Below are 57,671 nucleotides of genomic sequence, written 5' to 3' on the forward strand. Positions count from 1 at the left end.
CGGCCAGATCCACAAGTATTCGGTGAAGTTCTACGAGGAGCTTCAGGAAGAGACCGGCATGAATGTCGGTTTCTCCAAGGTCTCGAACATTCGTCTCGCCCGCACCAAGGATCGCTGGGACGAATATATGTATTATGCCGGCATTGCCGAGACCATCGGTGTGCGGGTCAACATGCTGACGCCGGAGCAGGTGAAGGAAATCTGGCCGCTTTGCGAGACGGACGGCCTGCTGGGCGCCATCCAGCACCCCGATGATGGTTATATCCAGCCCGCCGACCTGACTCAGGCGCTGGCGAAGGGCGCGCGAGACCGTGGCGCCACCATCTATCGCAACACCACCGTCACCGCCATCGAGCAGCTGGAAGACGGTCACTGGAAGGTGACGACGGATAAGGGCGAGATCATCGCCGAACATATCATTTCCTGCACCGGCTCCTTTGCCCGCAAGACCGGCGAGATGGTCGGCATCAATATTCCGGTCATCCCGGTTGAGCACCAATATATCGTCACCGAGCCGCATCCGGCCATTCTGGAGCGCCGCCGTCAGGGTCTGCCGGAAATGGGCGTTCTGCGTGAATCGGATTCGGCCTGGTACATGCGCGAGGAGGCCGGCGGTCTGATCCTCGGCCCTTACGAAGTCGGCGCTCCGGTCTGTTATGTCGACGGTCCCTCTGACGATAGCGAATATGAGCTGTTCCAGGAGGAACTTGACCGCCTTATGCCGCATATCGAAACGGCGATGGTGCGCGTTCCGGCTTTCGGTGAAGTCGGTATCAAGAAGGTCTATAACGGCGCTATCGCCTATACGCCTGATGGCAACCCGATCGTCGGTCCGGCACCGGGCCTGAAGAATTTCTGGCTGAATGAAGGCCACTCGTTCGGCATCACCGCTGCCGGTGGTGCTGGCTGGCAGCTTGCCGAATGGATCGTCGATGGTGAGCCTACACTCGATCTGATGGGTGTCGATCCGCGCCGTTTCGGCCCTCACGCAACGGAAGGTTACCTCATTGCCAAGAATGAGGAAGCCTATGCCAACGTCTTCACCATGCATTACCCTGATGAAGAACGTTCCGCTGCCCGTCCGCTGAAGACGACGCCGGTTTACGACCGTCTGAAGAAGCTTGGCGGCGTGTTCGGTTCCGTTTACGGCTGGGAGCGTGCCAACTGGTATGCGCCGGAAGGTTATGCGCTGCGCGAAGAGGACCTCGGCGTCGGTGCGGATGTCATCACCAGCCACAACTATGCGCCGCCACTGGATGATGGCCGTATCGTCGAGAAGTGGTCGTTCCGCCGCTCGAACTATTTCGAACATGTCGGCAACGAGGTGAAGAACGTCACCCAGAATGTCGGCGTGCTTGACATGTCGGCCTTCGCCAAGATGGAAGTCTCCGGTCCAGGCGCGCGCGCCTGGCTGGACAGCATTCTCGCCAATATCGTGCCGAAGAAGCGCGGCCGTATTGCGCTGACGCAYCTTCTGACKCCRAATGGCGGCGTGAAGGTGGAGTTYACCGTCTATGAATGGGCGCCGGGCCGGTTCTATCTGGTGTCCGCCGGTGGTCTTGAGGCGCACGATCATGACGTGCTCCAGCGGCTTGCGCCCACCGACGGTTCCGTCGTGCTGCAGCCCATCACCCAGAAATACGGCGTGCTGGTACTTGCCGGTCCGAAGTCGCGCGATCTCCTGAAGAAGCTGACCCGTACCAGCCTCGAGAACAAGGATTTCCCGTGGCTGACGGCGAAGCAGATCTCCGTGGGTGTGGCGACGGCGCATGCGCTGCGCGTCAACTTCGTCGGTGAACTGGGCTGGGAGTTGCACCATCCTATCGAAATGCAGAACTACATCTTCGACCGGCTGATGGAAGCGGGCGCAGAATTTGGCATCAAGCCATTCGGTATTCGTGCGATGGTGTCGATGTCGCTTGAAAAGTCGTATCGCAACATGGGCCGCGAGCTTTCGGTCGAATATAACGCCTATGAATCCGGTCTCGACCGTTTCCTGCGTCCGGAGAAAAACTTCATCGGCCGCGATGCGCTGGTGGCATACAAGCAAGCCGGCTTGAAATCGGTATTCTCGACACTGACCGTTTCGGGCAATACGGATGTCGATGCACGTGGTTCTGAAGCTATCTTCGATGCAGATGGCGCACTTGCCGGCCGTGTGACGAGCGGCGGCTTTGGCTGGCGTATCGGAAAATCGATTGCCCTTGCCATGCTGAAACCCGAATACGCCACGATTGGCACAAAGCTGAAAATCCGCATTCTCGGCACGCTTTATGACGCCGAGGTGGTGGAAGAAAGCCCCTTCGATACGGAAAACGCGCTGCTGCGCGCCTGAGGGATTTTCCTGGAAGCATTCGAAACACGGCCCTCCCTCGGGGGCCGTGTTTTCTTTTGGGTAAGCATGTATGCCGACTGTTTTCGGGCAAAAGTGTTATTAATCATTCTGAAAAATACGCCTGCTAATTTCCCGTGAAAGACGACGGGGGACTGGGACAAAATGAATTTTCTGGGCATTACGGGCATGCAATATTCGGGTGTGCCATTTACCAATTGCCGCATTTTGCTTGCGGAAGATACCAATGTGTTCACCCAGATGGTGAGCATGCGCCTGAAGGAATTGCTGGGCGTTTCCGTGGAGGTGTGCCGTAACTTCGAGGAGTTGCAGGCGTGCTACGAACACTCGGCCGAACCCGTGACGCTTGCGATTTCCAACATCAATCTTCCGGGGGCGGAAAATGGCGAGGCGCTGGAATATCTGATCGATCTCTCGATCCCGACCATCGTTTTCACCAGCACGTTTCATGAGGCGACCCGCGAAACGCTGATCGCCAAGAATGTGGTCGACTACATTCTGAAAGACAATATCTTTGCCGTGGACATGCTGACGGAATCCATCTGTCGTTTCCTCACCAACCACCGCCACCATGTGCTGATCGTGGATGACAGCCCAACGGCGCGGGCGCTGCTTTCCAGCCGCCTCAAGCGTTATAATTTCCGCGTCAGCCTTGCCGATAGCGGTGCGAAGGCGCTCGAAATCCTGAAGGCCAATCCCGATATCGGGCTGGTGGTGACCGACTACAATATGCCCGATATTGACGGTTTCGAACTGACACGGCGCATCCGCACCGTGCGCGGYTCGCACGAGTTGCGCATCATCGGCGTTTCCTCTTCCACCAACCGGCTTTTGTCGGCGCGGTTTCTGAAGGCGGGTGGCAACGATTTCATGCTGCGGCCCTTCATCGACGAGGAATTTTATTGCCGCGTCAACCAGAACCTCGACACGCTGGTGCAGATACAGCTGGCCAAGGCTGGCGTAAGACCGGCGGCCTGACCGGACTTTTCGTCGTCAGGGCCGCGATAAGTCAAAGCTGAGACTCGAGCGGCAGGAAACGCATGATGCCCGCGACGATCCGGCGGCTGATGGCAGCGTCCGGTTCACGCCTGTATGTCTTCGGCTGGCCGTGTTCTTCGGTCATCCAGACGATGCGATTGCCGTTGTCTATATCCAGCTCGAAGCTCATCGAGCGGCGGATCTCTTCGCTGAATATCTCGTCCATGCGCGCAACCAGCGGGGCTGAGGTGAAAACGACGCCCATTTCCGTGTTGAGAGACGCGGAGCGYGGATCGAAATTGAGCGAGCCAATATAGCCGGTCTTGCCGTCGCGGGAAAAAGCCTTGGTGTGGAGGCTCGCCTGTCCTGAACCGCGAAGCGTAAAGCTTGGCTGGTCCGCCTGTGCACGCAGTTCATGCAGTCGCACCCCGCCCAGCAGAAGCGGCTTTCGATACCGTGCGTAACCGGCGTGAACGGCGGCAACATCTGTTGCAGCCAGCGAGTTGGTGAGGATGGCAACCGAGACGCCGCGCTCGGCAAGGTTTGCRAAAATGTCCAAGCCCTGTTTGCCGGGAATGAAATAAGGGGAGGTGATGTGCAGGCTGTCATTTGCCGCCTGCATCAGCGGCAGCAGGCTCTCCATCAGGAAGTTGTGGCCGTTGCGGCGTTTTCCCGCTGCTTTTTCCGGCGGGTCGGCAAGCACGTCAGCTTCATCGACCCAGTGCAGGCGGTCCGACATCAGGAAATGTCCGCTGCCATATTGGTTTTCGACGCGCTCGAGATAGGGTTTGGCAGCCTCGCTTTTCGGCAGCGCAGCAAGCTCGCGTCTTAACCTGGCAAGCTTGCTCGGCCTGCGCGCCAGAAGCGAGCGCACGGGAACGGAAACGGCGCTGTTCCAGTAGTCGTCGAAGATTTCGGTGGCATCCGCAACGATCCTGCCGAAACCGAGAATGTCGAAATCGTGGAAATTGGCCCGTTCGGCGGCATCGAAATAGGCGTCGCCAATATTACGGCCGCCAACGATCGCGGCGCGTCCGTCGGCAATCCACGCCTTGTTGTGCATGCGCCGGTTGACGCTTCGGAACCGGAGGACCAGTTCCAGGCTTCGATACAAGATGTTTTCCCGCGCCCTGGTTGGGTTGAAGAGCCGCAGTTCGATATTGGGATGGCTGTCGATGGCGTGGAAGATGCGGTCAGACATCGAGACGCCGAGATCGTCCAGAAGCAGCCTCACGCGCACGCCGCGATCTGCCGCGGCAATGACCTCGCGCATCATCAGCCGACCGGTCAGGTCGGCGTTCCACATGTAATACATCAGATCAAGGCTGCGCCCAGCCGCCCGCGCGGCCGCCATGCGCACTGCAAAGGCATCCAGATTGGAATGCAGCAGGCAGAGCGCGTTTTTCTCGTTCCAGCCATTCTTGATCGACTGCCAGTGGCGGTCGAGCCCGGTCGCATCCTCGGCAACGGGCAGGGCAGTTGAGGGGCGTTTGGGAATGGCCTTTTCCCGCTGCTTGCTGATGACAACAAACAGGGCTGGTCCGACGACCAGCAGCACCATGGCGATAAAGACCGTAAATGCAGTCACTTGTTTTGATCACTCCCGGCCTGAAGATTATCAGGCCGGGTGAAAACGCGCGAGCACATAAAGCGTTCACGGCAGAAGAGGGTGCGGGAGAAAAAGCCTGCCTTGCGAAGCGAATGCAGGAGGCGGGACTTGTGAATCACATAAGTCTATGCTTATCTGTTGTCATGACAGAGAATGATATTTTCCGGGCGCTGGCCGATCCGACACGCCGCGCTATTTTCGAAAAGCTCGCGGATGGTGCCCAGAACGCTTCCGCCTTGCGTGAGGGTATCGATATCAGCCAGCCGGCCATGTCGCAGCATCTTGCTGTGCTGCGGGGGGCGGGGCTGGTCGTCGAACGGCGGCAGGGTCGTTTCGTCAATTACGAGGTCGATCCGGATGGGCTGACACGGATTGCGACRTGGCTTGGCAAATACCGCGCCTACTGGCCGCAGCGCGTAGAAGCACTGAAGCTCTTGCTGAAGGATATGGATCAATGAACAGGGAACTGCCCGCRGCACCCAAACCCGGTATCGAGCTGGAATATGATCTCGATGAGCCGCCGCAAAAAGTCTGGCGTGCGATCAGCATTCCGGCCTTCCGTGAACACTGGTTGCCGAAGGAGGCTTTGGCTGAACCCGAGGCGATCAGGATCACCCCGGGGAAGGAGGTCTGTTACAGGATGCGGGATGACGTTCCGCCATTTCTGGAAAGCACCGTCACCTTCAGTATTGCACCCAACGCGAGCGGCGGCACCAGCCTGCGGGTCATTCATGAGTTGCCCATCACCGGTTCCGGTCGGATGACAAAGGCCGCCGCAAACCACAACCGTTCGCCCATCAAGCTCGCCGCCTGATCCACCACATTTCCTTACATTTTCAAACGACAGGAGTTCGCCGATGCGCGAAGCGATGCAACTCGTCCCTATGGTAGTTGAACAATCCGCTAGGGGAGAAAGGTCCTTCGACATCTATTCCCGGCTGTTGCGGGAAAGGATCATCTTTCTCAACGGTGAGGTCAACGACGCTGTTTCCGCGCTTGTCTGCGCGCAACTGCTGTTTCTGGAGGCAGAAAACCCGAAAAAGCCGATCCATCTCTACATCAATTCTCCAGGCGGCGTCGTGACCAGCGGTCTCGCAATGTATGACACCATGCGCTACATCCGCGCGCCGGTTCATACTCTGTGCATGGGGACCGCCCGTTCGATGGGCTCGTTCCTGCTKATGGCGGGCGAACCGGGCGCGCGGGCGGCATTGCCCAACGCCAGCATCCTCATTCACCAGCCGTCCGGCGGGTTTCAGGGGCAGGCGTCGGATATGCTCATCCATGCTGAAGAAATCAGGCAGACAAAGCACCGAATGACGCGGCTTTATGCCGAGCATTGCAAACGCAGCTATGACGAGTTTGAAGCGGCAATGGATCGCGACCGTTTCATGACGGTGGAAGAGGCACTGGARTGGGGTTTGATCGACCGCGTTCTGGACGTTCGCGAAGATGTGGCGGCGGCATGACTCAAAKCGTCCCGGTTGGCGCATGGCTGGCCGGGACGGTTGATCAGATATCCAGATTATCCGCGAAGGCAGCGCGTTCCTGAATGAAGCGGAATCGGGCATCCGCCTTGGTGCCCATCAGATTGTCGACCGCCTCGCGGGTGCCTTCGAAATCCACGTCGTCGATCTCGACGCGCAGCAGGGTGCGCTTTTCGGGATCCATGGTGGTTTCCTTCAACTGTGCCGCCATCATTTCGCCAAGGCCTTTGAAGCGGCCGATTTCGACCTTCTTGCCCTTGAAGACGGTTTCCATCAATTCGGCGCGGTGGGCGTCGTCACGGGCATAGGCGCTCTTGGCACCCTGACGGATGACGTAGAGCGGCGGCACCGCGAGATAGAGGTGGTTGCCACGAATGAGTTCCGGCATTTCCTGATAGAAGAAGGTGATGAGCAGCGAGGCGATGTGAGCACCATCGACGTCGGCATCCGTCATGATGATGATGCGTTCGTAACGCAGATCCTCTTCGCGGTACTTGGTGCGCGTGCCGCAGCCCAGCGCCTGGATGAGATCGGCGATCTGCTGGTTGGCGGAGAGTTTTTCACGGCTTGCGCTGCCGACGTTGAGGATCTTGCCGCGCAGCGGCAGGATGGCCTGATTGGCGCGGTTGCGCGCCTGCTTGGCCGAGCCGCCAGCCGAGTCACCCTCGACGATAAAAAGCTCGGCATTCTCAGCCGTGTTCTGCGAGCAGTCCGCCAGCTTRCCGGGCAGGCGCAGCTTGCGCACCGCCGTCTTGCGGTTRACTTCCTTTTCCTTGCGGCGGCGCAGGCGTTCTTCGGCGCGCTCGATCACCCAGTCCAGCAGCTTCGCCGCTTCGCCCGGATTGCCGGTGAGATAATGGTCGAAGGGATCGCGTAGCGCGTTTTCGACGATGCGCTGGGCTTCGACGGTCGCGAGCTTGTCCTTGGTCTGGCCGACGAATTCCGGCTCGCGGATGAAGACGGAGAGCATGCCCGCTGCCGAGATCATCACGTCATCGGTGGTGATTTCCCTGGCTCGCTTGTTCTGGGTCAGCTCCGCATAGTTCTTCAGGCCCTTGGTGAGTGCGATGCGGAAACCGGCCTCATGCGTACCGCCTTCAGGCGTCGGGATGGTATTGCAATAGGAATGGATCTGCGTGTCGCCGCCATACCAGGTCACAGCCCATTCCAGCGCGCCGTGGCCACCGGTCTTTTCGGTGCGGCCGGAGAAAATCTCGCGGGTGACGGTGAATTCCTTGCCGAGCGTGGCGGCCAGATAGTCCTTCAGACCACCGGGGAAATGGAACACGGCCTTTTCGGGGATTTCGCCACCGGCGGGCACCATGCCGGGATCGCAGCTCCAGCGGATTTCGACGCCGCCGAACAGATAAGCCTTGGAGCGGGCCATGCGGAAAATGCGGGCCGGTTCGAATTTTGCGTGATCGCCGAAGATCTGCGGGTCCGGATGGAAACGCACGCGGGTGCCGCGTCGGTTGTGCACGTCACCCAGTTCTTCGAGACCGCCGATCGGCGCACCGCGCGAAAAGCGCTGGCGGTAAAGCTTGCGGTTACGGGCGACTTCCACTTCCAGAAGATCGGACAGCGCATTGACCACGGAAACGCCGACGCCGTGCAGGCCGCCGGAGGTTTCATAGGCCTTGCCATCGAACTTGCCGCCGGCATGCAGCTTGGTCATGATGACTTCGAGCGTCGACTTGCCCGGAACCTGCGGATGGTTTTCCACGGGAATGCCGCGTCCGTTATCGGTGACGGTGAGGAAACCCTCGGTATCGAGATGGACCTCGATGAAATTGGCGTGGCCTGCGACGGCCTCGTCCATGGAGTTGTCGATGACTTCGGCAAAGAGGTGGTGCAGCGCCTTCTCGTCGGTGCCGCCAATATACATGCCGGGTCGCATGCGCACCGGTTCCAGCCCTTCAAGCACGCGGATCGACGAGGCACCGTAGTCGTCACCGGAGGGGGACACGGGCGCTGGGGGCGGGGGCGTCGTGACGGCCGCAACGGCTGCTGGTTTCGGCTGCACGTTCACGTTCGCGGCTGCGGACACCGGGGCCTTCACGGGTTTTGCCGTGTCCTCGTTCTTTTCCGTTTCGCTGTTTGGTGCCACCGGAAGACCGGAGAAGAGATCGTTGCTATCGTCCATCATGTCCAAGGTTCAAAAAAGCGTGTCGTCAGAATTTCGCCAAGCGAATCAGTATGCCAATAGGGGCAAGTATAGCGCCAAACGTGCAGGGCGTGTGGCCTAACGCGGCGCACCCTATGCCACGACTATGTCAGGGTTTCGCAACAGGAGGATTGCGCTGCCGCCCTGGCAATGGCAAGTCTCGCAGCCACGAATGAACGGTTAACCAAGTCATGTCCACAGCTCATTTCACGTTTTGTACTCTTTTCTGCCTGACTGTTGCGGCGATGCCGGGCGGTGCCGGGGCGGCGGACGGGCCGCTGCGGCCGTTCAAGGACGAGCTGTTTTCCAGCCAGACAGTGCTTTCCACGGCCGATGGCGGCGCATCTGAGGTGATCGATTATCAGGAGATGCGCGATATCAACGGCCGCGACGAGGTACCGGAACGCCGGGTGAAGCGGCAATATGTGGATATGGCGCCCAAGACCGCGCAGGCGATGGAATCCGTCGCGGTTGAGGGCAGGGCGCTTGAGGTGGGCCGCGTCGGGCCACCATCCGGGCAGGCCTTCACCGTGATCTTCATTCAYGGGCGCGGCGGCGACCGGCGGCTTGGCATGAACGACTATACGTTCGGTGGCAATTTCAACCGGCTGAAAAATCTGGCTGTCGCCAATGGCGGCACCTATTAYGTGCCGAGCGTACGATCCTTYGATGCCAATGGCGTTGCCGACGTTTCCGCGCTGATCGCCTATGCTGCCAGCAAATCCGGCGGCAAGCCGGTGGTGTTGGCCTGCGCCTCCATGGGCAGCTTCATCTGCTACGGCATCAGCCGYGAYAAGGCGACGGTCGGCAATCTCAAGGGCATGGCGATCCTTGGCGGCGCGGTCGATCCCGATTTTCCGAAGAGCGCCTTTGCGAAAGCCAAAAAGCCGGTGTGGTTCACCCATGGCAGCGCCGACAAGGTCTATTCCGCCGACAGTCAGGCGACCATCTTCCGCACCTTGCTGAAGGCGGGAGAGCCGGCGCGCTTCACGCTTTTTGAGACAGGCACGCATGGAACGCCGGTGCGCATGACCGACTGGCGGGCGGTTTTGAACTGGATTTTGAGCCGATGAGGTCCAGTTTTGGTTCGACAGGCGCGAATTTCGGCAAATTGASCGACGTTTTGAAGCTTATGACTGCTTTTTTGTACCAATTGTCRTCAGCTGCGTTTAAGGAAATATTCCGGGATTTCCGGCAGGGTTTCTGTCGCGATTAGGGGCCGCCTGGCGGCTGAGGTAAGGGGTGTTCGCGCAAGCGGCTCTCCGAGACAAAGGGAATGAGATACGCATGACGCCGAATGTTCGACCGCTTGTAGCCGGAAACTGGAAGATGAACGGCACCCGTTCGTCGCTCGATCAGATCAAGGCCATGGCAGAGGGCGTCAAGGGCGCGCTTTCGGAAAAGGTGGATGCGCTGATCTGCCCGCCATCGACGCTTCTTTATGTGGCAACCGCGCTCTGCGACGACAGCCCGCTGATGATTGGCGGACAGGATTGCCACCAGAATGTTTCCGGCGCGCATACGGGTGACATTTCCGCCGAGATGATTGCCGATTGCTTCGGCACCCATGTCATCGTCGGCCACTCCGARCGTCGCACCGACCATGCCGAGACGGATCATCTGGTCCGTGCCAAGGCCGTTGCCGCCCATCAGGCCGATCTTATCGCCATCGTCTGCATTGGCGAGACGGCGGATGAGCGCAAGGCGGGCCAGACGCTCGATATCCTCAAGCGCCAGCTCGCCGGATCGCTTCCGGACGAGGCAACCGCCGAAAACACCGTCATCGCTTATGAGCCGGTCTGGGCCATCGGCACGGGTCTGACGCCGACCACGCAGGATGTGCGCGAGGCCCATGCCTTCATGCGCGACGAGCTGGTCAAGCGCTTTGGCGATGAAGGCAAGACCATGCGGATTCTTTACGGCGGCTCGGTGAAGCCTGCCAATGCGCTGGAACTGATGGGTGTCGAGAATGTCGACGGCGCATTGATCGGCGGCGCGAGCTTGAAAGCCTCCGACTTCCTTTCCATCTATGCGGCATACGAGCAACTGACGGCTTGAGACACGCTTTCCTGCCACAGTGGCGGGAAAGGGGCTTGGAATAAGCCTTCGCCTCATGTAAAGAGCCGCGAAACCTTCTTTGTAGTGCTCCGCGCGGGGCATGGAATGGATTGTCATGCAGACCGTTTTGATTGTTATTCACCTCATGATCGTGCTGGCGCTTGTCGGCGTGGTTCTGATCCAGCGTTCCGAAGGCGGCGGCCTCGGCATCGGCGGCGGTTCGGGCTTCATGTCCGCGCGCGGAACGGCCAATGCGCTGACCCGMACGACGGGTATCCTTGCCGCGCTGTTCTTCGTGACGTCGCTCGGACTTGGTCTTCTGACCCGGTACGAATCGCGCCCGACGGATATTCTGAACCGTATTCCGGCCACGCAGGGTCAGGGCAACGGTATTCTCGACACGCTCGGCCCGGCACAGACGCCGGCAACGCCGGCTCCGGCTGAGAATGGCGTTCCGACCAACAGCGGCGCTGCAGCACCTGCGCAGACCGCGCCTGCGCCGGCCACTGCTGGTGAAGCCGCTCCGGCACCGGCCAAGCCCGCCGATCCGAACGCAGTTCCGACCGGTCAATAAGCCCGGTTATGATTTAACGCTCCGGCAGGCCAAAAGCCTGCCGGTTTTCTTTTGTTCGCATTTCGCCACATCCCATTGCCAATTCGTCAACAGCGAATTTGCAACAGCATGAAATTTGGGCTGGCGGAATCAGAGGTAAAAAGGTATCCGGTGAATCCCATGGCGCGATATGTATTCATCACAGGCGGCGTGGTCTCCTCTCTCGGTAAGGGCATCGCAGCTGCGGCACTCGGAGCATTGCTGCAATCCCGTGGTTATCGGGTGCGGCTTCGCAAACTTGACCCCTATTTGAACGTCGATCCCGGCACGATGAGCCCGACACAGCACGGTGAAGTGTTTGTGACGGACGACGGTGCCGAGACGGACCTCGACCTTGGCCACTATGAACGCTTTACGGGGCGTTCGGCGACCAAGACCGACAACATCACCACTGGCCGCATCTACAAGAACATCATCGACAAGGAACGCCGCGGCGACTATCTCGGCGCGACCGTTCAGGTCATTCCGCATGTCACCAACGAGATCAAGGATTTCGTGACCGAAGGTAATGACGATTACGACTTCGTCATCTGCGAAATCGGCGGCACGGTGGGTGATATCGAGGCGATGCCGTTCATGGAGGCGATCCGCCAGCTCGGCAACGATCTGCCGCGCGGCACTGCAATCTATGTTCACCTGACGCTGATGCCTTACATTCCGGCGGCCGGCGAATTGAAGACCAAGCCGACCCAGCATTCCGTGAAGGAGCTGCAGGCGCTTGGCATTCATCCCGAYATYCTGCTGGTGCGCGCCGACCGGGAAATCCCGGAAGCGGAACGCCGCAAGCTTTCGCTGTTCTGCAACGTGCGTCCTTCCGCCGTCATTCAGGCGTTGGATGTTGCCAACATCTATGACGTTCCGATCGCCTACCACAATGAAGGTCTCGATTCGGAAGTGCTGGCCGCTTTTGGTATCGAACCGGCGCCGAAGCCGCGTCTGGAACAGTGGGAAGAGGTCTGCAACCGTATCCGCACGCCGGAAGGCGAGGTAACGATTGCGATCGTCGGCAAATATACCGGCCTCAAGGACGCCTACAAGTCGCTGATCGAGGCGCTGCATCACGGTGGTTTTGCCAACCGCGTCAAGGTCAAGCTGGAGTGGATCGAGTCGGAAGTCTTCGAAAAGGAAGATCCGACGCCCTATCTCGAAAAGGTCAACGGCATTCTGGTGCCGGGCGGTTTCGGCGAGCGCGGTTCGGAAGGCAAGATCATGGCGGCGCAGTTCGCCCGTGAGCGCAACGTGCCCTATTTCGGGATCTGCTTTGGCATGCAGATGGCAGTCGTGGAAGCGGCGCGTCATCTGGCCGGCATCGAGAATGCCTCCTCCACCGAATTCGGTCCGACGGCTGAGCCCGTCGTTGGCCTGATGACCGAGTGGGTAAAGGGCAACGAGCTGGAGAAGCGCTCCACCAAGGGCGATCTAGGCGGCACCATGCGTCTCGGCGCTTACAAGGCAGCGCTGAAGAAGGACACGAAGATCGCCGAAATCTACGGTTCCACGGATATTTCCGAGCGCCACCGCCACCGTTACGAGGTGAATGTGGACTATAAGGACCGGCTGGAAGAATGCGGCCTCGTCTTCTCGGGCATGTCTCCTGATGGCGTCCTGCCGGAAACGGTGGAATATCCTGACCATCCCTGGTTCATCGGTGTGCAATACCACCCGGAACTCAAGAGCCGTCCGCTCGACCCGCATCCGCTGTTTGCCAGCTTCGTTGAAGCGGCGGTGGAGCAGAGCCGGCTGGTTTGACGGTTTGAATGAGATGAAGAGGGCCGCTTTTGCGGCCCTTTTTTATTGGGGTGCGCACAGAAAGCGTCAGGCCAGAAGGTTGTGCTTCCTCAGCCATGCCTCATACCATCCAGGCCATTCTTGCGTGGGGGTTCCGGGCTTGCCCATGCCGAAGCCGTGGCCGCCAGAAATGATTGGGTGAAATTCGACATCGACATCCGCCTTCTCGCACGCCTGCTGCATGATACGGCTATTGGCGGGATTGGAAATCCGGTCGTCATCCGCCTGCGTGAGGAAGACCGGAGGGCAATCTTTGCTCACATGGCTTTCCACTGACCACTCTCGTGTTGCCTCGTCTGTCGGGTGCCTGCCGATAAGTGACCTCCGGGTCGATGTATGGTCATAGGGCGCTGCAAGCGTGATGACCGGATAGATCAGGGCCGCAACATCCGGCCGGGCTGATTGCCTGTCGATGTCATCGACTGCTTCGTAAGACGCAAAAGCCGAGCGGGCGGCGGCCAACCCCATCAAGTGCCCGCCCGCAGAAAAACCAAGTGCGCCGATCCTGTGCGGATCGATCTGCCGGTCCGAAGCGCGTGCACGCACCAGACGAAATGCGCGCTGCGCATCCTGAAGCGGTGCCAGCGGTCCAGCAGCCCATCCTTCGATCGGCAGACGATAGGTGAGGACAAAAGCATAAATGCCTCTGGCCGCGAGCCAGCGTGCGGCGGGATAGGACTCCTTGCCTTCCTCGATGCGTTTATATCCACCGCCACCTGCAATGATCATTGCGGAACCATTTGGCTTTGCGGGAGCGAACACCTCCAGGCTCGGTACGGTAATGTTGGTGACAGCGCCTTTTTTGCTTATATCCGGGACGCCGTTCGGACCACCGCCTCCCGGAGGCGGGCCGGGCCAAAGCGAAATCCATTGCCGATCGCCTTGTGCAAACAGACTTGGGACTTTCATGGCCGTGGCGAGGAACGCACCACCAAGAAGTAGGCTGCGGCGGCAGATCATGATGTCATCCTCAATCGTGCACCTAGTTTCGGCATTCTCTGCGGAAGAACAGCTTACGGGGACGATTTAAAAACACCAAGATTGGTCAGTACCGGGACATCCCGGTGCTTTGGCCCTACACCACGGTCTCATCGCTCATCCGTCAATCGAACAAACAAAAAACGGGCCCGAAGGCCCGTTCTCTATGCCAGCGATAATCCCGACCGGCTTACTTCGGGCCGATCATGTTTTCCGGGCGCACATACTGGTCGAATTCCTCGTTCGTGAGGTATCCGCCGCCGACGGCCTCGTCGCGCAGTGTCGTGCCGTTCTTGTGCGCGGTCTTGGCGATCTTGGCGCAGATGTCGTAGCCGAGCTTGCTGTTGAGAGCCGTGACGAGCATCAGCGAGTTCTCGACGCCCTTCCTGATGTTGTCTTCGCGGGCTTCGATGCCGACGACGCAGTTGTCGGTGAAGGAGAYGGCGGCATCGCCCAGAAGCTGGACCGACTGCAGGAAGTTGTAGGCCATCATCGGATTATAGACGTTCAGTTCGAAGTGCCCCTGCGAGCCTGCGAAGGAGAGCGCTGCATTGTTGCCGAAGATGTGGGCGCAAACCTGCGTCAGCGCTTCCGACTGCGTCGGGTTGACCTTGCCCGGCATGATCGATGAGCCGGGTTCATTTTCCGGCAGCGACAATTCGCCAAGACCGGCGCGCGGGCCGGAGCCGAGGAAGCGGATGTCGTTGGCGATCTTGAACAGGGCTGCTGCTGCGGCATTGATCGCGCCATGCGAGAACACCATGGAATCGTGCGAGGCAAGCGCTTCGAACTTGTTCGGCGCCGTCACGAACGGCAGTCCGGTGATCTTGGAAATCTCTTCGGCAACCTTTTCAGCGAAACCGACGGGGGCGTTCAGGCCCGTGCCGACCGCCGTGCCGCCCTGGGCAAGCTTGGAAAGTGCGGGCAGGGTGAGTTCGATATTGGCAATCGCCGAGGCGACCTGCGCGGCATAACCGGAAAACTCCTGGCCGAGCGTCAGCGGCGTGGCATCCTGCGTGTGGGTGCGGCCGATCTTGATGATCTTTTCGAACTGCTTGACCTTGGCTTCCAGCGCCGTGTGCAGGTGCTTGAGGGCCGGCAGCAGGTGGTGAACGATCTCTTCCACGCAGGCGATGTGCATTGCCGTCGGATAGGTGTCGTTCGAGGACTGGCTCATATTGACGTGGTCGTTGGGGTGAACCGGCTTCTTGGTGCCCATTTCGCCGCCGAGCATCTCGATTGCGCGGTTGGAAATCACCTCATTGGCATTCATGTTGGATTGCGTGCCGGAGCCGGTCTGCCAGACGACCAGCGGGAAATGCTCGGTCAGCTTGCCGTCGATGACTTCCTGTGCAGCTGCGATGATTGCGTCGCCTACCTTGGGGTCGAGGCCTGCAAGCGCCATGTTCGCACGGGCGGCGGCCTGCTTGACGATGCCGAGCGCGCGAACGACAGAGGCGGGCTGCTTTTCCCAGCCGATCTTGAAGTTGCCGAGCGAGCGCTGCGCCTGCGCGCCCCAATAGCGATCGGCCTGAACTTCAATGGGTCCAAATGTATCGGTTTCCGTCCGTGTGGCTGTCATCAATCTTGCCTTTTTACTCGTTTTCCTCCGCCAAAACGGCACTTCGCCCGCCTTGCGCGCGCCGATATATAGAATCATCGCGCTGGCAATGAAAGCGTTGCGAGGCATGCCTGGCAGATATTTCCCTTGGGACAGGGCGATTTTGGCGCTCATCCTGCCCGGTTAAGAAAAAGACCTTGGCGTGTCATTTTTACTACGTCGATGAAAGCCCGGAAAACCGGGGTTTCATCGGCTTGGAACGGCTTGGCCAACCACGGCAAAGTGAATGAAATAAATAGAAATTTAACCATTCTCGCCAATTCTGGAAATTACGTTTTTACGGTTTTGGCCGTAATATGAGGTTCATTTCGGGTGCGTTCTGGACTTCGGCGTTTTCTTTTCAACGGGCCGTCTATCGGCTAGACAAGCATGAAACTGGATGCTCCGTCTTCGTTGGCGGCGCTGGGTGCTACGAGGATCAAATTGCAAGTCACATCTGGAAAAACATCGGCAGCGCTGGTGCTGGCTCTCGGTCTTTCCGTTTCCACCGCTCTTCCCGGCAGCGCCGGCGCGGTAACGCTGATGGACCTTTTGCGTGGCGGGCCTGGCAAGGTTGCGCGCGATCGCGGTGAAATGCCGCCAGCCGGTATCGTCACCTCGCCGCCGACGGTCGGACCGAGCGCCGATGCATCCGATCCCGAGCCTCTGCCGCGTGTTTCCGGTCCACGTTATTACGATTACAAGGCCGATACCGCACGCGCTGTGAACACCGCCAATTTCGGCGATGGTCTTTCCAATGTGAAGTTCAGCGCCACCCCCGAAATCGGCAAAGCTCTGGAAGCCTATTACGGTGCCGGTGGCAAGGTGCTCTGGGTTTCGGAAGGCGAGCTGACTGCCCGCGCCAACGCCGTCATGGCGTTTTTGGAGACTGTTGGCGAAAGCGGCCTCGATCCGGCCGAYTACAGCATTTCAGTACCCGCAAAGGACGTAACCGCCAGCATCAGCGCMGGCGCGAACGCATCCGGCACGCCGGTGGAAGTGGCTTCCGCATCGACCTCCGACGCCTATCAGCGCGCGCAGATGCAGTTCGAGCTTGCGCTTTCCGCCAAGGTCCTGGCCTATGTGCARGATACGACGCGTGGCCGTGTCGATCCGAACCGGCTGTCCGGTTACCACGATTTCAAGCGCAAGACGGTGAACCTTGCGCCCGTGCTGAAGCTTGCAGGCCTCAGCCCCGATATCGCAGCCTATCTGCGCAGCCGTGAACCTTCGAACGCCGAATATCTTGCGCTGAAGGCCGAACTGGCCCGGTTGCGCAGCGAGGGTGATGCGGCCAACACGGTCAAGGTTCCCGCCGATCTGGTGCTGAAACCCGGCAACAGCAGCGGCGACATGGCGAGCGTCGTCAAGGCAATCGAACATCGCGCTTCGCCTACCTTCAAGGCGGAACATGCGGCGATCATTTCTGGCTACCAGCAGACGCCGGATTATACGCCTGATCTCGTTGATCTGGTGAAGGCATTCCAGAGCGAAAACGGCCTGAAGGCCGACGGCGTCATCGGCCGCGCGACCGTGCGTGCCATGGTCGGCGAAAGCAAYGACGCCCGGATTGCCAAGGTGCAGGTGGCGATGGAGCAGATCCGCTGGCTGCCRGCCGATCTCGGCCAGCGCTATGTCTTGATCAACCAGCCCGCCTTCATGGCCTATTACCACAATGACGGACAGGAACAGTTCGGCATGAAGGTGGTGGTCGGCTCCAAGGCCAACCAGACCTACTTCTTCCAGGACGAAATCCAGACCGTCGAATTCAACCCCTATTGGGGCGTTCCGCAGTCGATCATCGTCAACGAGATGCTGCCGAAGCTGCGCCGCGATCCGTCCTATCTCGACCGACTTGGTTACGAGGTACAGGTGGGTGGACGTGCGGTTTCTTCTACCAGCGTCAACTGGTTCGGCTCGACCAACGCCATTTCGGTGCGTCAGCCGCCAAGCAGCGACAATGCGCTGGGCGACCTGAAAATCCTGTTCCCGAATGCGCATGCCATTTACATGCATGATACGCCTGCCAAAAGCTTCTTCAACCGCGATATGCGGGCGCTGAGCCACGGCTGTATCCGTCTGGTCGACCCGCGCCGCATGGCGGCGGCGGTTCTTGGCACCAGCGTCGACAAGGTCAACGAGCAGATTGCAGCGGGCAAGAACCGCGCCGTGCAGGTGCCGGTGAAGATACCGGTCTACGTGGCCTATTTTACTGCCTGGCCGGACAAGGCCGGCAAGGTGCAGTTCTTTGACGACGTCTACGACCGTGACAGCTACGTCCAGAAGGCGTTTGCGGTAACGACGAAGGCGCGGGCCGCGTCGATTTGATAGAAATCACATTGAGAAAAAAAGCGCCGGAAACGGCGCTTTTTTTGTTTGATGGCAAGGTCGCCACATGAATGATAGCGTTAAACGGCAGCATCCGCACTCCGCCATCCCGGACATGGTCCGGGGTCCAGTACGATCAGGTCTTTGATCGCGAAAGAGTCGGATCATGGCGCAGACGCGCCGTGGCTCGATACCGGATCAAGCCCGGCATGACGGTGGGAGAACAGCGCCGTCTCAAGCCGCAGCGGCGCCCTTTGCGACCAGCTGCTCGAACAGCGCGGGCGTCAACGCAGTAAAATCATCTATCACGACATCTGGTTCGAGTTCGGCCATCGGCACATCCGAATAACCGAAGGTGACGCCGATCGATGGGACGGCCGCATTTTTGGCGGCGAGAATGTCGTTGATGCTGTCACCCACCATGACCGAGCGCTGCGGGTCGCCGCCAGCCTTTTCGATGGTGCCGAGAATATGGCGCGCATCAGGCTTGCGGAAGGGGAAGGTGTCGCCACAGGTGATGGCGGCGAAATATCGGGTGAGATCCAGTTTTTCGAGCAGCGGGAGCGCGAGGATTTCGGTCTTGTTGGTGCAGACCGCGAGCGTGATGCCAGCTGACGAAAGCGCATCCAGTACGCTGACGATRCCGGGGTAGGGGCGGCTGTCGCCGGGCATTTCCGCGCGATAATGGTCAATGAAACGCTCGTACAGCGGCTCCAGTTCGGCTTCCGGCAATTCTACCTGACGCAGCGCGAAGGCCCGCTTGATCATCACGCGCGCGCCCTGGCCGACGAGATGCGTCAGGTCGTCATAGGTAACGGGGGCAAGACCGGCTGCGGCGATGGTGTGGTTGAGGCTCGAAACGAGATCGGCGGCGGTGTCGACGAGCGTACCATCGAGGTCGAAGATGGCGAGCGGGGAGAGCGGGCGGGATGTCACGGGAACTGGCCTCTTGAGAGAATGCTTTTGGCGATGATATCGGTGCGTTCGTTGTGGCCAAGCCTAGGCAAACGGCTTTGTCTTTGCAACCGCGCCACAACGTTCTGTTCGTTGCCTGCAAAAATGCTTTCGTTTGGCTTTCGACCCGTGTAAACAGCACGGCGACGACAAAGCTACCGGAGTTTCAGGCACATGGATGCCCGCCAGATGAAGATCAAGGCCGCCGAGGCCGCATTGTCCCATGTGCAAGACGGGATGCGACTTGGTATCGGCACGGGCTCTACAGCTGAGGAATTCGTCAGGCTTCTGGCGGAAAAGGTTGCTGCAGGCCTGAAGGTCGAAGGCGTGYCGACATCCGAGCGTACTGCGCGCCTTTGCGTGGAGCTTGGCGTGCCGCTGAAATCCCTCGATGAATTGCCGGAACTGGACCTTACCATCGATGGCGCGGACGAAGTGGATCACGGCCTGCGACTCGTCAAGGGTGGTGGCGGTGCGCTTCTGCGCGAAAAGATCGTGGCGGCGGCATCCGCCCGCATGATCGTCATCGCCGACCAGAGCAAGGTTGTGGAGACGCTTGGCGCCTTTCCGCTTCCCATCGAAATCAATCCGTTCGGTCAGGTGGCGACACAGATAGCCATCGAGAAACTGGCGGCGCGGTCCGGCCTGTCGGGCGACCTGACGATGCGTTCGTCGGGCGACGGCGCCTTCATGACGGATGGTGGACACCTCATTCTCGACGCATCTTTTGGCCGTATTCCTGATGCAGAAGCGCTTGCACGCGAGCTGAACACTATCCCCGGTGTTGTCGAGCACGGACTTTTCATAAATTTGGCATCGCTTGCCATCATTGCGGGTCCTGAAGGCGCCCGCGTGATGCAGGCAGTATAACAGGAGCGAGATTTTCATGATCAAACTAGCGGGACTGGGCAAAGCTGCCGCTGCTTCGATCCTCATTTCCGGCATCGTGTTCGGTACTGCCGCACGCGCTCAGGAAATTTCGGAAGCGCATATCGCCGCCGCACGGCAGGCGATCGCCTCTCTTGGCGTTACTGACCGTTTCGATGATATCCTGCCGGGTCTGGCGGAACGTCTGAAGGCCGAACTCATTCAGGCATCGCCGAATGTGCAGGACGCGATCACCGCGACTGTCGACGCCAAGGCACTTGAGCTTGCGCCGCGCCGCGCCGATCTGGAACGCGAGGCAGCACTCACCTACGCGCGCGCCTTCTCCGTCGAAGAGCTGAACGCCATCTCCACCTTCTACAGCAGCGAAGCCGGCAAGAAGCTTCTGAAGGACGGCCCTATCGCCACGCGCGAACTGATGAAGGCTGCCGACATCTGGGCCGCGGGCATCAACCGCGATCTGAACACCTCCAGCATGACCGAATTGCAGAAGGTGGCCGGCGCTGATCTGAAGCCGCTTCCGGCCGATCAGGGCAACACSGGTGGCGCTCCGGCTCACAAGCCCTGAGTGAAATAGATAGAGCGTCGGGTCCCAAAGCTCACGTTCAGAAATATTCAAAGCCCGGCCGCAAGGTCGGGCTTTTCATTTGTGCGTCGCAGCACCTATATGTGCCATGAATACGCCACAGCCCGCCTTGAGGCCGATGGCACGTGGTTTTGATCAGGGGTTTTGACTATGACAGCTTATGACTACGATCTTTTCGTTATCGGTGGCGGCTCGGGCGGSGTGCGCAGCGCTCGCGTTGCCGCCTCACTCGGCAAGCGTGTGGGAATTGCCGAGGAATACCGTTACGGCGGAACCTGCGTCATCCGTGGTTGCGTGCCGAAGAAGCTGTTCGTTTATGCCTCGCAATTTCCTGAGCATTTCGAGGACGCCGAAGGTTTCGGCTGGAGCGTTGGCGAGCGTCGTTTCGACTGGAAAAAACTGATYGAAGCGAAAGACAGGGAAATCACCCGTCTCGAAGGGCTGTACCGCAAGGGTCTGGATAACGCCAAGGCCGATATTTTCGACAGCCGTGCAGAGCTTGTCGATGCGCATACCGTGAAGCTGACGAAGACTGGTGAGACCTTCACGGCCGAGCGTATCGTGATTGCCGTTGGCGGTACGCCGAACGAACACAAGGCGCTGCCCGGCCACGAGCTGACGATCTCCTCCAACGAGGCTTTCGACCTGGAAGAGCTGCCGAAATCGATCCTGATCGCTGGCGGTGGTTACATCGCCGTGGAATTCGCCAATATCTTCCACGGACTCGGTGTCGAAACGACGCTGATCTATCGCGGCAAGGAAATCCTTTCGCGCTTCGATCACGATATGCGCAAGGGCCTTCATGAAGCGATGGAAGCCAAGGGCATTCGYATCATTCTTGAAGACGTCATTCAGGAAGTGAGCAAGGACGGTGCGGGCGGCTTTGTGGCACGGACGAAGCAGGGCAACTCGCTGCATGTCGGCCTGGTGATGCTGGCGCTCGGTCGCGATCCGAATACGCATGGTCTAGGCCTTGAAAATGCCGGTGTGAAGGTGGATGCGCGCGGCGCGATCATCGTCGATGAGTATTCGCGCACGAACGTTCCTGGGATCTTCGCACTGGGCGACGTCACCGATCGGGTACAGCTGACGCCGGTGGCGATCCACGAGGCCATGTGCTTCATCGAAACCGAGTACAAGAACAACCCGACCAAGCCGGACCACGAGCTTATTGCCACTGCGGTGTTCTCGCAGCCGGAAATCGGCACGGTTGGACTTTCTGAAGAGGAAGCGGGCAAGAAATACCCGGAACTGGAGGTCTATCGCGCGCAGTTCCGTCCGATGAAGGCAACGCTGTCCGGGCGTCAGGAAAAGACGATCATGAAGCTGATCGTCAATGTCGCCGACCGTAAGGTCGTCGGCGCGCATATTCTCGGCCACGAGGCAGGCGAAATGGCGCAGCTTCTCGGCATCACGCTGAAGGCCGGATGCACCAAGGACGATTTCGATCGCACCATGGCTGTTCATCCAACAGCGGCCGAGGAACTGGTGACGATGTATTCGCCGAGCTACCGCGTGGTGAACGGCGAGCGCGTGTAACGCCGTCGCTTGCGCGACGTGATCACGTCTCCGCTTGGCTCGCCACCACTTGAAAACCGTTGTTTTCCGGGTGGTGGCGGGTTTATTAAATCGTTTGAATTGACTTTTATGCACGTTAAACGCCCAAAACGGGCGGAATGGGCCCGATGGCCCTGACATCGGCTATGCAAAGCCTGTGCTTGGAGCTATAAGCCGCTCAATTTTTCGAGGCGGTCGTGCACAAATGCGCGGGCGAGAAAAGGGTAAGGACATGGCACAGAATTGGACACCCGGCAGTTGGCGGCAGAAACCGATCCAGCAGGTTCCCGAATATCCTGACGCGGCAGCGCTTGCGGCGACGGAAGCCACGCTTGCGACCTATCCGCCGCTCGTTTTTGCCGGTGAAGCCCGCCGCCTGAAAAAGCAGCTTGCCAATGTGGCAGACGGCAACGCCTTTCTGTTGCAGGGTGGCGATTGCGCCGAAAGCTTCCTCGAGCATGGCGCAGATAATATCCGCGACTTCTTCCGCGCTTTYCTGCAGATGGCTGTCGTCCTGACCTATGGTGCGCAGCTGCCGGTGGTRAAGGTCGGTCGTATTGCCGGTCAGTTCGCCAAGCCCCGCTCTTCGAACGTGGAAGTGCTCGATGGCGTGACGCTGCCGTCCTACCGCGGCGACATCATCAACGGCATCGAGTTCAATGAGACCTCGCGCGTGCCGAACCCCGAGCGTCAGCTCGACGCGTACCGCCAGTCGGCGGCGACGCTTAACCTGCTGCGCGCTTTTGCAATGGGCGGCTACGCCAACCTTGAAAACGTTCACCAGTGGATGCTCGGCTTCATCAAGGACAGCCCGCAGGCGGATCGTTACCGCAAGCTGGCTGACCGGATTTCCGAGACCATGAACTTCATGCAGGCAATCGGTATCAGCGCAGAAAACAATCCTAGCCTGCGCGAAACCGATTTCTTCACCAGCCACGAGGCTCTGCTGCTCGGTTACGAAGAGGCGCTGACCCGCGTCGATTCGACCTCCGGTGACTGGTATGCCACGTCGGGCCACATGATCTGGATCGGCGACCGCACGCGTCAGCTCGAYCATGCGCATGTGGAATATTTCCGCGGCATCAAGAACCCGATCGGCTTGAAGTGCGGACCATCGCTGACGCCTGATAATCTGATCGAGCTGATCGACGCGCTGAATCCGGCAAACGAGGCCGGCCGTCTGACGCTGATCTGCCGTTTCGGCCACGACAAGGTGGCGGACAGCCTGCCGAAGCTCATCCGTGCCGTGGAGAAAGAGGGCCGCAAGGTCGTCTGGTCGTGCGATCCGATGCATGGCAACACCATCACGCTCAACCACTACAAGACGCGTCCGTTCGAGCGCATCCTGTCGGAAGTCGAAAGCTTCTTCCAGATCCACCGCGCCGAAGGCACACATCCGGGCGGCATCCACATCGAGATGACCGGCAAGGACGTGACGGAATGCACCGGCGGCGCCCGCGCCGTGACGGCGGATTCGCTGTCGGATCGTTACCACACCCATTGCGATCCGCGTCTCAACGCCGATCAGGCACTGGAACTGGCTTTCCTTCTGTCCGAGCGCATGAAGAGCGGCCGGGACGAGAAGCGCCTGGCAATTGCTACTGCCTGACAGAGGCAGATAAAACAAAAAAGCCGCCGGATACTGCCGGCGGCTTTTTTTATGGTTGTCGGCCTGATTACTGGACGAGTGCCGGCTGCTGGCAGCGAACGTCGGTGACGCGCACATCGGCTTCGCCGATCTTGACGCCTAGTACCAGCAGCACATTGTAGAGCAGCTGATCCACGGGCGCCGTGACTGCCGCGAGCGTGTTGGCAAGCGCTGACTGGATGCCCGCCAGACCTCCCAGATCGATATTAAGGAAGAGAAGCCTGATATCCAGATTGAGGTTCTTCAGCAGTGAACTGACAAGAGTGGTAACGGTATCCTTCGTGGAAACACTCTTGATCTTGGCCTGGGTGATATCCGACTGGGTAAAGGTCAGCTTGGTCTTCGTCATGTTCGTGGCATTGATGAGGGCGCTGCCATTGATGGCGAGCAGGGCCGAATCCACGATCGCGGTCTTGGTGACGCGCGGATCCTTGCCGAAATTGGCAAAGGCCGTGGTATCGACATTGCCAAGCGCGATTTCTGCGACGCCGGGAACAACTTCGACATCGACCGTACCCTGTCCGCCGCCCGTGCAGCGAATGTCGGCGAGCCGCGCTTCAGCATGGGCGACTTCCACATAGAGCGGAATATTGACCTTCAGACCGGCAATCGCCTGAAGCCCGTCAACCACGACACTGACCGCCAGACGGGTTTGTGCGGTGCGCACCACCGTGCCCTGGCCGCCGACGGCAAGCGACGGCGTTTCGACGGGTGGTTCACCGATGGCGAGCGTCGTCTTGACCGAGGCTAGACCGAGAAGATTGGCGTTGAGGTTGAGCGCCAGCTGGTTGCCGCCATTGCCTGCCACGGCGGCGGCGTTGAGGAGATCGAAGACGCCTGCGGTGACCTTGAGGTTTTCGCCGCTACCGATCAGCTTGTCCGAGAACGGGCCGAGATTGAGGATTTCTTCAAGCTTGAGCTTGATGTTGCTCTTGTTGGCGGTTTTTGCCAGCGTCTTCAGAATGTTGGCCACAGCCGGCTGCAGGCCGGTGGTCTTCGTCAGCGCGTCCAGGAATTTGCCGTAGGTGATTTCCGTCTTCAGGACATCCTTGTAGGTGCCGGCTGTCAGGTTGAGATCGACAGCCAGCGCTTCGACGACATGCAGCGCGTTGACATCAGCAGCCACAAGCGCCTGGTAATCCATAACCTTGAGCGAGACCGTGGTGCCTAGCAGGCCGCCGAGCAGGCTGTTCAAAATGCCTTCATCGAGGCTCGCCAGTCGCGAGCCCACCGAAAATGCCGCGATCTTTTGGGATGAGGCCGTTCCGGCCGCGGAAATCTTGGGCGGCGTTGTGAAGGCGGAGGCAAAGAATATCTGGCCCTTTTCGACGATATTCACTTTCATCGCATTGGTGGGAAGTGCATTTTCGACGAAACGCTGGCCGACAGGCAGGGTCGCGTCCGGCTCATAGTGACCTTTGACGACTTCGGCATAACCRTTGCTCTTGGCAAATTCGTTCAAGGGGTCGAAAGGTTGAAGACCGTCCACGGTCAAGAGGCCATTCGGYGTCTTKACCCCGAGATTCATGCCGTTGAGGGCGAAATATTGCTGGACCGCCTTTTCGGGATCAGCGGCATTGGCCGCCGCTGATATGGCCGCAAGATCGGCGGTCTGCTGCAATTGCCGCTTCTGCAGGGTCAGATAGCCATAATCGACGCCAAGCGCCAATATGCCGATGAAAAGCGGTGCGGTAAGCCCGGCCGAGATGGCGATGTTTCCTGTGCGATCCTTCAGGAAACGGGGAAGCAAAGAAGAGATATTTTGCATGTCATGCTCCTCCGATCCGGATTGTGGAAAAACGCCGGATGACCGGCTCGGGCAGGGTGTAGCTGTAGAGGCTCCAGATCGGCAGATCACGGGCGTCATATTCCACCTTGACCGTGAACTGGTTGGCATTGGCGGGATCGGTGGCGACGTTGACCGTGAAACGCGTCTTGTCCATGAAGGCGTAGCTGAGGTCACTTTTGGTGACGAAATCACGGGCCAGCTGCTGGCGCTCGGTCGTATTCAGTCCGGCAACTGCCGTCCTTGCCGCGTCGGCGGCGATCTGCTGCACAGAATAGGCGGCCATCAGGTAGATACCGTAGGCAATCATTGTCAGCAGAACGAGAAAGAAAATCGGCGCGACGATGGCGAACTCGACAGCGGACGAGCCGGATCGATCACGAAGGAAATGCACTCCATTACGCATAAAGCACCCCCGTTTCTTCAGGCACCAAAGTCAGATGCCTTTATTCTTATTTTCGGAAATGCTAATTTATAGGTGTTAATTTTGTATTGATGTCGCTCTTATGGGTTGCAGGCCGGGAAAGGCCTTCGCGTTAATGCCCATGGATTTCAGATCAGCCGAAGCCCTTTGAAGCTGGCGTGGCCGTCTTTGCCGATGATGATGTGGTCGTGCACCGCTATCCCCAGCGGCTTTGCCGTATCGATGATGGTTTTGGTCATCTCGATATCGGCACGCGAGGGGGTAGGGTCTCCACTCGGATGATTATGTATTAAAATCAAAGCCGTAGAGGAAAGTTCGAGGGCGCGGCGCACCACTTCGCGCGGGTAAACCGGCGTGTGGTCCACGGTTCCCTGACCCTGCACCTCGTCGGCGATCAGGACGTTGCGCTTGTCGAGGAACAGGATGCGGAATTGYTCACGGGTTTCATTGGCCATGGCGGCATGGCAATAGTCGATGACCGAAGACCAGGAGCCGAGAATCTGCTTGTTGCGGAGTTCGCCTTTCAGCATGCGCTGGGAAACGGAGGCGACGAGCTTCAGATCGAGCGCCACGGCCTCACCCACGCCCTTCACCTCCTGCAACAGCGGCAGCGGCGCGCCGAGCACCCCGCCAAGRGTACCAAAGCGGGCGATCAACGCCTTGGCGATGGGTTTGGTATCACGCCTCGGTATCAGCCGGAAAAGCAGAAGCTCCAGCAGTTCGTAATCGGCAAGGGCGGTATCGCCGCCGTCGCGATAACGCGCCCGCAGCCTGTCCCGATGGCCGTGATAGTGTGCGATCTCCGCTTCCGGCTCCGCAACGGCTGCGGGGTGTTCCGAGGYCTTCTTCACCGCACTTCGCGGTTCGGCAAAGAAGCCGCGCTCATCCGTTSCGTCGAACAGATCGCCGTTTCCCGCCTGAAAGCCGGAGGTCGATGGAAGATCGGCGGAAGGCGGGGCAGGGCGTTTTGCCATGGCGGTCTGGCCTTATGCGAGTGGCGGCAGGCCCGGACGGTCAAAGCCGCCCGGCGACAGTGTGAAGATTTCGCAACCGGTCGCGGTTACGCCGACCGCATGTTCGTATTGCGCGGAAAGGGAGCGGTCGCGCGTTACTGCCGTCCAGCCATCGGAGAGYACCTTCACATGCGGCTTGCCGAGGTTGATCATCGGCTCGATGGTGAAGATCATGCCCTCGCGAATCTCCGGGCCTTCGTCCGGGCGGCCGTAGTGCAGGATATTGGGGGTGTCGTGGAACAGGCGTCCAACGCCGTGGCCGCAGAAATCACGCACCACCGAGCAGCGTTCCGCCTCGGCATAGGCCTGAATAGCCGCGCCGATCGCGCCGGTGCGCACACCCGGTTTCACTGCCGCGATGCCGAGCATCAGGCATTCATAGGTCACYTCCATCAGACGTTCAGCYGCGCGCTTGATCGTGCCAACCGGATACATGCGGCTCGAATCGCCGTGCCAGCCGTCCAGGATATAGGTCACGTCGATGTTGACGATTTCGCCTTCGCGCAGCGGCTTTGCGTCCGGAATGCCGTGGCAGACCACATGGTTGATAGAGGTGCAGACGGATTTCGTATAACCGCGGTAATTCAGTGTTGCCKGCAAAGCGCCATGGTCGGCGCCGAACTCGAAGACGAAACGGTCGATGGCATCAGTCGTCACACCCGGCTTGACGATTGCCGCCAGTTCGTCGAGGCAACGCGCCGTCAGCTGGCACGCCTTGCGCATCCCGTCGAAATCCTCAGGGGTATAAAGGCGGATGACGCCGGTATTCTTGAGGGGGGCGGAGGCTGCGTCGATATAGGTGACCATCATAGTGCTTTCTGTCTCTTTACGTCCCTGTTCATAAAACAGCCGGACGCCATTCGTCCATCTTAACCGTTCCCGTGACTGAAATTTGTGCCGGGGAAACGTCGCATTTCACCGCATAGGCCTCCACGCCGCGCGACATGGCCCGCTGAAACGCCAGCGCATAGACCGGATCCAGATCGTCGCAGATGCGCATCTGGTCGCAATCGTTGCGCTGAATGAGATAGAGCATCACCGCGCGGTGACCGGCCTCTGCTGCGTCGCCCAGCTCCTCCAGATGTTTGGCGCCGCGTTTGGTGGCGGTATCAGGGAATTCGGCCAGACCTTTTTCGCGCATGAAATGCACGTTTTTTACTTCCACATAGGCATCCGGACGCCCGATTTCGGAAAGCAGGAAATCGATGCGGGAATTGCGGCCGTATTTCTGCTCGCGCCGGATCGTCGAATAGCCGGCAAGCTGYGGGATGCGGCCATTGAGGATCGCTTCTTCCGCCAGCCGGTTCGGCATGCCGGTATTGATGCCGACCACGGTGCCATCGGCCTCGACCATTTCCAGCATATGCCGGTACTTGCGGGTTGGGCTGTCATGCTCGGACAGCCAGATACGCGAGCCGGGCGTGGTCAATCCGCGCATGGAGCCGGTATTGGGGCAGGAGCCTGTAATCGCCGTGCCGTCCTCCAGAACGGCGTCGAAGAGGAAACGCTTGTAGCGGGCGATCAGCGTGGCGGGAACGAGTGGGGGCGTGAAGAGCATGTGGCCTGAAAGGTGAGAGGTGGGGGCTGGTCAGGACAGGACGTAGGTTCCAGGTGCATCGCCGAGCACTGGTCGCTTGCCGTCTCCCGGCGCCCTTGCCATTACCTTCTCGCCATTCTGGCTTTCGATCCAGTTTTGCCAGTGCACCCACCATGATCCCTTGTGGGCCGTAGCTGCAGCCTGCCAGGCATCGAAGTCTCCGGATGGTGATGCGCCTGTCCAATATTGGTATTTTTCGGATTGCGGCGGATTGACCACACCGGCTATGTGGCCGGAAGCGCCGAGCACGAATTCCACGGGGCCGCCGAACAGTGCCGCCCCCGTGAAGACCGATTTCGCTGGCGCGATATGGTCGTCGCGGGTGGCGAGATCATAGACGGGGATTTTTATGTCGCCGAGGTTGATCCGTTTGTCCGCCACGCGCATCAGCCCGCGGGCGAGATTGTTGTCGAGATAACAATTGCGCAGATAGAAGGAATGACAGGCAGCGGTCACCCGGGTCGAATCGGAATTCCAGTAGAGGAGATCGAAGGGCAGGGGTTCCGTGCCGCGCAGATAATTATCGACCATATAGGGCCAGATAAGATCGGAGGCGCGCAGCATGTTGAAGACTGTGGCCATGATCGAGCCATCGAGATAACCGACGGCCTGCATGTGCCTGTCGAGCGCGGCGAGCTGGCCTTCGTCGATGAAGACCTTGAGGTCGCCCGCATGGATGAAATCCGTCTGGGCGGCGAGAAGTGTGGCGCTGCGAATGCGCTCATTGCCTTCCTGCGCATGCAATGCCAGGGCCGAAGACAAAAGCGTGCCGCCGACGCAATAGCCGATGGCATTGATCTCCTTTTCGTCGGTTTGCTCCTCGATCGTGTCGAGGGCAAAATCGATACCTTCGCGGATATAGTCCTCCCAACCCTTGTCGGCCAGCCTGGCGTCGGGGTTGATCCACGAGACAATGAACACGCTGTGACCCTGATCGAGACACCATTTAACGAAGGATTTCTGTGGGTTGAGATCGAGGATATAAAATTTGTTGATCCATGGCGGCACGATGAGCAGCGGCCGTTTGAAGGCCTTTTTCGTCGTCGGCGCGTAATGGATGATCTCGCAGAGCGGGCTTTTGGCAACCACCTTGCCTGATGTGATGGCGATGTTCTGGCCGATGACGAATTTGCTGTAATCGGTCTGGCGCAGTTTCAGATGGCCGTGGCCGGCCGCGACATCTTCGGCAAGCTGTGCCATGCCCTTGACGAGATTGGCCCCGCTGGACGCGACCGTCTCGCGGAAGACCTGCGGATTGGTGAAGACGAAGTTGGCCGGCGAGAGGGCTTCCGTCACCTGGCGCATGTAAAACAACGCCTTGGTGCGGGTGTGTTCGTCCAGCCCTTCGGCTTCCATAACCATCCGGTCGGCAAAACCGACGGTGGTCTGATAGGCTTTGAGGAGAAAATCGAAAAACGGATTGGCCTGCCAGTCCGCGTCGGCAAAACGCCTGTTCTTTCGCTCTGCCGGGCCGGTCTCCGTGGCCTTTTCCGAGCGGGAATCGGCATCTTCCGAAAACTGCGCCACGGATTTTGTCCACAGATCGAAATAGCTGGAAAGCAGGTGGGTCTGCGCTTCGAGTGAACGCTTCGGTTCTGCCATCCAGTATTCGGCGACATCGGAGAGCGTCTTGACGATGTCGGTCATCGGATCGGCGCTGGTCTGCGGAATTTCACCGCGTTCGCGGGGCGCCAGCCATTCGGACGCGGCTTTGCCGAGGTTTTCCAGCGCGCGGGCGATGTTGACCGCAAAGGCTTCCGGGTCGCGGATCAGGTAAGCCTCGGCGGATGTGGCGTCGAAACCGGGCGTTTTGCCACCCTTTTTCTCTGCCCCGCCGTCAACACCTGCCATGCGCTGTCCTCCACCAAATTTGTGTTTGCACATTCTGCATGAAAACGAATACAAGTTCCACCAGCAAGGGGAGGCCACGAAGAGCCGAACCGCAGTMGAATTCGATATCGGCGATATCCTTACAGGCGGAACATGACGATGGGCAAGCACATGGGTACATGGGGAAGATTTGCGGAAAATGCTGGAAGGATCGCCCTTCTTTCGCTTTCCGGCGCCATGCTCGTTACAGTACTTGCCGCCTGCAAGACCCCGGCACCGATCGTCGCACCGGCCCATATGCCCCACCCGCAAGCCCAAATCGTCGGCCCGCGTCCCGTCAGCGACAATGTGGTGAGCCAGAGACGCGATACCGGCACCTATCCAAGCTTTTCAGCACCGATTACGGCTGCCGGCAGCCAGATGGGGGATGACGAGGCGTCCAAAATGGAATCGAACCTGTCGCGCCTGGGTGCTGCACGCCGCAACGGCCAGATTTCGGAAGCTGAATACAAGCGCCGAGTCGCGGAATTACGGGCGCTTGGCGAAAACCAGAAGCCGGTTGCGACGCCTGCTACGCAGTGAGGTCTTCCGTTCGTCGTTCTGGGGCCTTTACCGAGAATCGACAACCTGTGGATCTCGAGATTCGCTCGGCACAAGGCCGAGGATAACGGCAATCCTTGTGCTTCATTCTGTTACCAAGCCGTTCTCATAACCCCTTATTTACCCTGCATTTGAACCATCTGCTTACTGAAGATGTTAAGCGGATGGATGCGCTTTGCCGCTTATGATGCGGTCATAACAAACAGGCCGCTGAAAAAGCGGTAGACAGGGTGAAATATCATGAGATGCATCGCTGCTTTGCTGGTTCTTGCCGGTTTTGCGCTCGCACCCGCGCAGGCGCGGGCGCCGTACATCAACATCGGAACGTCAGCGCCTCAGGGACGATGAAAAGTTGAAAAACGCCGGTCAGTCGTTTCCGGCGGCTTCGCTGAGCATATCGAGGTCCGGCACTGTGATATGACGGTTGTTCTCGATGCTGATCGTGCCTTCCTTGCGCAGCTTAGTCATTTGCCGGCTAACTGTTTCGATTGTGAGACCAAGGAAGTCAGCTATGTCTGCGCGCGATAGCGGCAGGTCGAACGTTGATTTATCGTCCTTTTCCGGATCGATATGCGTGGCKATCATATAWAGGAAGCTGGCAACCTTTTCCTGYGCCGATTTTCGGCCAAGTGTCAGCATCCAGTCGCGCGCCTCATCCAGTTCCTTCAGAGACTGGCTGTGAAGCTTACGTTCCATATCCGGCACTTCGGAAACCATGCGGTCGACGATGCGGCGCGGGAACAGGCAGATTTCCACATCGGTTGCGGCTTCCGCCGTCATCTTGCTTTCCGCCATGAACGGGCGGCCGAGAAAATCCGGYGCAAATTGCAGGCCGACGATCTGCTGGCGGCCATCCGACATCATCTTCGAGAGCTTCACCACGCCGTTGAGAATGTTGCCGTAGGAGCTGACGAGCTCCCCCTGGGCAAGCAGCTCGTTGCCCGCTTCCAGCTTCTTACGGCTGGAATGACGGTTGAGGTCGCAGAGCTGCTGCGGCGTCAACGTGCTGCAAAGACCACCGTGACGCGCCTCGCAGGAGCGGCATACGACGGGATATTCCGAATTGTGGATGGTCTTCTGTAGCGTGTCCATCAGCCTTTTCCGATGCTGGCTTTAAGGGACGAATGCGACCGCGGGTGTAAAATCCGGTCTTTTCGAAGGCTTGCGCCGCGTAGTCGTCGCCCCCGCGTCTACTTTAGCAAGAACTTAAGGTGCAATTTGATTGAAGTCAAAGTTGCAAACTGTCGCAGCCGTTACTGAAGGGGAGGAAATCGACATTTTCTTGATAAAAGGCAAATCCGGGGATGAATACCGAACTTCTTCGCAAATATTCGGGCGCCGTGCCGCGTTACACGAGCTATCCTACCGCGCCGCACTTTCACGAGGGAATCGATAATGGCACCTATCGCCGCTGGCTCGGCGAGCTTGGCCACCGGAACCGGATATCGCTTTACCTGCATATTCCCTATTGCGACCGGCTGTGCTGGTTCTGTGCCTGCCACACCAAGCACACGCTGAAATACGAGCCGATTGCCGTTTATCTTGAGGCACTTARGCGGGAGATAGMAGCCGTCGGCTCGCTTGTTTCCCCCGATGCAGTGGTCAGCGCRGTGCATTTTGGCGGCGGTTCTCCCACTATGCTGCGGCCTGAAGATATGGTGGGCCTGATGGACTGTCTRAGACGCCATTTTACCTTTGGTCTGGCCCCCAAAATCAGCGTGGAAATGGACCCGAACGATCTTGACGAAAGTCGTTATGACGCGCTTGCCGTCATTGGCATGACGCGCGCGAGCCTCGGTGTGCAGGACTTTGATGACAAAGTGCAAAAAACCATCAACCGGATTCAGACCTTCGAGCAGACGGAATCGGTGGTAGATGCCGTGCGGGCAAGGGGCGTTCACTCGGTCAATTGCGACATTCTCTATGGCCTGCCGTTCCAGACCTGCGAGACATTGCAACAGACGGTTGACCAGATCATCTCACTCGACCCCGACCGGATCGCGCTGTTCGGTTATGCGCATGTTCCGTGGATGAAAAAACACCAGTCGCTGATCCCTGAGCAGGCATTGCCAGATATTGCCGAGCGCTACCGCCAGATGACGATGGCGGCGGAGATGCTCAGCAAGGCGGGTTACAGGGCAATCGGGATCGATCACTTCGCCAAGCCCGCCGACACTCTGAGCCGGGCGGTCGAGACGGGGGAGCTGCGGCGGAATTTTCAGGGCTACACCACTGACACGGCCGATGCCCTGATCGGGCTTGGTGCATCCGCGATCGGCCGGTTGCCCCAGGGCTACGTGCAGAACATGGTGGCGACTGGGGAATATCAGCGGATGGTGGGCGAGGGTGGTTTCGCGGTTCTAAAGGGAATAGAATTGTCTGACGAGGATCACCTGCGCTCCTATGTCATCGAGCGGCTGATGTGCGATTTTTCGCTCGATCTGGGCGATTTGAAGCGGCGTTTCGGCAGGGCCAGCCATTCCGTCAGCATGGAGGCGCAGCTTTTCGCTGGCGGCGACAGGGACGGTGTGGTGCGGATGGATGGCGATGTTTTTGCCGTGACGGAGGCGGGAAAACCCTTTGTCCGTCATATCGCGGCAACCTTCGACGCCTATCTCGGCAGCGGACGCGGCCGTCATTCGGTTGCTGTTTAGGCAACAGTTTTAAGGCAAATTTCAAAGTTACGTCACGAAACCATTGGCTTTTTTGTGCGACTTGCCTATGTGGTGCGTCAGACAGGATATTTAATACGAACGACAATAAGGATTATGGGCGTGACAGCTACATTCGACAAGGTTGCCGACATTATCGCCGAAACCAGCGAAATCGACCGCGAAACCATTACGCCGGAAAGCCACACGATCGACGATCTGGGCATCGACAGCCTCGACTTTCTGGATATCGTTTTCGCCATCGACAAGGAATTCGGTATCAAGATTCCGCTCGAGCAGTGGACGCAGGAAGTCAACGAAGGCAAGGTTACCACCGAAGAATATTTCGTGCTGAAGAACCTCTGTGCCAAGATCGACGAATTGCGCGCAGCCAAGGGCTGAGGCGATAATGCCCGCTTCGAGCGGGCATTTCTTTTTCTGGACCTGACCTTCAGGGACGGGTCGTAACCGACCAGAAACGGGCCGGACGGATGCTGCTTGAATATTTTCAGATGATCGACAAGGTCGAAGCCGTGGATATGGCGACGCGCACATTGAAGGCGCGGTCTGTCGTTCCCGACAAAAGCCCGGTTTTCGAGGGACATTTCCCCGGCATGCCGCTGGTTCCGGGCGTGCTTCTGATCGAGACCATGGCGCAGGCTTCCGGCATGATGGTTCTGGCGTTCAGCGATTTTTCCGCCATGCCCTTCCTGATGTCGGTTGACGGCGCCAAGATGCGCACCTTCGTGGAGCCGGGSGCGGTTCTCGATATCGAGGCGGTGCTGGAACATGACGGTTCGGGTTTTGCAGTCACCAAGGCGAAGATCACTTGCGAAGGCAAGAAGGTCTGCGATGCGCAGCTGAAGCTCAGGACAATGCCTTTCAGCGAAATTCCGCTCGCGCCTATCGTCAGGAAGCGGGCCGAGGAAGTCGGCCTGATGGCGGCGATTGCCGCGGATGCGCAAAAATAAGCGCTTCCGCTGATGCCGGGAGACGGCATTTTTCCYCTRGACCCGGTTTTGATTCACGAAAATCGTGGGCTTGTGCTGGCGGATCGGGCCTTCACCATTGCCAATCCGCATCGCGCGCTTTATTCCGCAACGCATGGAGTGGTCGTTTGCGACCGCTGTTGGATAGCCGTGACCGCTTCAATGGGTCAGGCTGCAAAGGATGACAGACGATGAAATCTGACAATGATGTGGTCATAACCGGGGTCGGCATCGTGACCTGTCACGGCGTCGGCAGCCAGGCGCATCTTGCGCTTCTTTCGGGAACTGCGGCGCCGGCAACGGTGATCGAGACCGAAAAGTTCAAACCCTATCCGGTTCATCCCATGCCGGAGATCGACTGGTCCACGCAGATTGCCAAGCGCGGCGACCAGCGCCAGATGGAAAACTGGCAGCGTCTCGGCGTTTTTGCCGCCGGCCTCGCGCTTGATGATGCAGGGCTGAAGGAAAACCCGGAAGCCTGCGCTACCATGGACATGATCGTGGCTGCCGGCGGTGGCGAGCGCGACATCAATGTCGATACGCTGATTGTCGATGAGGCGCTGAAACGCAACGACCGCGAAGTGCTGCTCAACGAGAAGCTGACGACGGAATTGCGTCCGACCCTGTTTCTCGCCCAGCTTTCCAATCTGATGGCCGGTAACATYTCCATCGTKCAYAAGGTCACAGGGTCCTCCCGYACCTTCATGGGCGAGGAAGCAGCCGGCATTTCCGCCGTCGAGACKGCGTTTCACCGTATCCGTTCCGGCGAATCCAGCCACGCCCTGGTGGGCGGCGCCTTCTCGGCTGAGCGCCCGGACATGATCCTGCTGTTTGAAGCGATCGGCGCGCATGCGCAGGGCGATTGGCAGCCTCTGTGGTCGCGTGGCGGCCAGGACGGCGGCGGCATGATTTCCGGTTCGCTGGGAGCCTTCCTGGTGCTGGAATCGCGCAAGCACGCCAGTGAACGCGGCGCACGCATCTATGCCCGCATCGACGCCATCGAGGGCGATCGTGGTAGCCGTGATGACGGCAAGATGGAAAAGCGCATGGAACGGCTGCTTGCCCCTGCAAAGGACAGTGCTGCGACCGTCGTGTTTTCCGGTGCGAGTGGTTACGACGCCGTGACGCAGCGTGAAAAGAATATTCTCGAAAAAGCTTTGCCGCAGGCCGTCATTCGCGGTTTCGGCGGTATCACCGGCCATGGACTTGAAGCACAGTTCCCGCTTGGGCTGGCGCTTGCTGCCCTGACGCTTGAAAGCGGCGCGAAGGTTCCTACTTTCGATGGCGCCGCGGAAAAGCCCATGGGCGAGGCGGCCAGCGAAGCGGTCGTCACCACCGTCGGCCATGTTCGCGGCGAAGGTGTCGCCGTTCTGTCCCGTGACGTGTGAGGAGAAAAGACCATGACTTCCAACTTCAAGGATCATCTCGGTCGCCCGATCGTTGCAGTCACCGGTATGGGCATCATCACATCGCTCGGGCAGGGTCTTGCCGATAACTGGGCGGCTCTGACTGCGGGCAAGTCGGGCATCCACAAGATTACCCGCTTCCCGACGGAGGGGCTTTCCACAAGGATCAGCGGYACCGTCGATTTCATCGACATCCCGGTTCCGAATTCCGTCGAGCGCTCTTATGCCTTTGCACGCGAGACAACCATTGAGGCTTTGGCGCAGGCCGGCATATCGGGCGATTTCGATGGCCCGCTGTTTCTGGCTGCACCACCGATCGAGCCGGAATGGAGCGCGCGTTTCGAGCTTGCCGACCGGTCTCCGCCGGCCGCCCAGCCGGGTGATGCCTATGAACGGTTCCTGACGGCTTTCCGTCAACGTCCGGACCCGGCGTTTCAGGAAGCGGCTCTTTTCGGCGCGATTTCGGAGCGTCTTTCGGACCGCTTTGGTACACGCGGCCTGCCGGTCACGCTCTCGACGGCCTGTGCATCCGGCGCGACCGCAATCCAGCTTGGTGTCGAGGCTATCCGCCAGGGCCGCACCGAGCGCGCGCTGACGGTTGCTACAGACGGTTCGGTCAGCGCCGAAGCGCTGATCCGCTTTTCGCTTCTYTCGGCGCTGTCGACCCAGAATGAGCCGCCGGAAAAGGCATCCAAGCCGTTCAGCAAGGACCGCGACGGTTTYGTGATCGCCGAAGGTGCGGCAACGCTGGTGCTGGAATCGCTGGAATCGGCAATTGCGCGCGGCGCGAAGGTTCTCGGCATCATCAAGGGCGCCGGYGARAAGGCSGAYAGCTTCCACCGCACGCGTTCCTCGCCAGATGGCGGCCCGGCGATCGCGACGATCCGCGCCGCACTTGCRGATGCGGGTGTTGCTGAAAGCGATATCGGCTACATCAACGCCCACGGCACCTCGACGCCGGAAAACGACAAGATGGAATATGGCTCGATGCTTGCCGTCTTCGGCGAAGGCCTGAAAGACATTCCGCTGTCATCCAACAAGTCGATGATCGGCCATACGCTGACGGCGGCCGGTGCTGTGGAGGCGGTGTTCTCGTTACAGACCATGCTGACCGGCACCCTGCCGCCGACGATCAACTACAACAACCCCGATCCGACCATTTCGCTCGATGTGGTGCCAAATGTGAAGCGGGACGCGACGGTCAATGCCGTGCTTTCCAACTCCTTCGGGTTCGGCGGGCAGAATGCCAGCCTTGTCATGACGCGTGAACCGGCTTAACCGGTTCCGCCAGAAGACAGGGGCGTTTCCGGCCTGAACGAAGCCCGGGAACGCTCTCGCTGGTGTGACTACACATTCCGACCGCAAAACCGTTACAGAGTTTTGCTGGAATTACTCTTGAGATAGACGCCTCCGGGCGAAGGACTAAAAACATGCGCGCTCTTCAACTCGTGGACGACCGGAAGCTCGAAAAAGTGGACCTGCCTGAACCCGATGCACCAGGTCCGGGCGAGGTGACGCTGCGCGTCAAGGCCGTGGCGCTGAACCACATCGACGTCTGGGGCTGGCGCGGCATGGCTTTTGCCAAGCGCAAGATGCCGCTGACGATCGGTGCTGAGGCTTCCGGCGTAGTGGAGGCCATTGGCCCGGGCGTTTCGAATGTGCTGCCTGGCCAGCTCGTCGCGATCTACGGCGCGCGCACCTGCGGGATCTGCAAGCCGTGCCGTGAAGGCCGTGACAATCTTTGTGAACATGTTCAGGGCGTGCACGGTTTCCATCTCGACGGCTTTGCGCAGGAAAAGATCAATATTCCCGCCCGCCAGCTCGTTCCGGCGCCGCATGGCGTCGATGCCATCGGCGCGGCTCTGGCGCCTGTGACCTTCGGCACGGTCGAGCACATGCTGTTTGACAATGCCAAGCTGGAATCGGGCGAAACGATCCTTGTGCATGCCGGCGGTTCCGGCATCGGCACGGCGGCGATCCAGCTTGCCAAGAAGATGGGCTGCACCGTCATCACCACGGTCGGCTCCGACGACAAGATCGAACGGGCGAAGGCCTTGGGCGCCGATCACGTCATCAACTACCGGACCGACCGTTTCGAAGGCGTCGTACGCAAGCTGACGAAAAAGAAGGGTGTAGACGTGGTGTTCGAGCATGTCGGCAAAGACACCTGGGCGGGATCGATGTTCTCGCTGAARCGTGGCGGCCGTCTCGTCACCTGCGGCTCAACCTCAGGYGTATCGACCGATATCAACCTGATGATGCTGTTCCAGCAGCAGCTGAAGCTGCTCGGCTCCTTCGGTTGCCGCATGGAAAACATGGCCAACGCCATGCAGAAGATGGCGCGCGGCATCGTTCATCCTGTTATCGACACCGAAGTCACCTTCGAGGATATTGACCGGGCGCTGGAGCGCTTGGAAACGCGCCAGGTATTCGGCAAAATCGTTCTGCGGATGGATTGACGCCTTGAAACTGTTCATTACGCGGATCGTCCTGAAGCTGGACCATTTCCGGCAATGGCTGATTGCGACGTTTGCCTTCGGCCTTCTCAATCTGCTGAAGATRTTTCCAGCTGACGCGGGRATTCGCGCTGCCGACAGGCTGGCGCGCTTCGTGGGGCCGAAAACCGGCCGCCACAAGCTGATGCTCTACAATCTGGCGCGCGCCTTTCCGGAGAAACCCGAAGAGGAGCGGCTTACCATCGCAATGGACAGCTGGGGCAGCATGGGGCGGCTTGCGGCGGAATATGTCTTTCTCGACAGGCTGTTCGATTTCGATCCGGAAAATAGCGAGCCGGGCCGTATCCGGGTCGAGGGTATTTCGACCTTTGTCGAGCTTCGCGACAACCCGCGGCCCTTCATCGTATTTACTGCCCATAGCGGCAATTTCGAATTGTTGCCGGTGGCCAGTTCTGCCTTTGGTCTGGATGTGACGGTGCTGTTCCGGCCGCCGAATAATCCTTTCGTGGCCGACAAGGTGTTCAAGTTCCGCAAGGAACGCATGGGCAATCTCGTGCCGTCGCATGCCGGCTCTTCCTTCGCGCTTGCGCGGCAGCTGGAAAGGGGCGGCGGTGTCGGCGTGCTCGTCGACCAGAAGTTCGGCAAAGGCTTGACGACGAAGTTCTTCGGCCATGAGGTGCGCACCAACCCGCTTCTTGCCAAGCTGGTGCGGCAGTTCAATTGCGATGTCTATCCCGCCCGCTGCGTGCGCCTGCCCGATAACCGCTACCGGCTGGAAATAGAGCCGAGGGTTGAAATTCCGCGCGATGAAAAAGGAAATGTCGATATTCAGGCGACGGCGCAGCTTTTGAATGACAAGGTGGAAAGCTGGGTCCGCGAATATCCAGAACAATGGCTGTGGTATCACGACCGTTGGGACGTTAAACACCAGATCTGATTATTTGCAGCGCGGCCGAATTTCTAGTGATTTTTTACAGAATTCGGCCGTAAAATCGCGTTTTTAAGTATTTTTACTTATTAGTGGAACCTTATTTTTCGTTCATGGATTATCGAAATTGAAAAAATAGCAGTAGCTATGATATTTTAGAGATTAATCCCTGCGGCGGACCTGCGTGTCGTTACGTCATTTTTTAATGCACAGACGCTACAATGAGGGGATAAGTGTCTATCCATTCGGATTGGGAGCGGGCTGTCTGCCCGTTCAGGGAGAGTTGGGTTGAAAGATTTGATTGAGCTGTTCTGGCTGCGTTATACGGAACTGCAATCAGCGGTTGGTAAGAACGAGGCCGACAAGATCGCAGTGCTGGAGCGTGAACTGGAGCTGCTGCTTGATCGGGTCATCGGGCGTAAGACCGGCAGTTCCGAGGACATTCGTGAGCAATTCCGTTTCGCCATCGACCTCCTCAATCACGAGGCGGAAGATCTCGGCTGCGTGCAGCGCAATTCCGATCTTTTGAGAACGCTGGTCGACCGCTATGTCGGCATGCCGCTCAAGGCAAAGGTGATCGGCGACGAGGACGAGGACATCCTGGAGTGGCACCACCGCCATCTTATTCTTGATGAGGATATGCTGAACGACCTCGACGAGCCCGTGGTCGTCGTTTCTCCCGGTTATCGGGTRTCATTCTCCAATGGGATCGATGCTTTTCCGCGCAATACGCCGGAAGGGCCTTTGGGATGTCATATCGCCGAGCTTGTCGGAGTGCACCGTTTTCAGAACGATCTGCGGGAGAGGCTCGACAATTGCTTCAAGGGCGGTACGTCGAAATACACCTATGCCGAAGATCATGACGGCCATACGATCGTAAAATCGCTGGAAATGTCGCCCTGCTATTCCTCCAACTACAAGCTGGTTGGCGCAATGGTGGTCATCCGCGAAATCGCCGATCGCAGGCGCCGTCGCGCCACGGCATAAATTCACGGTTCGAACGCARGCGTCGAGCCGTGTCCTTTTCCTGTCATTTCGGGAAGATGGTTTCCCAGATCGTGGCGATTGACCATGCGGATGATGCATCCGCAAGAAGCTTCGTCGCCATTGCCAGACAGGAAAGAACCAAAAGCGGGCGGATGATCTTCGCGCCGTTTTTCATCGCGAAACGCGATCCGATCTGCGCGCCGACGAACTGGCCGATGCCCATGGCGATGCCAAGCTTCCAGAGAACCGCGCCTCCAGCCGCAAAAACAACAAAGCCGCCGAAATTCGAACCCAGGTTCAGAAGCTTGGTATGGGCGGTTGCCTTCAGCATGCCGAAGCCGGCAAGCCCCACGAAGGCAAGCATGTAGAAGGAACCCGCGCCGGGGCCGAAAACGCCATCATAGAAACCCACGAGCGGTGCGGCGGTGAGGCCGAACACGAAAGGCGTGATGCGGCGATGGCTGTCGATATCGCTGAGCTGCGGCTTGAAGGCGAAATAGAGGGCAATCGTGATCAGCAGAAAGGGCATGACGGTGCGCAGGAGGTCTGACGGCACGAAGGCGGCCGTGAAAGCGCCGAGCCCGCCGCCGATCATCGCCATGATCGCCATCGGCAATTGTTCCCTCAGATTGACATGGCCGCGGCGGGCATAGGCAATGGTGGCCGACGCCGAGCCGAACTGCGATTGCAGCTTRTTGGTGCCGAGCGTATCGAGCGGCGGAAYTCCCATGATCAGCATGGCCGGGATAGTGATGAGACCGCCGCCGCCGGCGATGGAATCGATAAATCCGGCAAAGATGGCGACGCAGAAAAGAACGAGGAAAACGTTGAGGGCGATGTCTTGCACTTGGCATGTCCAGGCGGGCTTAAGGGAGAGGGCCTCTTCTTTCACCGAAAAGATCGCCACGCAATATTTTTCTCTCCGATCCGGGACGGGCAGGGGGATTGCGGTGTTGCCGCTTATGGKTATGTTTCCGTGGCGCACCGCCAGACGCGGCGATGACGAGACATCAGGATGAGGGCATTATGCATAAAGTGATATTCGATACGGACCCCGGTGTAGATGATGCCATGGCGCTTCTTTTCCTGCACCGTCACCCCGATATCGATCTGATCGGCGTCACCACCGTCTTCGGCAACGCGCCCATCGATATCACCACTCGCAATGCGCTCTTCCTGAAACGGGAATGGCAGATGACGGCGCCGGTCGCGAAAGGTGCGGGCGTGACCTTCGATCCGGCCCGCAAGGAAGGCCACTGGCCGACTTTCATCCATGGCGAAAACGGTCTCGGCGATATCGATATTCCAGAGACCATCGATCTGCCGCTCGATCCGCGTCCCGCGCATCGCTTTATTATCGAGACGGTCAAGGCCAATCCCGGCGAGGTGACGCTGATCGCTGTTGGTCGCATGACCAATCTGGCCTTGGCGCTGCGCGAAGAGCCGGATTTTGCGGCRTTGGTGAAGCAGGTGATCGTCATGGGCGGCGCCTTCGATATCAACGGCAATGTGTCGCCGGCGGCYGAGGCCAATATTCACGGCGATCCGGAAGCGGCCGATCTCGTCTTTACCGCGCCCTGGCGCGTGGTTGTCGTCGGCCTGGACGTGACGACGAAAACGGTGATGACGAGCGCCTTCATGGCCGAGATGGCAGAGGCGGGCGGCAAGCCGGTGCAGCTGCTTTCCGATTTGTCGCAATTCTACATCGATTTCTACAAGACCCGCACCGGCGACGGTATGGTGGTGCATGACAGCTGCGCCTGCGTTTACCTTGTCGCGCCCGAACTGTTCGAGACCCGCAGCGGCCCTATACGCGTCGTCTGCGGCGGGCTTGCCGATGGCCAGACCATTCAGAAGCCGGATGGCCGCGCCTTTCCGCCGGGCGACTGGGACGGGCATCCGAGCCAGCTCATCTGCACCGATATCAAGCCGGAGCAGGTGCTTTCCGTCATCCGCGCGGCAATTGTGAAGGGCGAGCGCGACTGAACGGCCGGAATGGCCKTTCTTGASCATGGTCTGCCTTGCAATTTCCAAGAATCTGGCGTTATGCAGGTTTCCTGATTACATTGCGCAATTCGMCWTGCCTGTGGYCTGAAAAGGCCGCGCCGGAGCCACAAGGCGGATGATCGCGATGCCGCGTGGACCGAGAAAACCGCTGTAGGTTTTCTTGTGCTTTGCGGTACAATGAATAGCGCCCGCCGGATCGGTTCGTGTCGGCGGCGTTTAACAACAAGAACGAACTTCGTTATGGGCCGGCAGAACCGGTCCATTTCCATGAGGAAAGTGATGGAAGAGTTTCATAAGGTCCGGCGTCTGCCGCAATACGTCTTCGAACAGGTCAACCGTTTGAAAGCGAGCGCGCGAGCGGCCGGGGCCGATATCATCGATCTCGGCATGGGCAATCCCGACCTTCCGACCCCAAAGGCGATCGTCGACAAGCTGTGCGAAGTCGTTCAGGACCCTCGCACCCATCGCTATTCCTCGTCCAAGGGCATTCCCGGCCTTCGCCGCGCGCAGGCTGGTTATTATGCCCGCCGGTTCGGCGTGAAGCTGAACCCCGATACGCAGGTCGTCGCGACCCTTGGTTCCAAGGAAGGTTTCGCCAATATGGCGCAGGCCATCACCGCGCCTGGTGACGTGATCCTGTGTCCGAACCCCACCTATCCGATCCACGCTTTCGGCTTCCTGATGGCGGGCGGCGTTATCCGTTCCATGAATGTGGAGCCGGACGAGAGCTTCTTCGGGCCTCTGGAGCGTGCGGTGCGCCACTCCATTCCGAAGCCGCTGGCGCTGATCGTCAACTATCCGTCGAACCCGACGGCGCACGTTGCCTCGCTCGATTTCTACAAGGACGTGATCGCATTTGCGAAGAAGCACGAAATCATCGTGCTTTCCGACCTTGCCTATTCGGAAATCTATTTCGACGACAACAATCCGCCGCCTTCGGTTCTCGAAGTTCCCGGTGCAATCGACGTTGCGGTGGAATTCACCTCCATGTCGAAGACCTTCTCCATGCCCGGCTGGCGCATGGGCTTTGCCGTTGGCAACGAGCGGCTGATCGCGGCGCTGACCCGCGTGAAGTCCTATCTCGATTACGGTGCCTTCACGCCGATCCAGGTTGCGGCGACGCACGCGCTGAACGGCGACGGCTCCGACATCGCGGAAGTACGCAGCGTTTATCGCCGCCGTCGCGACGTCATGGTCGATACGTTCGGCAAGGCGGGCTTCGAAGTTCCGCCGCCGGCGGCAACGATGTTCGCCTGGGCGAAGATCCCGGAAAAGTTCCGCCATCTCGGCAGCCTGGAGTTTTCCAAGCTTCTGGTCGAGAAGGCAGACATTGCCGTTGCTCCCGGCATCGGCTTCGGCGAAATGGGCGATGATTACGTCCGCCTCGCGCTCGTTGAAAACGAGCATAGAATTCGTCAGGCAGCGCGCAATCTGAAGCGTTTCCTGTCGAGTGCTGACGAAACGATGCACAATGTCGTTTCGCTCAATGCCCACAGATAAGGGCAACCGAAGGCGGCCGGGTCCCGGCCGTCACCATCACCAGCAAATCAGGAACATACCCATGGCAGATTCATTGAGAATCGGCATAGCGGGGCTCGGCACTGTCGGCGCTTCGCTCGTGCGCATCCTCCAGCAGAGAAGCAACGAACTTGCGATTACCTGCGGACGCGCGATTGAGATTATTGCAGTGAGCGCGCGCGACCGTTCGCGTGACCGCGGCATCGATCTCAAGGGTATTACCTGGTTCGATACGCCGGAGCAGCTTGCAAACGAAGCCGATATCGACGTGTTGGTGGAACTGGTCGGCGGTGCTTCCGGCCAGGCGGAAAAAGCTGTGCGCGCAGCACTTTCGCGCGGTCTCCATGTAGTGACAGCCAACAAGGCGCTGCTTGCCAAGCACGGCGTCGAGCTGGCGACGATTGCCGAAGACAAGGGTGCGCTTCTCAATTTCGAAGCGGCTGTGGCCGGCGGTATTCCCGTCATCAAGGCGCTGCGTGAATCTCTCACCGGCAACAATGTGTCGCGCATCTACGGTATCATGAACGGCACCTGCAACTACATCCTGACCAAGATGGAGAAGGAAGGGCTGTCGTTCGAGGTCTGTTTGAAAGAAGCGCAGCGGCTGGGTTATGCCGAAGCCGATCCGGCCTTCGATATCGAGGGTAACGACACCGCCCACAAGCTCGCCATTCTGACGACGCTTGCCTTCGGCAACAAGATTTCGGCCGACGACATCTATCTCGAAGGCATCACCAACATCTCCAGCGAGGACATTCAGGCGGCCGCCGAGCTCGGTTATCGCATCAAGCTTCTCGGCGTGGCGCAGGTGACCGAATCCGGTATCGAGCAGCGGGTGCATCCGACCATGGTGCCGCTCGATTCCGTTATTGCACAGGTTGATGGCGTCACCAATGCGGTGGCGATTGAGTCCGATATTCTTGGCGAGCTTCTGATGGTTGGCCCAGGTGCGGGCGGCAATGCCACGGCCTCTGCCGTGCTCGGTGACATCGCCGATATCGCCAAGAGCCGTCCCGGTGCCCAGCAGGTTCCGGTGCTCGGCCGTCCGGCGAAGTCGCTGACCGATTATCGTCGCGCCAAGATGAAGAGCCATGAAGGCGGCTATTTCATCCGGCTGACGGTGAAGGACCAGGCGGGCGTCTTCGCCTCCATCGCTACCCGCATGGCGGATAACAACATCTCGCTGGAATCCATCGTGCAGCGCCAGCGCGTGCATGTGGAAGGCGCGCCGCAGACGATTATCCTCGTGACCCACGCGACGATGGAAGATGCGATCCGCAAGGCCGTCAAGGCGATCAAGAACGAGAAATATCTGGTCAGCGAACCGCAGGTCATCCGCATCGAGCGGACCTGAGACGCTTTACGATTTTTCTGAATTTGAGGGCCGCGCCACCACATGGAGGCGCGGTCTTTTTTCTCCCGAAACCCGTTTTGGCGACCACAGGATAAAACCGCCGTAAAATTTGAGGGGATCGCCTCAGAACCGCTGGAAAACAACGCGATTCGGTTCTATGGTTAATCATGTTACCAAGCGAGGGAGGCGTGGCTGTGACATCGATTATCCTTTTCAAGGACAGTAAGCGCGAAAGCGTTCTGGCCGCCCATCATCGGGCGCGGCCTCACAATGCCAACGACAATATTCGAGGCATGGAATTCGATATTGCCGAATATGAGCGCAACTGGTGTTCCCTTGCGGTGTTTTCCCTGTTGCTGCTCGTCGGCGCGGTATCGATCGTCAGCCCGTTTTTCTCGATTTTCTCGGTGTGAAACCTCATACGGGCGTTTTTGCTTGAAAAAGGCGCCATCGCCATTTAGCCCGTTGTCATGACAAGGCGCGGATACGCATTCGCATGACAGGACGATGGACAGGATGGCAATGATGGAGCCGGCCGATACCGTGGTCCGCGCATTTCTAAGCGTGGAGCGGTCGGCGACAGAGCAACGTTGGGTTTCGCGGCTGGATCAGGCCGCACAGAACCGTGCGCTGGCCATGTCYCAGATCCATGCYATTCCCGAACTGATTGCSCGGGTGCTGGCCGGGCGAGGGGTGGGGGTGGATGAGGCTCTCGCTTTCCTCGATCCGACMATTCGCTCATTGATGCCCGACCCGCATATGCTGACAGATTGCGAAAAGGCTGCCGAAAGGCTGGTCCGTGCCATCGAGACCGGTGAGAAGGTGGCGATCTTCGGCGATTATGACGTTGATGGCGCCGCGTCTTCCGCGCTGATGTATCGTTTTCTCGCGCATTTCGGGCTGACGCCGGAAATCTATATTCCAGATCGTATTTTCGAGGGTTATGGGCCGAACCCGGCGGCGATGCAGCAGCTTGCCGCCAATGGCGCGACCCTGATCGTGACGGTCGATTGCGGCTCCACCAGCCATGAATCKCTGAATGCCGCAAAGGATGCGGGAACAGATGTGGTGGTGATCGATCACCACCAGGTCGGTTCGGAACTGCCGCCGGCGGTGGCGCTGGTCAATCCCAACCGCGAAGACGATCTTTCGGGGCAGGGGCATCTCTGCGCCGCAGGCGTGGTGTTCCTGGTTYTGGTCGCCACCCTCAGGCTRTTGAAGGACAGGCGCAACAGACAGGCGTTCACGATCGATCTGCTGGCGCTGCTGGATATAGTCGCACTCGCAACCGTATGCGACGTGGTGCCCTTGAAGGGGCTGAACCGCGCCTATGTAGTAAAGGGGTTGATTGCCGCGCGCCATATGAACAATGCCGGGCTGGCGGCGCTGTTCAGAAAGGCGGGGTTGGGYGGGCCGGTGACACCGTATCATTTCGGTTTCCTGATCGGACCACGCATCAATGCCGGYGGCCGTATTGGCGATGCCGCTCTGGGTAGCCGTCTGCTTACACTCGACGACTCGTCACAGGCGGACGTGATTGCCGAAAAGCTGGATGAGCTGAACCGCGAGCGACAGGCGATGGAAGCCGTGATGCTGGCGGAAGCCGAAGCGGAAGCGCTTTATGAATATGGCGACGGGTCTGGCGCTGGCGTTATCGTTACCGCACGGGAAAACTGGCATCCGGGGATCGTTGGCCTGCTTGCCTCACGCCTCAAGGACCGTTTCCGCCGCCCGGCCTTTGCAATCGCTTTCGATCCCTCTGGCAAGGGCACAGGCTCCGGCCGCTCGATCAATGGTTTCGATATGGGCAGAATGGTCCGCGCCGCTGTGGATGCCGGCCTGCTGGTCAAGGGTGGCGGTCACGCCATGGCCGCGGGCCTGACGGTGGAACGCGCCAATCTCGGCAAACTCCGGACCTTCTTCGAGGAAGCCGCCGCAAAGACGGTGAGCGAGCTGGTGGAAAGCAGCGTGCTTAAGATCGACGGCGCAATCGGCGCGTCCGGTGCGACCCTGCAGCTTGTCGATCAGCTGGAACAGGCTGGTCCTTATGGCTCCGGCCATTCTCAGCCCATTTTTGCCGTGCCTGCCCACCGGCTGCGCGATGTGCGTCTGGTCGGCACCTCCCACGTCAAGATCACGCTGGAGGCCATGGATGGCTCACGGCTGGACGGCATCGCATTCCGCGCCGCAGAGGCCCCTCTGGGGCAGATGCTGCTGAATGCGCGTGGCAGGTCTATCCACGTGGCAGGCACCGTGGGTGCCGATCTCTGGCAGGGCCAGAGGCGTGTGCAGCTGCGTGTTCTGGACGCGGCTTTCGCGCCCTGACAGTCGGCACAGATCGAGACTTGATTTTACGGGAAAAGCTGAAGGACGGCCGGAAACGGCATGCATCCTCTATCTCACACATCACGTGAAGATTTGAACGCATAATACTGATTTTCAAGGAGAAGCAAGTGGCACGCCCTAGGGGAGTCGAACCCCTCTTTTCAGAATGAAAATCTGACGTCCTAACCGATAGACGAAGGGCGCGTGCGCTTGTGGTGTGGCGCCCTTATAGTCAGGCTCCCGTTGCTCCGCAAGCGGAAAAATTGATTTTTTCCGCTTCGTGACGAGTTTTTTTATGGAGGCCGGACCGGCTGTGGAAAACTGCGCCGGGTCTGGCCAAGGCCTTGAAATTTCGCCGCTATCGCTGCGCGCCGGCAATGCCTTCATGACTCGTGGAAGGCCTCGGGGTGTGGTTTTCCAACCCTTAGCTGGCATCTGCTGCCCGCCAGAATGAACCGACGCTGTGATTTGGCTGGAAGGTGAAAGGCAAGCCGGTCGATTTGCCCGCTGGCGCTTCATCCGGCTCGCCTTCCATCGGGGGGACAGCACTCWAACGTATCGCCCGGGAATCGGTTCCGGCGCATCGATCAGGCGTGACGAATTCGCTATCTGCGAAGCTGCTTTATATTTTCGAAGGGGGAAACACGAAGGCAAGTGGCACGCCCTAGGGGAGTCGAACCCCTCTTTTCAGAATGAAAATCTGACGTCCTAACCGATAGACGAAGGGCGCGTGCGCTTGTGGTGTGGCGCCCTTATAGTCAGGCTCCCCGTGGTCCGCAAGCGGAAAAATGCATGATTTGACAAAAAAATGACATTGGCTGTCAGAACCCTTGGAAAACAAGGATTTCCGTTTCGTAACAAATGGTTAAACCGAGGTCGGCTTGGCAGTTTCAGTGCTTCTCGCGGATGAAGAACRRTGTGARACGACGATTTGCAGGGGYCGGTGATTCACTCAACGGGGCTTATGGTGCGGAAGAAGCCATCAAAATGCATGGCGAACCTTACCAAACATTTCGGCGTCACCCTTGGGTTTTTGCCGAGATATTCAACCGCTCGATTTTGTTGACTTAGATACTTAGGACAAGCCCAYGGATGAGGTCGAGCGTGGAGAGGCTGTCGTCAAATKAAAACGGGGCCGAAATGGCCCCGTTTCGTGATGYTAGCTGATTGCAGCGTCTCAGTGCAGAATCTGGCTGAGGAACAGCCTCGTGCGCTCGTGCTGGGGATTGTCGAAGAATTCGGCAGGCGAATTCTGTTCGACGATCTGGCCCTGGTCCATGAAGATGACGCGGTTTGCGACCTGGCGGGCAAAGCCCATTTCGTGGGTCACGCACAGCATCGTCATGCCGTCTTCGGCRAGGCTGACCATGGTATCAAGCACTTCCTTGACCATTTCCGGGTCAAGCGCYGAGGTCGGCTCGTCAAACAGCATGATCTTCGGCTTCATGCACAGCGAGCGGGCGATTGCAACGCGCTGCTGCTGACCGCCGGAGAGCTGGCCAGGGTATTTATGCGCCTGTTCGGGGATCTTGACGCGCTTCAGATAGTGCATCGCCACTTCTTCGGCTTCCTTCTTGGGCATCTTGCGAACCCAGATCGGCGCCAGCGTGCAGTTYTCSAGAATCGTCAGGTGCGGGAAGAGGTTGAAGTGCTGGAACACCATGCCGACTTCACGACGCACCTCATCGATCTTCTTCAGATCGTTGGTGAGTTCGATACCGTCGACGTTGATCGTGCCCGACTGATGTTCTTCCAGCCGGTTGATGCAGCGGATCATGGTCGATTTGCCCGATCCCGAAGGACCGGCGATGACGATACGCTCGCCCTTCATCACCTTCAGGTTGATGTCGCGCAGGACGTGGAAGTCGCCATACCACTTGTTCATGCCGACGAGTTCGATTGCCACGTCCGTTGTCGAAACGGCCAGTTTTTTTGTTTGGGTTTCTGCCATTTTGAGCGTCCCTTATCGTTTATGCCCGGTGTCGAGGTGCCGTTCCATGAACAGCGAATAACGCGACATGCCGAAGCAGAATATCCAGAATATGAACCCGGCGAAAATATAGCCCGTCATTGCGGTGACAGGTGTCGCCCAGTTCGCATCCGATTGGTTGAGTGTGACAATGCCAAGCAGGTCGAACATGCCGATGATCGAGACCAGCGACGTGTCCTTGAAAAGACCGATGAAGGTGTTGACGATGCCCGGAATGACGAGCTTCAGCGCCTGCGGCAGCACGATCAGCCGGGTTTTCTGCCAATAGTTCAGGCCGAGCGAGTCTGCCCCTTCATATTGCCCCTTCGGGATGGCCTGCAAGCCGCCACGGATCACCTCCGCCATATAGGCGGACGAGAAGAGCGACACGCCGACCAGAGCGCGCAGGAACTTGTCGAAGGTCCAGCCGTCGGGAAGGAACAGCGGCAACATGATGCTGGCGAAGAACAGGACGGTGATCAGAGGAATACCTCTGATAACTTCGATGAAAAGCACGCACAGCATTTTGATTACCGGCAGGTTCGACCGGCGGCCAAGCGCCAGAAGAATGCCGAAGGGCAGGGACACTGCAATTCCGAAGAAAGACAGGATCAGGGTRACCATCAGGCCGCCCCAGAGCTGCGTTTCCACCACCGGCAGGCCGAAGACGCCGCCGATGAGGAGGAAAAACGCAATGACTGGCAGGATGATGAAAAGGGCCAGCGCATTGAGCCGCTTGAACGGCGCTTTCGGAATGAGCATTGGCACCAGGAGGATGGTGAACATGACCATCACAAGGATAGGACGCCAGCGCTCATCGATCGGGTAACGGCCGAACATGATCTGGCCGAACTTCGCCGAAACGAAGGCCCAGCATGCGCCGGACTGGCCATCGGCCAGCGCACCGCCCTGGGAGGCGGTGAGGCAGGCGATGCGATCCGTACCGGTCCATACCGCGTCTACGAACAGCCACTTGAAGATTGGTGGCAGAAGATAGGCGAGGAACGCGATGGCAAGAACCGTAAGGACGGTGTCCTTCGGCGTGGCGAAAAGTTTAGTGCGCAGCCAATGGCTGATACCAACCGCGCTTGAAGGCGCGGGTTTGGCTTCTTCAATGGTGTGGCGCACGAACGCGTGATTGCTGATCGTCATCTATTATCTCTCCACCAGGGCCATTTTCGCGTTCAACCAGTTCATGACCACGGCCGTGAGAATTGACAGCGAGAGATAGAGAACGAGCCAGATAGCGACAACTTCGACCGCCTGTCCCGTCTGGTTCAGGATCGTACCGCCAACGGAGACGATGTCGGCGAAACCGACCGCGACCGCAAGCGACGAGTTCTTGGTCAGGTTGAGATACTGGCTTGTCAGCGGCGGGATGATGATGCGCATCGCCTGAGGAACGACGATCAGACGTGTCGTCGTGCTGGCGCGAAGACCCAATGCCTCCGCTGCCTCGGTCTGCCCTTTTGCCACGGCCTTGATGCCGCCGCGAACGATCTCGGCGATAAAGGAAGCGGTGTAGAAGGAGAGCGCCAGAAACAGCGACATGAATTCAGGTGCGACGACCGAACCGCCCGCAAGGTTGAACCGCCCGGCAATCGGGTAATCGAATGTCAGGGGTGAGCCGAGTGCGAGGAATGTCGCAGCCGGAAGGCCGATGATGAGAAGTGTTGCGGTGATGCCGGTGCGGAACTGCTCGCCGGTTCTTTCCTGCCTGGCCTTCGCCCAGCGATAAATGAAGACGCTGATGACGATGGCGACCACGAAAGCGAGCGGTATCAGCCACGTCCCTTCGCCCCAGAGAGGCTTTGGAAAGAAGAAGCCGCGATTGTTGAGGTAGGTYCCAAGYGGAAGCTGSAGCGAATCGCGGGCCTGCGGCAGAACGGAKATGACGCCCTTGTACCAGAAGAAKATGACGAGCAGGGGCGGGATGTTGCGGAAGATTTCCACATAGGCCTGCGCCAGCTTCGAGATYAGCCAGTTGTTGGACAGCCGGGCGATACCGACGATRAAACCGATGATCGACGCGGCGATGATGCCRAAAAATGCGACCTGAATTGTGTTGAGAATACCAACGAGCAATGCCCGGCCATAGGTCGCATCGCTGGTGTAAGCGATCAGCGACTGGCCGATATCGAAGCCGGCTCTTCCATTGAGGAAGCCGAAGCCGGACGAAATGTTTGACCGTTGAAGATTTGTGATCGTATTCGTCACGATGATCCAGACGAAGGCGGTCAGGATGACGACTGTCAGAACCTGATAAAAAATTCCGCGTATGCGTGGATCGTAAATGAGTGACGACGCGCTTTGCGCGCGCGATCGTTGCGAACTGACCGCGTTGCCTGCCATAGGCACCTTTCCCTTTTATATGCTCTTTGCGAGCTTATTCTATAATTTCAAGGGGAGGCCGGGCATTGCCCAGCCTCCCTTCAGTCCTTAGCCAACGATAGTGCCGATCAACGAACCGGCGGTGCGTATTGCAGGCCGCCCTTGGTCCAAAGCGCGTTCTGGCCACGCTCGATCTTCAGCGGCGAGCCGGCGCCAACGTTACGGTCGAAGACTTCGCCGTAGTTGCCGACCTTCTTGACGATGTTGTAGGCCCAGTCGTTCGTCACGCCGAGATCCGTACCGATCTTGGTGCCTTCTTCAGTGCCAAGCAGACGCTTGATATCAGGGTTGGCGCTGTTCTTCTGCTCGTCGACGTTTTTCGACGTGATGCCCAGCTCTTCGGCGTTGACCATCGCGTAGTGAACCCACGTRACGATGTCGAACCACTGGTCGTCGCCCTGGCGAACGGCCGGTCCAAGCGGCTCCTTGGAGATCACTTCAGGCAGAACGATGTTGTCATCGGGGTTCTTCAGCTTGAGACGGATAGCGTACAGACCGGACTGGTCGGTGGTGTAAACGTCGCAACGGCCGGAATCATAAGCCGAAGTCGCATCGGATTCCTTTTCGAAAACAACCGGGTTGTACTGCAGGTTGTTGGTCTTGAAGTAGTCGGCAAGGTTGAGCTCGGTGGTCGTGCCGGTCTGAACGCAGACGGCGGCGCCGGAAAGCTCAAGCGCGGACTTCACGTTGAGGCCCTTCTTGGCGATGAAGCCCTGGCCGTCATAATAGTTGACGGTACGGAAGTTGAAGCCGAGCGATGTGTCGCGGCTGATCGTCCAGGTGGTGTTACGGGTCAGAACGTCGACCTCGCCAGACTGGAGAGCCGGAAAACGGTCCTTGCTCGAAAGAGCGACAAATTTAGCCTTTGTAGGATCGCCGAAAACCGCAGTGGCAATRCCGCGGCAATAGTCCACGTCGATGCCGGACCATTCGCCCTTGTCATCGGGATTGGAAAATCCCGGAATGCCAGCGCTCACGCCGCAGGTGACGAAACCTTTCGACTTCACGTCCTGAAGCGTCGCAGCCGAAGCGACCGAGGCTCCTCCCAAAACTGCTGCGCCGATAACGGCCGACAGAATTGCCTTTTTCATTTTTCCCAACCTTTGTTTGTTATCGTCAATCGGAAGAGGACCGGCATATTGTTTTTGCCCCAGCTCCCCCCTTCAGCAGATCTTTTCGATCCGCTTTTTCTATCACAATCGTAATTGGCAGCGGGGTCAAGACATGCTGACAATAATTGTGCCTATAAAACGGAATTTTCCAAATTTTGGTCGGGAAGTGTGCAAAGGGTGAAAATATAAGCATATTATTGCGGAAAAATACACTTGCACGATTTTTGTATACTTCTTGTATGCTGTTGACGCGTGGATCAATCCTCCCATCTACGAAYGTTCTGCGGGACTTGACCTTGCCTCCGGCTCTCCGCATTGTCGCTCGCGTCAATATCCCTTCGAAAGCTGATCTGAAATGACCAAGACCAATGACCTGCTTTCCACCGCAGGTATGAATACGCGCCTGACCCATGGCGGCAACGATCCCGCCGACTGTTTCGGTTTCGTCAATCCGCCCATCGTGCGCGGTTCTACCGTGCTTTTCCCCGATGCCGAGACGCTTTCGACCGAAAACCAGAAATACACCTATGGCACCCACGGCACGCCGACGACCGATGCGCTATGCAATCTCGTCAACGAGCTGGAGGGTTCTTTCGGAACCATTCTCGTGCCATCGGGTCTTGCAGCGATCACCGTGCCGTTCCTCGCCTATCTTGGCGCTGGCGATCATGCGCTGATCGTCGATTCGGTTTATTTTCCCACACGCCGCTTCTGCAACACGATGCTGAAGAAGCTTGGTGTGGAGGTGGAGTATTACGACCCGGCGATTGGGGCGGGTATCGAAGCGCTGATCCGCCCGAATACCAAGCTGGTGCATCTTGAAGCGCCGGGTTCCAATACCTTCGAGATTCAGGACGTTCGGCTGATCACCGAGATCGCCCACAGGCACGATTGCGTCGTGACGATGGACAATACCTGGGCGACACCGCTTTATTTCAAGCCGCTCGATTTCGGTGTCGATGTTTCCATCCATGCCGCCACCAAATATCCGTCAGGTCATTCCGATGTTCTGATGGGCTTTGTTTCCGCCAATGAAAAGCACTGGAAGACGCTTTATCAAGCGAACACCAATCTTGGCATCTGCGTGACGCCTGATGACGCCTATCAGATCCTGCGCGGCATGCGCTCCATGGGCATTCGGCTTGCGCACCACCAGAAAAGCGCCCTCGACATCGCCACCTGGCTGGAAAGCCGCGACGACGTCGTGAGCGTCCTGCATCCGGCCCTGCCGAGCTTTGCCGGGCATGAACTCTGGAAGCGCGGTTTCAAGGGCGCGAGCGGCGTATTTTCCTTCGTGCTGAAGGCCGAAGAGGGCAAATACAAGCAGACTGCGGCGGCATTCCTGAATGCGCTGACCTTCTTCGGGCTCGGCTATTCCTGGGGTGGATACGAATCGCTTGCCGTGTCGGTGTCGCTTGTCGACAGGACGATTGCCAAAGGCCCGTCGGAAGGTCCGGTCATCCGTCTGCAGATAGGGCTTGAAGATATCGCCGACCTCAAGAAAGATCTCGAGGCCGGGTTTGCGGCGGCAGCCGGGGTTTAACCTCAGCCTTTGGCGCGGTAGCCGTATAGCCAGTCGAAGTCCTTCAGGAAGGCTTCCCTCGGACGTGTCGAAAAGACGAAGTTCCGGGCAAGCCGAACCGGGCCTGTGGCGTGATAGGCGAAACGATTGAGAGAGGCCCGCTTGCGGGCCTTTTCTATGCGCGGCAGACGCAGGGCTTCGAAGGCGGCAAGGGCCTGTGGTACGGGCAGGGATGTTCCGGTCAATGTGCCCGCCAGTTCAAATGCATCCTCGATGGCCATCGCCGCCCCCTGTGCGGCAAAGGGCATCATCGCGTGGGCAGCGTCGCCGATCAGCACCGTATCGCGACCATTGTGCCAGCGTCCGGCACCGGCCTGATAAAGTGGCCAGAAGGTCGGATTTTCCGACGATGCCAGCAGCCGAACGATATCCGGGCTCCAGCCGCGAAACTGCGCGAGCAGCATGGCTTTCTGTTGGCCGCTCGATTCCGCCCGCCATGTTGCGCCGGGATCGGCGCCGAGTGCGATGGCCACAATGTTGAAGCCGCCGACTTCCTTCAGCGGGTAGGCGACGATATGGCCACCCGAACCGAGATAGGCGGTGACGGCGCTTTTGTTGATRGCTGAYGGCACATCTTTTGCCGCGACCGTGAAGCGCCAGGCAATATTGCCGGAGAARGTGGCAGTGGGGGCGGAGGGGACAGCAAAACGGGCCGCGGACCAGACACCGTCTGCGCCGACGATCAGGTCGTGATCGCGGAACGTGGTTGCAGCGATGACGTCTGTCGTCGCGTTTTCGATACGTTTGCCAAGATGCAGGCGGCAGAGCGGATTGTGCGTTACCGCATTGAGAAGCGCGTTTTGCAACGTCGAGCGATGCAGCACGCCATAAGGTGCGCCCCAGCGTGTGCGGGCCGTCGCACCCACGGGCAAAGACAGCAACGTGGCAAGCGATTTGCCATCGGCCAGATCGACACTGACCGGCTCGGTCCAACGCGCCTCTATCTCAGCCATCACGCCGAGTTCGGCAAGGATGCGGGCGGCATTGGGCGATACTTGCAGGCCCGCACCGACTTCCGTCAGTTCGCCGGCCTGTTCAACGATGTCAGAGCTGATGCCCTGGCGGGCAAAAGAAAGCGCTGCGGTGAGACCGGCGATGCCGGCACCGACGATGGCTACGGATTTGATGGGCATGTCGCGCCCCGATCAGGAAAGGTGGAAGGTCAGGCGGCCTTCACATGGAAGACGCAGCCTGGAGGATTGGTCTGCTCGGCCTTCAGCGACGGATTGTAGCGGTAAAGGGTGGAGCAATAGGAACAGACCTTCTCGTTGTCGTCGCCCATGTCGATAAAGATGTGGGGATGATCGAAAGGCACCGAAGCGCCGGTGCACATGAATTCCTTGACGCCGATCTCGATCACGCTGTGTCCGCCATCGTTCTGGAAGTGGGGAATGGAATGCCCGGCCATGTTCGTCTCCAAATGCAATATCGTGGTTAAGCCGCATGTCGTCATCGAGCATGGGCTTATTGCTGCGGATATGTAGCCTCAAACGCATTGCATCTCCATAAAAATCGTCAGGAAAACATGTTCAAAATTGCGATTTCCTGCCATATGGTCCGGCAAAAAGGATGTCCTTGATGAATCTCAACATGCCGCAATTTTCCGATTTTTCCCATGACGGCCTTCGCCTTGCCTATTTCGATGAAGGTGATCCGGCGGGCGATCCGGTTCTGTTGATTCACGGCTTTGCCTCCAGCGCCAACGTCAACTGGGTGCATCCAGGCTGGCTGAAAACGCTTGGTGACGCCGGTTACCGGGTGATTGCCATCGACAATCGCGGCCATGGCGCAAGCGACAAGCCGCATGATCCGCAAGCCTATTATCCGCCCGTCATGGCCGGCGATGCGGTGGCGCTGCTTAATCATCTCGGCATCGCGGAGGCTCATGTGATGGGCTATTCCATGGGCGCACGCATTTCGGCCTTTCTGGCGATGGCACATCCGGAGCGTGTCCGCTCACTGGTTTTCGGCGGACTTGGCATCGGCATGGTGGAAGGTGTAGGCGACTGGGATCCGATCGCCGAAGCGCTGCTGGCCCCCTCGCTCGATGTCGTCACGCATGAGCGCGGCCGCATGTTCCGCGCCTTTGCCGACCAGACGAAAAGCGACCGGCTGGCRCTYGCMGCCTGTATCGAGACGTCGCGTGTCCTCGTCAGCCGCGAACAGGCCGCAAAGATCGATGCACCGACGCTGATCGCGGTCGGAACCAATGACGATATCGCCGGATCGGGTGCCGAACTTGCGGCGATCATGCCGCATGCGCGCGCTATCGACATTCCCGGCCGTGACCACATGCTGGCCGTTGGCGACCGGGTGTTCAAGGCGGCGGTTCTGGAATTTTACCGCAGCCTTTGATGGGTGGCGGCAAGAAACGGTTTTTCATGCTGCATGAAGAAAAACTGAAGCCTTGCCGTCTTTAAAGTCGTCATTCGAATCCCATTTCTTATGCACGTCTTTTTCTGTATAAAGAACGACTACTGCAAACGAGGAGACCATTCATGGTCGCACGTACCGAGGCCCGTCAGCCGGAACAGCTGGCGATCGTCGATCCGATCTGGGGCAGCCTACTGCATGAGGCACGAAGCGCCGTGGCGCAGGACCCGCTGCTTTCGGCTTTCCTTTATTCGACAATCCTCAATCACCGGTCTCTGGAAGAATGCGTGATTTATCGCATCTGTGAACTCCTCGATCATCCCGATATGCAGGCCGTTCTTCTGCGCCAGACCTTTCAGGACATGCTGGATGACTGGCCCGAATGGGGCAGCGTGCTGCGCGTCGATATCCAGGCGGTTTACGATCGCGATCCGGCCTGCACGCGCTTCATGGAGCCGCTCCTTTATTTCAAGGGGTTTCAGGCCATCCAGACGCATCGCCTTGCCCATTGGCTGCTGCAAAGGGGCCGCAGGGATCTGGCGCTTTATCTGCAAAGCCGCTCGTCCAGCATTTTCCAGACGGATATCAATCCGGCAGCACGCATCGGCAAGGGTATCTTCCTCGATCATGCCACCGGGCTTGTGGTCGGCGAGACGGCCGTTATCGGCGACAACGTTTCCATCCTGCATGGCGTGACGCTTGGCGGCACCGGCAAGGAGGGGGCGGACCGTCATCCGAAGATCGCCAATGGCGTGATGATCGGAGCGGGCGCGAAAATCCTCGGTAA

At 58.8% G+C, this 57,671-nt stretch carries 50 protein-coding genes and 2 tRNA genes (2 of these 52 cut by a window edge); 31 read left to right on the forward strand and 21 right to left on the reverse strand.

The window, feature by feature from the left end; genetic code table 11:
- Positions 1-2,335, forward strand: the 3' portion of a protein-coding gene (locus tag AB4Z23_RS12450) for a GcvT family protein (RefSeq protein ID WP_421476660.1). It extends 179 nt beyond the left edge of the window; 2,335 of the gene's 2,514 nt are visible here — the last part of the coding sequence; its start codon lies off the left edge, out of view; its stop codon occupies positions 2,333-2,335.
- Positions 2,336-2,497: 162 nt separating this feature from the next.
- On the forward strand, positions 2,498-3,331 hold the full coding sequence (locus tag AB4Z23_RS12455) for a response regulator (protein ID WP_003515447.1): 834 nt from the start codon (positions 2,498-2,500) through the stop codon (positions 3,329-3,331).
- Between the two features lie 31 nt (positions 3,332-3,362).
- Here the strand turns inward: AB4Z23_RS12455 and AB4Z23_RS12460 are convergent, their stop codons facing one another.
- Positions 3,363-4,919: a phospholipase D family protein gene (locus AB4Z23_RS12460; protein WP_421476664.1), complete on the reverse strand. Its 1,557-nt coding sequence runs from the start codon at positions 4,917-4,919 to the stop codon at positions 3,363-3,365.
- A gap of 164 nt (positions 4,920-5,083) precedes the next feature.
- Here AB4Z23_RS12460 and AB4Z23_RS12465 point away from each other — a divergent pair, with 164 nt between their 5' ends.
- Genes AB4Z23_RS12465 through AB4Z23_RS12475 form a run of 3 tightly spaced genes read left to right on the forward strand, consistent with a single transcriptional unit; the run spans position 5,084 to position 6,409 of the window.
- Positions 5,084-5,398: an ArsR/SmtB family transcription factor gene (locus AB4Z23_RS12465; protein WP_026330922.1), complete on the forward strand. Its 315-nt coding sequence runs from the start codon at positions 5,084-5,086 to the stop codon at positions 5,396-5,398.
- The gene (locus tag AB4Z23_RS12470; protein ID WP_065658557.1) at positions 5,395-5,754 is read left to right on the forward strand and encodes an SRPBCC family protein; all 360 of its coding nucleotides are present in this window, start codon (positions 5,395-5,397) and stop codon (positions 5,752-5,754) included. The genes AB4Z23_RS12465 and AB4Z23_RS12470 overlap by 4 nt, the downstream gene beginning before the upstream one ends.
- Positions 5,755-5,797: 43 nt before the next feature.
- Positions 5,798-6,409, forward strand: coding sequence for an ATP-dependent Clp protease proteolytic subunit (locus AB4Z23_RS12475; RefSeq protein WP_013636224.1), 612 nt, complete (start codon positions 5,798-5,800; stop codon positions 6,407-6,409).
- A 43-nt stretch (positions 6,410-6,452) separates the two neighbouring features.
- Here AB4Z23_RS12475 and parE read toward each other — a convergent pair whose 3' ends face one another.
- Positions 6,453-8,573 (reverse strand): DNA topoisomerase IV subunit B, encoded by a 2,121-nt coding sequence (gene parE / locus AB4Z23_RS12480; RefSeq protein ID WP_013636223.1) that lies wholly within the window; start codon positions 8,571-8,573, stop codon positions 6,453-6,455.
- A 209-nt stretch (positions 8,574-8,782) separates the two neighbouring features.
- Here parE and AB4Z23_RS12485 point away from each other — a divergent pair, with 209 nt between their 5' ends.
- The 4 genes from AB4Z23_RS12485 (at position 8,783) to AB4Z23_RS12500 (ending at position 13,011) form a co-directional block, all read left to right on the forward strand.
- Positions 8,783-9,664 (forward strand): dienelactone hydrolase family protein, encoded by an 882-nt coding sequence (locus AB4Z23_RS12485; RefSeq protein WP_111796380.1) that lies wholly within the window; start codon positions 8,783-8,785, stop codon positions 9,662-9,664.
- Positions 9,665-9,878: 214 nt separating this feature from the next.
- The gene (tpiA, locus tag AB4Z23_RS12490) at positions 9,879-10,649 is read left to right on the forward strand and encodes a triose-phosphate isomerase (RefSeq protein WP_003515430.1); all 771 of its coding nucleotides are present in this window, start codon (positions 9,879-9,881) and stop codon (positions 10,647-10,649) included.
- Positions 10,650-10,764: 115 nt separating this feature from the next.
- A complete protein-coding gene (gene secG / locus AB4Z23_RS12495; protein ID WP_003515429.1) occupies positions 10,765-11,223 on the forward strand; it encodes a preprotein translocase subunit SecG in 459 nt (152 codons plus the stop codon).
- Between the two features lie 150 nt (positions 11,224-11,373).
- Positions 11,374-13,011 carry a CTP synthase gene (locus AB4Z23_RS12500; protein ID WP_026330924.1) on the forward strand — a complete coding sequence of 546 codons (1,638 nt, stop codon included), beginning with the start codon at positions 11,374-11,376 and terminating at the stop codon, positions 13,009-13,011.
- Positions 13,012-13,077: 66 nt separating this feature from the next.
- On the opposite strand, the gene AB4Z23_RS12505 is transcribed toward AB4Z23_RS12500, so the two are convergent.
- Both AB4Z23_RS12505 and fumC read right to left on the reverse strand, forming a co-directional pair.
- Positions 13,078-14,010, reverse strand: a complete 933-nt coding sequence (locus tag AB4Z23_RS12505) for an alpha/beta hydrolase (protein WP_421476667.1) — start codon at positions 14,008-14,010, stop codon at positions 13,078-13,080.
- A gap of 208 nt (positions 14,011-14,218) precedes the next feature.
- A complete protein-coding gene (fumC, locus tag AB4Z23_RS12510) occupies positions 14,219-15,610 on the reverse strand; it encodes a class II fumarate hydratase (RefSeq protein ID WP_441360233.1) in 1,392 nt (463 codons plus the stop codon).
- Between the two features lie 498 nt (positions 15,611-16,108).
- Between fumC and AB4Z23_RS12515 the strand changes: the two genes are divergently transcribed.
- Positions 16,109-17,956 carry a L,D-transpeptidase family protein gene (locus tag AB4Z23_RS12515; RefSeq protein WP_441360277.1) on the forward strand — a complete coding sequence of 616 codons (1,848 nt, stop codon included), beginning with the start codon at positions 16,109-16,111 and terminating at the stop codon, positions 17,954-17,956.
- Positions 17,957-18,190: 234 nt separating this feature from the next.
- Here the strand turns inward: AB4Z23_RS12515 and AB4Z23_RS12520 are convergent, their stop codons facing one another.
- Entirely contained in the window at positions 18,191-18,892 is a 702-nt protein-coding gene (locus tag AB4Z23_RS12520) for an HAD family hydrolase (RefSeq protein WP_421476671.1), read from the reverse strand.
- 192 nt (positions 18,893-19,084) lie between these two features.
- Here AB4Z23_RS12520 and rpiA point away from each other — a divergent pair, with 192 nt between their 5' ends.
- The 4 genes from rpiA (at position 19,085) to AB4Z23_RS12540 (ending at position 23,547) form a co-directional block, all read left to right on the forward strand.
- Positions 19,085-19,780 carry a ribose-5-phosphate isomerase RpiA gene (gene rpiA / locus AB4Z23_RS12525; RefSeq protein ID WP_441360234.1) on the forward strand — a complete coding sequence of 232 codons (696 nt, stop codon included), beginning with the start codon at positions 19,085-19,087 and terminating at the stop codon, positions 19,778-19,780.
- A 16-nt stretch (positions 19,781-19,796) separates the two neighbouring features.
- Positions 19,797-20,363, forward strand: a complete 567-nt coding sequence (locus AB4Z23_RS12530; RefSeq protein WP_013636215.1) for a DUF2059 domain-containing protein — start codon at positions 19,797-19,799, stop codon at positions 20,361-20,363.
- A 168-nt stretch (positions 20,364-20,531) separates the two neighbouring features.
- The gene (gene gor, locus AB4Z23_RS12535) at positions 20,532-21,920 is read left to right on the forward strand and encodes a glutathione-disulfide reductase (RefSeq protein WP_013636214.1); all 1,389 of its coding nucleotides are present in this window, start codon (positions 20,532-20,534) and stop codon (positions 21,918-21,920) included.
- Between the two features lie 250 nt (positions 21,921-22,170).
- Entirely contained in the window at positions 22,171-23,547 is a 1,377-nt protein-coding gene (locus AB4Z23_RS12540) for a class II 3-deoxy-7-phosphoheptulonate synthase (protein WP_003515403.1), read from the forward strand.
- A 67-nt stretch (positions 23,548-23,614) separates the two neighbouring features.
- Here AB4Z23_RS12540 and AB4Z23_RS12545 read toward each other — a convergent pair whose 3' ends face one another.
- The 6 genes from AB4Z23_RS12545 to AB4Z23_RS12570 all read right to left on the reverse strand — a co-directional run bounded on the left by AB4Z23_RS12545 (position 23,615) and on the right by AB4Z23_RS12570 (position 30,257).
- Positions 23,615-25,354, reverse strand: a complete 1,740-nt coding sequence (locus tag AB4Z23_RS12545; protein ID WP_003515402.1) for a TadG family pilus assembly protein — start codon at positions 25,352-25,354, stop codon at positions 23,615-23,617.
- Between the two features lies 1 nt (position 25,355).
- Positions 25,356-25,778 carry a TadE/TadG family type IV pilus assembly protein gene (locus AB4Z23_RS12550; RefSeq protein WP_003515401.1) on the reverse strand — a complete coding sequence of 141 codons (423 nt, stop codon included), beginning with the start codon at positions 25,776-25,778 and terminating at the stop codon, positions 25,356-25,358.
- A 146-nt stretch (positions 25,779-25,924) separates the two neighbouring features.
- Positions 25,925-26,770 carry a RadC family protein gene (gene radC, locus AB4Z23_RS12555; protein WP_441360235.1) on the reverse strand — a complete coding sequence of 282 codons (846 nt, stop codon included), beginning with the start codon at positions 26,768-26,770 and terminating at the stop codon, positions 25,925-25,927.
- A 12-nt stretch (positions 26,771-26,782) separates the two neighbouring features.
- Entirely contained in the window at positions 26,783-27,616 is an 834-nt protein-coding gene (gene map / locus AB4Z23_RS12560; RefSeq protein WP_441360278.1) for a type I methionyl aminopeptidase, read from the reverse strand.
- A 31-nt stretch (positions 27,617-27,647) separates the two neighbouring features.
- Complete coding sequence (sfsA, locus tag AB4Z23_RS12565) at positions 27,648-28,367, reverse strand: DNA/RNA nuclease SfsA (RefSeq protein WP_421476677.1); 720 nt, start codon at positions 28,365-28,367, stop codon at positions 27,648-27,650.
- Between the two features lie 30 nt (positions 28,368-28,397).
- Positions 28,398-30,257, reverse strand: coding sequence for a PHA/PHB synthase family protein (locus AB4Z23_RS12570; RefSeq protein ID WP_421476679.1), 1,860 nt, complete (start codon positions 30,255-30,257; stop codon positions 28,398-28,400).
- Between the two features lie 138 nt (positions 30,258-30,395).
- Between AB4Z23_RS12570 and AB4Z23_RS12575 the strand changes: the two genes are divergently transcribed.
- Positions 30,396-30,818: a hypothetical protein gene (locus tag AB4Z23_RS12575; RefSeq protein WP_080863740.1), complete on the forward strand. Its 423-nt coding sequence runs from the start codon at positions 30,396-30,398 to the stop codon at positions 30,816-30,818.
- 384 nt (positions 30,819-31,202) lie between these two features.
- On the opposite strand, the gene fnrN is transcribed toward AB4Z23_RS12575, so the two are convergent.
- On the reverse strand, positions 31,203-31,928 hold the full coding sequence (fnrN, locus tag AB4Z23_RS12580; protein WP_003515395.1) for a transcriptional regulator FnrN: 726 nt from the start codon (positions 31,926-31,928) through the stop codon (positions 31,203-31,205).
- A 212-nt stretch (positions 31,929-32,140) separates the two neighbouring features.
- Here fnrN and hemN point away from each other — a divergent pair, with 212 nt between their 5' ends.
- From hemN to AB4Z23_RS12620, 8 genes are all read left to right on the forward strand, one after another.
- On the forward strand, positions 32,141-33,490 hold the full coding sequence (gene hemN, locus AB4Z23_RS12585; RefSeq protein ID WP_441360236.1) for an oxygen-independent coproporphyrinogen III oxidase: 1,350 nt from the start codon (positions 32,141-32,143) through the stop codon (positions 33,488-33,490).
- Positions 33,491-33,604: 114 nt separating this feature from the next.
- Entirely contained in the window at positions 33,605-33,889 is a 285-nt protein-coding gene (locus tag AB4Z23_RS12590) for an acyl carrier protein (RefSeq protein ID WP_019566223.1), read from the forward strand.
- An 89-nt stretch (positions 33,890-33,978) separates the two neighbouring features.
- Positions 33,979-34,458, forward strand: a complete 480-nt coding sequence (locus AB4Z23_RS12595; protein WP_019566224.1) for a 3-hydroxyacyl-ACP dehydratase FabZ family protein — start codon at positions 33,979-33,981, stop codon at positions 34,456-34,458.
- Between the two features lie 209 nt (positions 34,459-34,667).
- Positions 34,668-35,864, forward strand: a complete 1,197-nt coding sequence (locus tag AB4Z23_RS12600; RefSeq protein ID WP_003515391.1) for a beta-ketoacyl-ACP synthase — start codon at positions 34,668-34,670, stop codon at positions 35,862-35,864.
- A gap of 12 nt (positions 35,865-35,876) precedes the next feature.
- Complete coding sequence (locus tag AB4Z23_RS12605; RefSeq protein ID WP_003515389.1) at positions 35,877-37,160, forward strand: beta-ketoacyl-ACP synthase; 1,284 nt, start codon at positions 35,877-35,879, stop codon at positions 37,158-37,160.
- A gap of 152 nt (positions 37,161-37,312) precedes the next feature.
- Positions 37,313-38,341, forward strand: coding sequence for a zinc-binding dehydrogenase (locus tag AB4Z23_RS12610; RefSeq protein ID WP_421476683.1), 1,029 nt, complete (start codon positions 37,313-37,315; stop codon positions 38,339-38,341).
- A gap of 4 nt (positions 38,342-38,345) precedes the next feature.
- Positions 38,346-39,275, forward strand: coding sequence for a lipid A biosynthesis lauroyl acyltransferase (locus AB4Z23_RS12615; RefSeq protein ID WP_441360237.1), 930 nt, complete (start codon positions 38,346-38,348; stop codon positions 39,273-39,275).
- A gap of 279 nt (positions 39,276-39,554) precedes the next feature.
- Positions 39,555-40,253 carry a hypothetical protein gene (locus AB4Z23_RS12620; RefSeq protein ID WP_013636202.1) on the forward strand — a complete coding sequence of 233 codons (699 nt, stop codon included), beginning with the start codon at positions 39,555-39,557 and terminating at the stop codon, positions 40,251-40,253.
- 43 nt (positions 40,254-40,296) lie between these two features.
- Here the strand turns inward: AB4Z23_RS12620 and AB4Z23_RS12625 are convergent, their stop codons facing one another.
- A complete protein-coding gene (locus AB4Z23_RS12625; protein WP_441360238.1) occupies positions 40,297-41,100 on the reverse strand; it encodes a TSUP family transporter in 804 nt (267 codons plus the stop codon).
- Positions 41,101-41,279: 179 nt separating this feature from the next.
- On the opposite strand from AB4Z23_RS12625, the gene AB4Z23_RS12630 reads away from it, so the two are divergent.
- From AB4Z23_RS12630 to recJ, 5 genes are all read left to right on the forward strand, one after another.
- Positions 41,280-42,239 (forward strand): nucleoside hydrolase, encoded by a 960-nt coding sequence (locus tag AB4Z23_RS12630; protein ID WP_065687344.1) that lies wholly within the window; start codon positions 41,280-41,282, stop codon positions 42,237-42,239.
- Positions 42,240-42,539: 300 nt separating this feature from the next.
- Positions 42,540-43,760 (forward strand): LL-diaminopimelate aminotransferase, encoded by a 1,221-nt coding sequence (locus tag AB4Z23_RS12635; protein ID WP_003515379.1) that lies wholly within the window; start codon positions 42,540-42,542, stop codon positions 43,758-43,760.
- Between the two features lie 61 nt (positions 43,761-43,821).
- Positions 43,822-45,132, forward strand: a complete 1,311-nt coding sequence (locus tag AB4Z23_RS12640) for a homoserine dehydrogenase (protein WP_003515377.1) — start codon at positions 43,822-43,824, stop codon at positions 45,130-45,132.
- A gap of 188 nt (positions 45,133-45,320) precedes the next feature.
- Positions 45,321-45,545, forward strand: coding sequence for a hypothetical protein (locus tag AB4Z23_RS12645; RefSeq protein WP_025593517.1), 225 nt, complete (start codon positions 45,321-45,323; stop codon positions 45,543-45,545).
- Positions 45,546-45,648: 103 nt separating this feature from the next.
- Entirely contained in the window at positions 45,649-47,457 is a 1,809-nt protein-coding gene (gene recJ, locus AB4Z23_RS12650; protein ID WP_112155018.1) for a single-stranded-DNA-specific exonuclease RecJ, read from the forward strand.
- 129 nt (positions 47,458-47,586) lie between these two features.
- On the opposite strand, the gene AB4Z23_RS12655 is transcribed toward recJ, so the two are convergent.
- From AB4Z23_RS12655 to AB4Z23_RS12680, 6 genes are all read right to left on the reverse strand, one after another.
- Positions 47,587-47,661: transfer RNA gene (locus AB4Z23_RS12655), tRNA-Glu, on the reverse strand.
- Between the two features lie 451 nt (positions 47,662-48,112).
- Positions 48,113-48,187 (reverse strand) — tRNA-Glu (locus tag AB4Z23_RS12660).
- A gap of 447 nt (positions 48,188-48,634) precedes the next feature.
- Positions 48,635-49,408 (reverse strand): amino acid ABC transporter ATP-binding protein, encoded by a 774-nt coding sequence (locus AB4Z23_RS12665; RefSeq protein WP_003515372.1) that lies wholly within the window; start codon positions 49,406-49,408, stop codon positions 48,635-48,637.
- A gap of 12 nt (positions 49,409-49,420) precedes the next feature.
- Positions 49,421-50,578: an amino acid ABC transporter permease gene (locus tag AB4Z23_RS12670; RefSeq protein WP_013636194.1), complete on the reverse strand. Its 1,158-nt coding sequence runs from the start codon at positions 50,576-50,578 to the stop codon at positions 49,421-49,423.
- A gap of 3 nt (positions 50,579-50,581) precedes the next feature.
- A complete protein-coding gene (locus AB4Z23_RS12675) occupies positions 50,582-51,778 on the reverse strand; it encodes an amino acid ABC transporter permease (protein ID WP_003515368.1) in 1,197 nt (398 codons plus the stop codon).
- A gap of 107 nt (positions 51,779-51,885) precedes the next feature.
- Positions 51,886-52,908, reverse strand: coding sequence for an amino acid ABC transporter substrate-binding protein (locus AB4Z23_RS12680; protein WP_003515366.1), 1,023 nt, complete (start codon positions 52,906-52,908; stop codon positions 51,886-51,888).
- 376 nt (positions 52,909-53,284) lie between these two features.
- On the opposite strand from AB4Z23_RS12680, the gene AB4Z23_RS12685 reads away from it, so the two are divergent.
- On the forward strand, positions 53,285-54,472 hold the full coding sequence (locus AB4Z23_RS12685) for a cystathionine beta-lyase (RefSeq protein ID WP_441360239.1): 1,188 nt from the start codon (positions 53,285-53,287) through the stop codon (positions 54,470-54,472).
- Between the two features lie 2 nt (positions 54,473-54,474).
- Here the strand turns inward: AB4Z23_RS12685 and AB4Z23_RS12690 are convergent, their stop codons facing one another.
- Both AB4Z23_RS12690 and AB4Z23_RS12695 read right to left on the reverse strand, forming a co-directional pair.
- Positions 54,475-55,644 (reverse strand): FAD-dependent monooxygenase, encoded by a 1,170-nt coding sequence (locus AB4Z23_RS12690; protein WP_421476691.1) that lies wholly within the window; start codon positions 55,642-55,644, stop codon positions 54,475-54,477.
- Between the two features lie 29 nt (positions 55,645-55,673).
- Complete coding sequence (locus tag AB4Z23_RS12695) at positions 55,674-55,919, reverse strand: zinc-finger domain-containing protein (protein ID WP_003495891.1); 246 nt, start codon at positions 55,917-55,919, stop codon at positions 55,674-55,676.
- Between the two features lie 170 nt (positions 55,920-56,089).
- On the opposite strand from AB4Z23_RS12695, the gene AB4Z23_RS12700 reads away from it, so the two are divergent.
- Together AB4Z23_RS12700 and cysE are read left to right on the forward strand one after the other, a co-directional pair.
- Positions 56,090-56,866, forward strand: a complete 777-nt coding sequence (locus AB4Z23_RS12700; RefSeq protein ID WP_025593509.1) for an alpha/beta fold hydrolase — start codon at positions 56,090-56,092, stop codon at positions 56,864-56,866.
- Positions 56,867-57,009: 143 nt separating this feature from the next.
- Positions 57,010-57,671, forward strand: partial view of a serine O-acetyltransferase gene (gene cysE, locus AB4Z23_RS12705; RefSeq protein ID WP_441360240.1) — the 5' portion only. It continues 163 nt past the right edge of the window; 662 of the gene's 825 nt are visible here — the first part of the coding sequence; it begins with the start codon at positions 57,010-57,012; its stop codon lies beyond the right edge, outside the window.

This window comes from Agrobacterium sp. MCAB5, assembly GCF_052114365.1.
Lineage (GTDB): Bacteria > Pseudomonadota > Alphaproteobacteria > Rhizobiales > Rhizobiaceae > Agrobacterium > Agrobacterium tumefaciens.

Coding starts and splice junctions, on each gene's coding strand:
- AB4Z23_RS12505 (WP_421476667.1), bottom strand. CDS start 14,010: ATGATCTGCCGCCGCAGCCTACTTCTTGGTGGTGCGTTCCTCGCCACG.
- AB4Z23_RS12550 (WP_003515401.1), bottom strand. CDS start 25,778: ATGCGTAATGGAGTGCATTTCCTTCGTGATCGATCCGGCTCGTCCGCT.
- AB4Z23_RS12570 (WP_421476679.1), bottom strand. CDS start 30,257: ATGGCAGGTGTTGACGGCGGGGCAGAGAAAAAGGGTGGCAAAACGCCC.
- AB4Z23_RS12575 (WP_080863740.1), top strand. CDS start 30,396: ATGGGCAAGCACATGGGTACATGGGGAAGATTTGCGGAAAATGCTGGA.
- AB4Z23_RS12590 (WP_019566223.1), top strand. CDS start 33,605: ATGGGCGTGACAGCTACATTCGACAAGGTTGCCGACATTATCGCCGAA.
- AB4Z23_RS12635 (WP_003515379.1), top strand. CDS start 42,540: ATGGAAGAGTTTCATAAGGTCCGGCGTCTGCCGCAATACGTCTTCGAA.
- AB4Z23_RS12640 (WP_003515377.1), top strand. CDS start 43,822: ATGGCAGATTCATTGAGAATCGGCATAGCGGGGCTCGGCACTGTCGGC.
- AB4Z23_RS12685 (WP_441360239.1), top strand. CDS start 53,285: ATGACCAAGACCAATGACCTGCTTTCCACCGCAGGTATGAATACGCGC.
- AB4Z23_RS12695 (WP_003495891.1), bottom strand. CDS start 55,919: ATGGCCGGGCATTCCATTCCCCACTTCCAGAACGATGGCGGACACAGC.